Genomic DNA, 57,671 nt, shown 5'->3' with positions numbered 1-57,671 from the left:
CATGTGCCGAGAATACCGAGCGGACGCGCCGCCGCCCTAGACTCCCACCCATGACCAAGGCGAGCGTCATCTACCACGTGCCCTACGCGCTGCAGTTCAGCAACCCCACCGGGGGCGGCGTGCGTCCGGTGAAGATGTTGCGGGCGTTCGAAGAGCAGTACGACGTGGCGGTGGTCGCCGGTGACGCGGCCCAGCGCCGTGAGGCGATCGGGCAGGTAATGCACGACATCCGCGCGGGCAGGCGCTTCGAGTTCTGCTATTCGGAAAGTTCGACGATGCCGACCGCGCTCACCGAGTCGCACCACCTGCCCACCCACCCGCTGCTCGACTTCAGCTTCTTCCACCAGCTGCGGGGGCACCATGTGCCGGTGGGGCTGTTCTACCGCGACATCCACTGGCGGTTCCCGATGTACAAGGCCGGCACGACGCTGCCGAAACGCCTCGGGGCCAAGCTGTTCTACAACGTTGACCTGGCCGCCTATGGCCGCACGCTCGACCACCTGTTTCTGCCGAGCACCGAGATGGCGGCCTATGTGCCGCTGCCCCGCCAGGTGCCGGTCTCGGCGCTGCCGCCCGGCCACGAGGGCGGTGCCCCCGACCCCGAACCCACGCCCGCCCCGGTGCGGCTGTTCTATGTGGGCGGCACCAAGCAGAACTACCGCATGCATGAGTTCATGGCGGGGGTGCACGCCGTGCCGCCGGTGCAGTTCACCCTGTGCACCCGCCCGGACGAGTGGGCGAACTCGCGTGCTGACTACGCCGAATGGTTGGACGACAGCATCACCGTGGTGCACGAGAATGGCCCGGGCACGGCTAAGTACTTCGCGGCGGCCAACATCGGGGTGGTCGCGACCGAACCGCAGGAGTACTGGAACTTCGCCGCGCCGCTGAAGGTCTATGAATACCTGGGCCACGGGCTGCCGATGATCGCCAGCGAGGGGTCGCTCGCGGGCCGGTTCGTCGCCGAGAACGGCGTCGGCTGGACCGTGCCCTATCGCCGCGAGGCCTTCGCCGAACTGTTGCGCGAGCTCGTGGCGCACCCGCAGCTGGTCAGCCGGGCCCGCGACAAGGTGCTGGCGGTCAGGGACGACCACTCGTGGGCTGCGCGGGTGCGTGAGGTGGCGCGGGTGCTGGGTGAGGTCGACGTGCGGGCACGCCGCCACGACTGAGGCTGGGGTTGGGTGGTTCGCGACCCCACCACCCCCCTCGGTGCACGCCGACACCCTTGGGAACACCCCGACACCCGCACAACCGTGTCAACGCGCACACAAAGGTGTCAACGTGGACGAAACATGCCGCCGGTGGTGATGAAGCGGCTCGGCAAATGCCCTCGTCCAGCCCCCACGACTGAGGCTGGGGTTGGGTGGTTCGCGGCCACCCCCCTCGGTGCACGCCGACACCCTTGGGAACACCCCGACACCCGCACAACCGTGTCACGCGCACACCAAGGTGTCAACGTGGACGAAACATACCGCCGGTGGTGATGAAGGGCAACCGCGGGGGGTTAACGCTCGCTCGGGGATGGTGCCCGACTGAACACCGCCGCGAAGCACACCCACCACCAGAAGCTGACCGCGAAGTTCTTGAACAGGTAGAAGTCGAACGCGAACGCCACCAGTCCAGCCGCCAGGGCGAGGACGATGCCATCGCGCCAGCTGTCCCCCGGCAGCAACGAGGCGCTCGCCCCGTCAACGGGGCGGCGCCACACCTGCACCGCCCGCCACACCAGCACCGCCACCAGCACGCCGACCATCGCCAGCCCGACCATGCCAAGCTCAACCCCGACCCCCAGCAGCACCGAGTGCGGGTTGGTCAGCACCACCCCGGCCGATGAGCCGACCTCGCCGCGCCACGGCACCACATACCAGCGGGCGTCGAACGAGTACCACGGCCACAGCCGACCAGAACCCACCCCGACCAGCACATTCGTCGGCGATTCGGTGAACACCGACCATGCCGTCGCCAGGTTGCGCTGGCGCAGTTCATCGCCGAAGACCAGCACATGCCGGGCCGCCGGCACGAACGCCACCACCGCGGCCCCGACCAGCACCACCCCGGCGAGCACGAGCCCCGCCAGCCGGCGGTTGATGCGGCCACCGAGCCAGGCCAGCACCACCACGACGAACACCGCCAGCGTCAGCACCCCGGCCCGTGAACCGGTCAGCACCACGCACAGCACCGACGAGGTTGCCCCGACCAGCGACCAGCGCACCCGGTGCCCCGCCATCGCCGCGCCCATGAACACCCCGGCGCACAGCAGAAAGACCAGGTGGATCGTCGCCGACCCGCCCATGCCTGTGGCCAGCCGCGGCGAGTCGTGCACCAGCACCGCCCGCGGCCAGGCCACCAGCGACGTCAGCACCAGCGCCACCGCCGCCCACCACAGCCGCGCCAACCGCTGCCCGGCCGGCACCAGCAGCACAGCCACGACAGCGGCCGCCATCGTCAGCCAGGCCGTCGCCAGCGGCACCAACCGGTGCACCAGCAGCGGGCCCGTGAACGTGTCGGGTGGCACCACGGCGGGGCTCGTCCTCGAGGTCACCAACGACTGGCCGCTGACGACGGCAGAGACCGCCGCATACGCCAGCACCGCCGTGAATGCCCCGATGGCGACCCAACCCGGACGACCGACCTCGCGCAGGCGTGACCAGACCAGGGGCAACCCGGCCACGACGACCAGGGCATAGCCGACCAGGAAGGCGCTCCACGTCCAGTCCGGCCCCACGAGCCCGCGGCGCAGGTCGAAGAACTGCATCACCACCAGCGCTGGCAGCAGCGCCCAGCCGGCGAGGTTTCGTACTGCGGTCATGGCTCCCGTCCCGTCATGATGCCCACTGCCACGTGTACAGCAACCAGGCCCACCCGGCCGCGACCAGCGCAGAGATCGCCGCGAGCACCCCGATCAGCATCGCGACCGGCACCCGCCAGGGCCCCGTCCGGCGTTGGAACGGCTGGCCCAGCACCGCCCCGATGGCGAGGAACAGCGGGAACCACAGCAGCACCGCCCGGTTGATCGACATGTACCAGTAGCTGGTGCCCAGGGCGACCACCTGCAGACCCACCCACGTCGCCTCGGCCCAGCGGCGGCGCACCAGGCAGACGAGCGTGACCGACACGCCCACGGCCATCGAGATGACCTCGGCGGCGAAGATGAGCGCCACCCGTGGACGATCGGGCCATGCGGACGGTACGGCCGCGTCGAGGGTGCGTTGCAATGCCTCGAGCGGAGGGGTGAACTGGCGCGACCAGCCCACTTGTTGCGCCTCGAACCAGGTCAGCCACGACCCGGTCTGGGTGTACAGCCAGGCCGGGTAGGCGAGCAGCGCGGCGGCGGGGATGACCAGCCAGGCGGCGTTGCCGACCCGGGAGCGCCAGTCCGTCGCCCGCTTCGAGCGGTGCAACTGGTCGTCGCGGTCATTGCCCACAATGGCCAGCACGCACAGCGCGGCGATCAGGAACAGGCCCGAGACCCGCAGCGTGCACGCACACGCCGCGAGCACGGCGGCGGCAGGCCACTTGCCGGCGCGGGCGCGTTCCCAGGCCCAGAACGCGGCTGCACAGAAGGGTGCCTCGGTATAGGCGACGGTGGTGAACACCGTGGTCGGGGCGAGCAGCCAGGCGCTCGCAGCGATGGCCCCGGCCACCGGCTGGTGCTTCTTGCCCCAGCCCCAGCCCTGGCTGCCCAGCCGGTACAGCGCTGCTGCGGCGAACGCCGAGCTGACCAGCGACAGCAGCGCCCCGGCGACCGGGGGTGCGATGCCGATCGCGGACGCCCCGCGCAGCACCAATGGCAGCCCGGGGAAGAATGCCCAGTCGTTCAGGCCGGAATACCCGTGGTCGGCGAGCCGGATGTAGTGCTCGGCGTCCCACCCCGACAGGGCCTCGGTGAGCGTGAAGCTGCCGCGCAGCAGCGACCACAGCAACACGATGACCAGTCCGACCCGGGTCGCCGCCCAGACCAGCGCGACGACGAGTTTCGCCTCGGCCGACGTGCCCATGCGGCGGCCGCGGGCCGCCGTCGCTGCCCGCATACCCGCTGCCCGCACACTCATCGGCGGCTGGTCGACGGGCTCGGTGGTGCGACGGGCTGCGTGCCGGGCTCGGGCGTCTCGTCCCGGGCCACGACCGCCGGCGGCGGGTTCTTCATCCAGGACGCGTCGGGGGCGTAGTCGAGCGGGCCGCCCTGCGGGTCGTCCACCATGCCGACGCGCACCTCGTCGTCCCAGGGGTGCAGCATGTCGTCGGCGATCTTCCAGATCATCCAGCCTGCGCCCAGCAGCCGCACGATGATGGCCAGAGGGTAGGCGCCGTCGTCGTTGACGCCCAGGCGCAGGTTGCCCTGCAGGTGGCCCCAGACGGCGGCCCAGTACAGCGCTTCGGTCAGGCTCCACAGGGCCCAGTCGCGCAGTCTCGGACGGGCCAGCGCCACGAAGCCGACCGCCCACAGCACGTACTGGGGGCTGTAGGTGGGGGCCAGCACCAGCCCGACGAGCACCAGCAGCGCCGCGACCTGCGCCACCCGGGGACGGGCCGGTGCCTGGAAGGCCAGCAGCACCACCCCACCCATGGCGGCGGCGACCAGCAGCTTCGACAGCGCAGGTTCGGCGCCGAGCGTCCAACCCTGCTCCTGCAGGATCCACCAGAACGAGCCGTAGCCCACCTGGGGGTCGAGCAGCGCGAGGTACGACCGGCGCAGCGACTCGGGGTTCAGTGCCAGGGCGGCGACGGAAATGGCTGCCAGGGCCGCTCCGGTGGCGATGATGTAGCGGGCGAGCACGTCGAGCAGGCCGGCCCGCACGCAGAGCACCGTGATGGCGACCACCAGCACCGCCGGGGCAATGCCCGCGCCGAGCGCCAGTCCGGTGAGCACGCCCGCGAGCACAGGTCGTCCGGTCGACCAGGCCATCAGCGCGAGCGCGGTGAGCGCAGGGGCGACCAGGTCCCAGTTCAGCAGCGCGCAGGTGAAGATGCCGATCGAGGTGGCGATGTAGGCACCGTCCCAGCTGCGGCGGGGGGCGGCCGTGAGCCGACCGGTCGCGTCGCGGGCGATGCCGACGGTTGAACCGCGGCCCATCACCATGTGCGCGATGACCCAGGCCAGGAAGAAGCAGGACAGCACGACGGCGTTGACGACCATGAACACATTGCCCGAGTCGAGCACCTGCTGCGGTGAAGCCGTCGGGGTGACGGGGGTGAACAGCCCGGTGATGGCGCGGCCGATGTCGATGATGGCGGCCACGACCGGGGTCTGCGGGATCGTGCCGCCCGCGGCCGCGGCGCCCGTGCCGAGGCCGTTGGACTGCCACACGATGGGCACGTCCGAATAGCACATGCGCATCATGGTCTTGACGGGTGCGTCGACCTGGCTCTGCTGGCAGAACGACTGGTGGCCCATCTTGAGGGCCCAGACAAGGGTGGCGACCAGGATCAGCCACGGGGCAGGGTCGAAGAACATCCCCTGCCTGCGCGCATGACGACCGGTCGGGCCGCCGATGCGACCCGGATCCACCCGCAGGCTCATGTATTGGCCCCCGTGGGTATCTCGGAGGGCAACAGGTCGGTCGGTCGGCCCGGTGGTCCGGTGCGGGTGGTCTCGGACGCCGGCGGGGCTGAGGTTTCGGCTGCCGTGGTTTGTGCCTCAGACGTCTGGGTGGCGGTCATCGTCGGTGCCTGTGAGGTCGTCTGGGCGCTGGACGGGGCCTGACTGGTCGACGGTGCGGCGCTGGTCGAGGGCGCTGTGCTCGAGGGCTGCGCACTCGGCGTCGACTGGATCGCGGTGGGCGTCTGGGACGAGGTCTTGTTCGAGTTCACGAACACCGGCTCGGCGAACGGCTGGTTCTCGCGGCCCTCGAGCGCGACCTTCATGTAGGCCGCCCAGGTCTGCGCCGGGTAGGTGCCGCCATAGAACGTGCCGTCACCGGGCCGCTTGTACGGGTCGAGGTCACCAGTGCCCTGGTCGCCGGCGACGTACATCACCGACGTCGAGATCTGCCGGGTGGCGGCCACGAACCAGGCCGAGGTGATCGCATCGCCCACACCCGAGGTGCCGGTCTTGCCGGCGATGTCGTGGCCCAGGTTGCGCACGGCGCCGCCGGTGCCCTGGTCGACCACCGACTTCAGCGCGTGGGTGACGTCGGCAGCGATGTCGGGCTCGATGGCCTGGGTGGGGGTGGTGTTGGCGGTGTAGACGACGTTGCCCTGTGCGTCCTTGACCTGCTTGATCACGTGCGCGGTCGACCGCTTGCCCTCGTTGACGAAGGTGGCGAAACCGATGGCATTGTCGAGCGGGCTGACCTCGGCGGTGCCGAGCGAGATGCGGTTGTTGAGGTCCCAGCCGGCGCCGGTGGGCACACCGGCGTCGTTGGCGGCCTTGATGACCTGGGTCGGGCCGTCGTCCATCTGCTGGGTCATGTCGACGAACGCGGTGTTGATCGACTGTTCCGTGGCACGCAGCAGGCTCACGGCATCACCGTACTGGTGGCTGAACTCATTGCGCACTGTGGACGTGTCACCGTCGGGGGTGAACGTGTTGCCGTTGAACGTGCTGCGCAGGCTGAACCCGTCACGCAGTCCGGCGACAGCGGCATAGGCCTTGAACGTCGACGCCGCCGGGCGTGCCGTGGTGGCCCAGTTGCGACTGTTCTTCAGGTAGTCGGCCCCGCCATAGAGCGCCAGCACCTCACCGTTGGTGGCATCGACCGAGCTGATGGCGACGTGCAGCTTCGAGGCGTCCTGCTTGGGGCGGGCGCTGTCGGCGGCCGTCTTCGTGTACTGCTGGGCCGCGGTGACGGCGGCGTCCTGCAGCTTCTTGTCAAAGGTGGTGGTGACCTGCAGTCCCCCGCCGTTGATCTGTGCGTCGGTGAAGCCCCGGTTGAGCAGTTCGTCGCGCACCAACTTCATCAAGAAGCCCTGCGGACCGGCGTAGCGATTGTTCAGCGGGATGTCGGGGAACGTCGGCAGCGCCGCATAGGCCTTGGTGTGTTCGGCCTGGGTGATCGTGCCCATCTCGAGCATGCCGTCGAGCACGTAGCGGTAGCGGTCGAGCAGGCGTCCGGCGTTCTTCTCGCCCTCGGACGGGTCGAACAGGCTCGGGTTGTTCAGCACTGAGGCGAGCACGGCCGACTGCTCGACGGTCAGGTCTTTGGCGTCGACGAGGAAGTAGGCCCGGGCGGCGGCCTGGATGCCGTAGGCGCCGCGACCGAAATAGATGGTGTTGAGGTAGTCGCGCAGGATGTCCTCTTTGCCGACCTCGCGGTTCATCTTCACGGCCAGCGCCAGTTCACGCAGCTTGCGCGTCATGGTGCGGTCGCTGGTGAGGTAATAGATCTTGATGTACTGCTGGGTGATGGTCGACCCGCCGCCGGTGATCTCACCGCCGCGGATGATCGACAGCGCCGAGCGGGCGATGCCGCTGGGTGAAATGCCGCGGTCGGTCCAGAAGGATCGGTTCTCGGCCGCGATCACGGCGTCCTTGATGTTCTGGTTCATCTGGTCGTACGGCACCGTCTGGCGGTTCTGCACCGCGAAGTTGCCCATCTTGGTGGTGCCGTCGTTGTAATGGATGAACGTCGTGTTGGTCGAGAAGTCCTTGTTCGGGTCGGGCAGCGTGGTGCGCTGGTAGAACACGATGGCGGCGATGGTGGTGGCCAGTGCCATCACCAGCACGAGGATGCCGAGCACGGCGAAGCTGCGGCCGATGATCTTCCAGGCCTTCGACTGCTTGCGGGCCGGGCCCTTGGCGCCGCGCTTCCGGGTTGCATCCTTGGCGGTCATGCCGCGCTTCGGGTCAGCCATGCGCTTCGGGTCAGCCATACAGGTCCTCAACAGTTTGCTGGCGCCGCGGCGGGCGGCGCTTCTTGCCATCACCGAGCACGAAGGCGGTGATCATGTGGTTCCAGCGGCAGTCGGGGCACACCTCGACCACCCGCACGGTGAACTCGCCGAACTGGGTCTCCATCTCGTCGAGCTCTTCGCGGGACTTGATGCGCCCCGAGAACTGCCCCAGCTGGTCACCGAAGACGTAGTGCAGCACCATCATGGCGTCCGAGGCGCAGATGGGGCACTCGACGTCGCTGGGTTCACCGTGGTGCTTCGCAGAGCTGACGAGCAATGGCTCGGCATCACACGGGTCGTCGACATTCAGGGCACGCCCCGGACGCCGCAGCGCCTCGAGCGTGGCCCGGCGCTGCAGCGCGTAGCTCACCTCAAGTCTGCGCGTTTGCATGCCTTCCAGCGTACGGGCAAGTCCAAGGGTGGGCGAGTGGGATGGGGGTGGTTGGGTGGTGGAGGGTGTGGTGACGCCGACACCCTTCGGAACACGCCGCGGCCTCTTCAGCCGTCCCGACACCCACACGAACACGCCGACACCCGCAGGAAGGTGTCGACGTGCACCCAAAGGTGTCGACGCGCACCTCTGCTCAATGCCGGTAGCACACCGTCGACGCCGGGGCCGGGGTGCCGCTGAAGTGCTGGTAGGCCCGCTTGAAGGCGTCGCAGCGCAGCTGGTCCTGGTAACTCGAGGCGCCGTAACCGATGTATCGGCTGATCAGGCCCATGTCGAAGCCGTCCGCGGCCTGGTTCGAGTGCGGCCGGTGCACGGTCCAGTACCAGCGGGCGATGGGCGCGGACCACTCCAACGAGGCAGCCAGGTTCGGGTTGCCCGCCAGGTTCACCCCCAGGTGGTTGCCCGCCGCCGAATAGTTGTACGAACCCGTCAGCTGGATGTAGCCGCGTCCGCGGTAGTACGCACCGGACCCGGCCTCGTTCAAGGCGTAGTCAAACGTCGATTCATAGGCCAGGGTGGCCAGGAACGCCGCCTTGCGCTCCGGGGTCGTGATGCCCGCCAGCCGCATCTCGCGGTTGAGCGACGGCAACCCCTCGGCCACACGCGGCGATGTCGACACCTTCGCACCGAAGATGGCCGTGAGGTCGGCGAGCGTGACGTCCTGCCCCGGCGCATGGATAAGCCCGTGGCGAATCGGCGGCCGCTGCGTGTGCGTCGCCGCGCTGACCGGTGCCGGCACCGACTGTGCCTGCACAACGGGTTGGCCGGCAGGTTGGCTGGTGATCGCGCTGGACGACGCAGCCGTGGACGACTCCACGGTGATCGACGGCGCAGTCGACACAGGCGCAGTCGACACAGGCGCAGTCGACACCGGCGCACTCGACACCGGCGGCCGGGTCGGTCCCGCCGCCGGGCTGCTCGGCCACCCCAGGCCCACCACCCCCAGCAGCAGCAGCCCCAGCATCGCGGGCAGGGTCGTGAATAAGCCCGTCACCATCGCCACGCTCCCGTCCCATCGGTGCCATCAGTGCCACCATCGTCAGCGGGCCGGCCGACACCACCCGTCGGGCCACCGGGGTTCCACAGGCTTTTGTCAGCCTGCATTCAGGTTGTCTCATCATGCGACCGGCCCGACAGATCCGGCTTCATGCCTGCCGACTTGGGGTTTCACTGTGACGAAACAGCTTGTCACCCCAGATTCACCTTGTTCTCATCTGGGCTTGGCAGCATCCTTGCCTGTGATGCCCGACCCACGCAGCCTCTTCCAAGCCCCCCAGCTGACCCGTCGCACACTCCTCGGCGCGGCAGGTTTCGGCGCATCCGGCGCCGCAGGGCTGTCCGTGCTGGGCGTCTCGGCGTCCCCGGCGATGGCCGACGTGCCCGCCACCGACGGCGCCCCCGAGTTCGGCTTCACCTCGTCGCTGCTGCTGCCGTTCGGCCAGTACCGCCACTTCGCCCATCCCTGGCACACGCCGCTGATCCCGGGCGAGGACCACCTTCGCCTCGACCCCGGTACCCTCGGCGACGGTGCCCCACCACTGCTCGAGGACGAAGGCCGCTCGTCCGGCCAACCCTCGACGCAGACGTCCGGCAACAAGTCGGCACCACTCGGCGCGGCCGACACCCCGGACGTGCCCCGCGGGTTCAAGCCCGTCTCGCTGCGCTACGACCCCGCCCCAGACCAGGTGCTGCAGGCTGATGGCACGATCCTGCACCGGCGCACTGACGGCAAACTCATCGACCACCCGACGCAATCGGGCGGATGGTTCGCCAAACTCAAGCTGAGCTATGAGATCACCCGCGAGACCGGCTACCTGAACGCGGCCATCGCCCAGGCCACCCGCATGCGCCAGCTGCTCAAGCCGGCCAATGGGGCGCTTTGGGCCACCTATGACATGCCGACGAGTCACAAGGGCGTCGCCCTGCCTCGTCCATGGGTGTCGGCCTTCGGGCAGCAACAGGTCGTGCAGACGATGCTGGGCATGCACAAACTCACCGGCGACACGTCGTGGGTGCGGGTCGCCGAGCAGGCGTTCGCCGCGTTCACGGTGCCGCGCGACCCCGCCAACCCGGGCCTGTGGGTCACGGCCAAGGACGAGGCCGGCTACCTGTGGTTCGAAGGGTTCCCCACGACCCGGGGCACGCCGACGATGACCTACAACATCCACCTGACGGCGTTGTACGGACTGGCCGCGATGTATCCGGCGCCGTTCAGCGCGACCCACCATGAGCAGGTAAGGGCGCTGGTGCACGCGGGAATGGCTACTGCGGCTCATTACGCCTCGGCGATCCGCAACCCGCAGCAGGCCTCGTTCTATTACGCCAACCCCAAGGTCGACCCGCTGACGCACAAGTTCTACCACGCGGCCAATGCGGGGGCGATGTGGACGATCTATGACCGCACGGGTTATGCCCCCATGGCGTGGTGGGCGACCGCGCTGGCACGCGACTTCCCGGTGCACCGCGGCGGCGGACTGGTGTTCATCAAGGCCGGCACCTATACCTTGCGCAAGGTGTGGGACGACGACTCGGACGACGGCCGCACCTGGCAGGTGACCTTCAAGACCGACACGCGGTTGAAGGCTGATTCACGGCAGGGCGCCCGGGCCGGGGTGGCCGGGGCCAACAAGCACCAGCGGGCCTGGATCCGGCTCGCCGGCGGGCAGGCGCCGGGATGGTGGATCCACGAGACGCCGGGCAGGGCATTCCTGGAGGGGTTCAACGTCGACCGGATGGATTTTGCCCAGCCCGTCGAGGTGTTCTTCGAGCCCGGGGTGAGGATTCGCGGGGTGTCGAAGAATGCCCGGGGGTTCGATGTCGCCGGCAGCGAGGTCTACGGCCAGTGGAAGACCCAGTCGTCAGCGCTCGTCGACACCGTCTCGACGGTCGGCGGCCGCCAGTACGTGCGGGTGATCAACGGGCTGTTCAAGGGCAAGTGGCTGAACACGGGCTCGAGTGTGCACCTGGGGCCGACGTACCTGGGCTAGTGGGGACGCAGTCGGGCCTGGCCCTCCTCCAACTTGGGGCCCCAAAACATGCCCCGGTTGGCGACGAAGACTGGGCCCACATCGTCGCTCGTACTGAAAATGAGCCCCTGGTGGTCGACCACGCACCGGCGCTGCTAGGATCCTGTCGCAATTGGGATGCGATCAGGAGAATCATGGCATTCTGTACACAATGTGGCGGTTCCCTCACTGCCACGAGCAAGTTTTGCGGGCACTGCGGCACCCCAGTTTTTGAAACACCCGACTCCCCTGCGCTGCAGCACGTCGAGCCAATGCCTGTTGGTCTGGGGTCCGCACGTGCCAGCGCCGACTACCCGCCTCATGCGCCCACTTTTACCACGGCTGCTTTCGCGGCCCCGGCCCACGCCGTCCAATACCCCCCGACAAGTCAGCTGACGCCCAGCCCCCACCAGTTGCTGCAGCCGCCCAGGCCGAGCCACGCGGGTATTTGGGTGGCGGCCGTGCTCGCGGCTGTGCTGCTCATCTTCATTGGAGCCATCGCCTGGTCAAACAGGGCCCCCACCCTCAACACCGATGAAGTCGAAACGACCATCCAAAGAAAGATGTACCTCGAGCTCCAGACTCCGGTCACCATCAACTGCCCACGCTCACCCAGGATCGAGGCAGGGTCGAGCTTCCGATGCAACGGAGACATTCGCGACACAGGCCTCTCCTTCATCGTCCTCGTGAGAATGTTGGACGACGAAGGCGCCTACACGTGGGAAGTCCTGCGCTAACTCCGCCCATTTTTCATCACCAAGAAGGACCCATGTTGCTGCGCCCCCTCGTCGCGGCCCTGCTCGCGCTGACCATGCTCGCAGGCTGTACCGCCACCACTTCGCAGACCACCAGCCCCACCACGGCAGCGACCACCCCGTCGAACACTGCCGGTTCACCCGCACCAGTCACCTCGTCGAAACCCGCATGTGGCGTGCCCGTCAAGCGCGGCATCTGGGACTCCGTGCTGTGCGCCGACGGGTCACCGAACCCCGCTGTGAGGGCCGACCTGACCGCCCGGTTCCCCACGGTCATGGCCCTGCCGGCCAACGCCACCTGGACGATGGTGGTCGAAACCATGTGCACGGTGTGGACCGGCGGCGCGGATTCCTACCAGTTCGCGCAAGCCTATGAGTTCAAACGCGCGGAGCACGGCTGGACGACATTCCGACCCGCGGCAGAGATCCCGGAGATGCTGGACAGTGAGGAGGACCCGTGCAGAGTCGCCAAGAAGTCGCAGGGAAAGCTGCCCCGCCACGACTGCCCCATGCCGATGAGGATGCAGAACGGCACCCTTCGGCCAGTGCTGTGTGACGATGGCTCCCCCAACGCGAAGATCGAGGACGACCTGCGCGCCTCCAATCCCCGCACGATGGCGCTGGCCGCCGACGCCACCATCGATGAGGCAATTGCCGCTGTCTGCAGCGACCGGAGGCGAGGTTCCAACCAGATCGCCCTGAGCGCCTACGAGTGGAAGCTGGCAGAGCAGGGGTGGGCAACCCTGCCCTCAGTCGAAGAGATGAACCGCATGATCGTCGACGAGGATGCGTGTGCCAAGGTTGCCGGCTCAGGTCTGGGTCAGACCGCTGAGATGACGAAGGTCAGCATCACGGTGGACGACCTCGAATTGACCTACCCGAGTTCTGCGCCCGGCTATTACACCGCCAGCATCCGGGTCACGACGTGCTCCAAAGAGCCTGTGAACGTGGGCAGCATCCCGTGGACAATGATCACCGCTGAGGGCACCAGCTACCAGCCTGTCGTGCCGGTGGAGGGCAATCCCTTCTCCCCTCGTTACCCTTCCGGCAAGGACCTCAGCCCCGGCGACTGCGCCAGTGGCTGGTTGCATTTTGAGTTGCCCAACGACAGCACACCCCAGACGGCCAAGTACACGACCACCCACGGCGACAATGCCAGCTGGACCCTGGGCTGACGATGAGCACCATGGACGGACCCATGCGGTTCTGCAACCAATGCGGCGCGCCGCGTTCGGGCGACCAGCCCTTCTGCTGGCGCTGCGGGGCCAGATACGAGGCCCTGGGGGCACCGGTTGCACCGGTTGCCTCGCATGCGGTGGCACCGCACCGAGGTGATGCCACCGAAGCCGACTCGCGTCGCGAACGCTGGCCGATTGTGCTCGTCGTGGTCACCGCCGTGGCGGTTGTCGGCGCCATGCTCTGGTGGCAGGCGGGCTTCTTCCGCCCCGCCGCCACCCAGCCGTCCACGACGGCGGCCGCGTCCACGGGCACCGCGACGAGTGCACCCGGGTCAACTGCGCCCGAGTCGACATGGCAGCTCGGATTCGACGGCCTCGGCCCCATCAAGTGGGGCGCGCCGCGGCAAGAGTTGCTGCAGGCGGGGTGGGTCAACATGCCGACGACCGGCCCCTGCACAGCACCCGAGCCACCAGAACACCTGCGGCACGACATCGGCCTGTTCTTCCACCAGGACACGGATCGCCTCGAGCTCATCTCGGTCAAGTCATCCCGGTTCCCCACCGACAAGGGCGCACGCGTCGGCACTACCTGGGCCCAGCTCACCAACCTGTACAGCGGCACGCTCACCGTCGAGTACAAAACGGTTGGGCAGAGCTCGATGCCCTACGGGGTGGTTCGGCGAGGCGATCTGGAGATGATGTTCCTCTTCTCTGGTGACCCCGCAAGCGACGACCACCTGCAAGTGGAATCGATCATCCTGCGCAACTACTCCCCCGAATTCAGTCCCGGCGACGCCTGTTGAGAGCAACTCCTCGCTCGGCACGATGGCTGGCGATTCGGCAGGTCAACCCATTCGCACCACGCTCCCCCTCAGGTGCATGACGCTCCCTTTCCGTTCACCGCGCTCCCGTAAGGCCCGGCATTACCGGGAGCGGCGTGGCCATTGAGGGAGCGGCGTGCGATTTCAGGGGAGCGGCGTGCTCCCGGCTGCGCTCGTCCGGGACGACGGCCCACGTCGACACCCTTGCACGTCGACACCCTTGCACGTCGACACCCTTGCACGTCGACACCCTTGTGTGCACGCCGACACCTACCCACGGGTGTCGACGTGCTCACAAGGGTGTCAGGACGACTGAAGAGGGTGTCGGCGCGCTCACCACAGGCAGCTCGTCACCCCGCGAAATGCCACTCGATCCGGCTCGTCCACTCGTCCCCCGGGCGCAGCACCACATCACCGGCCCAGTCCTGGTTCGGCGAGTCCGGGTGCACATCGGGCTCAAGTGCCAGCGCATGCCCCTGCCCCAGCGCACCATTCCGCGATACCAGCGAACCATCCAGGAAGTTGCCGCAATACACCTGCAGCGCCGGCGCATCAGCCACCAACCTCAGCACCCGCCCGGTCACCGGCTCAGTCAGCACCGCCACCTCACGCAACCCGTCCCCGAGAATCTCGAACGAGTGGTCAATGCCGCGCACGGCCCTCACCTGCGGGTCATCAGAGCTCACGGCGTCCCCGATGCGCACCGGCTCACGCAGGTCGAACGGCGTGCCCTCGACCGACGCCAACCCCGACGCCTGCGGCAATGACTCGCCATCGATCGGCAGCCACTCATCGGCATGCACCTGCAATGTGTGGTCATATGCGCTGCCACCCGAGGCCAGGTTCACGTACAGGTGGCTGGTCAGGCACACCGGCGTCGCCTGGTCGGTCACTGCCGACAGCGCCAACGCGAATCCGTCAGCCAACAGCTCATACCGCGCCCGTGCCACCAGCTCACCGGGGAACCCCTGGTCACCATCGGGGCTGGTCAGCTCGAACGTCACCTGGTCCCGGGACGACGACACCACGGACCACGTGCGGTGTGAGAAGCCTTCGACGCCGCCGTGCAGCGTGTTGCCGCCCTCGTTCGTGCTGACCTGGTGTTCGACCCCGTCAATGGTGAACCGGCCACCGGCGATGCGGTTGGCATAACGCCCCACGACCGCGCCGAAATAGCCGCCACCAATGCCGTTCTCGAAGCCCTCGACCGTGTCGAACCCGACCAGCATTTCGGTCGCCGGGTCCTCACCGTCCAGCCGGTAGCTCATCGCCGAAGCACCCGCGTCGAGCACCTGCAGCCGCGCGCCGCTCGGGGCGGTCAGCGTGAACCTGCGCACCGGTCGTCCGTCACGGGTGGTGCCGATCACTTCTTCAGGGGCACCGGCTTGCGTAGCCTCAGTCATCCCTTGATCACCTCATTCATCGTCTCGATCGGAATCTGCGAGTCGCCGTGCCCCTTGATGAGTGCACGCAGGGTTTCGACCGGCAGCTTCGGCACCCGGAACTCGTCGCACAGGCCGTTCGCCTCTTGCAGGGTGTCGGTGAGTTGAGTCCAGCAGAAACCGGCCAGCACCGGCGAGCGACGCACCGGTTCGATGATCGCGCGCACCCGCGCCTCGTAGTCGGCCGCGTCCGACGCCGACGAATAGCCCCAGGTCTCGTCGGCGCTGCGGGCGGTGACGAACTCCACTCCCCCGAACTCGGTGAGCAGCACCGGCACGTCGCTGCGCTGCCGGTCGCCGACGACCAGCGGACGACCTGCCGGCCCACACACGCCGAGCAACGGCGGCAGCCCGTCGGCCGAATACCGCTCGGCCAGGACCTCACCGCGCCACTCGTAGTCATGAATGGTCATCAGGTCTGAATCGGTGTGCTCCCAGCCGTCGTTCGAGACCACCGGCCGGGTCGGGTCGAGCGCCCGGGTGAGCTCGGTCAGCCCGCGGGTGAACGCCGCCTGCGCCGGCACCCGCGAGATGTGCGTGACGCCCCACGACTCATTGAACGGCACCCACACCAGCACCGAGGGGTGCACCTCGTTGGCCCGCACGATGTCGACCCATTCGCTGGTCAGCCGGTCGACGGCCTGCGAATCGAACGTGTACGCCGCCGCGGTCTCGCCCCACAGCGTCAGCCCCATGGTGTCAGCGAAGAACAAGAACCTGGGGTCCTCGACCTTCTGGTGAATCCGCGCTGAGTTGAACCCCAGCTCGAGGATCAGCGCCACCTCGTCCTTCATCGCCTGCACCGACGGCGGGGTCAGGCACGACTGCGGCCAGTAGCCCTGTTCGAGCACCGAGCGCAGCGAGAACGGGATCGAGTTCAGGGTCAGCCCTGCACGGTTGACCCCGACTTCGCGGTAACCCAGGTATGAGCGCACCTCGTCGGACGTCTCGTCGCCGGTGTCGTCGACGCCGTGCACGACGACCGCGGCATCCATCAACGACGGGCGGTGCGGCCACCACAGGTAGGCCTCGAGGTCGACTCCCGAGGTGACCTTGGCCAGCGACAGCACCACCTCGGTCGACTGCTCGGCCACGGTGACGCTGGCCTCGGCCAGCAGGTCACCCGCGAACGCGATGGCCAGGTCGACCTGCACGGGCGTGCGGGGCCGGGCATCGAGCTCGACCACGGCCCTGACCTGCGCGTTCGAGATGTCGGGGCGCCACACCACACGCGCCAGGTGGGTCGGCGGCACCGACTCGAGCCAGACCGTGCGCCAGATGCCCGACGTGCGCCGGTACCAGATGGCGTGCGGCTGTTCGAGCCAGTCCTGCTTGCCGCGCGGTTGGCGCCCGTCGTGGGGGTCGTCGAAGGCGCGCACGGTGACCACATGCTGCTCGGACGAGGGGTCGAGCGCATCAGTGATGTCGATGCCGAACGGCGTCTGGCCGCCCCGATGGGTGGCCACCAGCTGCCCGTCGACCCACACGCTCGCGTCGTAGTCGACGGCCCCGAAATGCAGCAGCAGGCGTCGTCCAGCGGTGTGGCCGGCGGCAGCGAGGTCATCGGCGGACAACTCGATGCGGTACCACACACACGGGTGGAAGCCCGGCTCGTCGATGCCTGAGCGCGCCGACTCGGGCGGGAACGGCAGCTGGATCTGCCGGGTGAACGGCCCATCGGTGGCATACCAACGCTCACGCAGCCCGACGAGGTCGTCGTCGTGCGCGAACCCGACCAGGCGGTCGAGCAGCACGGCCGCACCCCGCACCAGCGTGGGCCGGGGATAGGAGCCGTCGCCCTGCGACGCAGGCTCGGTGCAGGCGAGTCGCGCCGCAGTGGTGCGGTGGGCGGTGGTGGTCATCGTGGTCTCCCGTTCACGGTTTCGTGGGCTGGTCAGTCGTGGGCGGTTGGACGGTCACGGCGCGGCCATTGAACTCGACTGTCGACAGCCACATCTTGCGGCCCTCGAGCGAGTCACCGACCGCGCCCGGTTTCCAGGCGTGGTAGACCATCCACCACTGGTCGCCGACCTTGATCAGCTGGTTGTGCCCGGGACCGGCAGCCACGTCGTTGGTGGCGAGCACCGGTTCGGGGTCCTTGGTGAAGGGCCCCAGCGGCGAGTCGGCCACCGCGTGCCCCACCGCATACCGGTCAGAGCCGTAGTTGTTGGCGGAGTAGAACATGTGCACGACCCCGTCGATCTCGACCAGCGCGGGACCCTCGACGAGCTCGCCCTCCCAGGGCAGGTCCTGCTTGAACAGGTTCTTCGGGGTGCCGGTCACCGTCATGCCGTCGGCGGCCAGCGGGGCGACCTTGATCCAGGTGTCGACGCCCTTGGCGTTGCCGTCGTTCTTCCAGTAGAGCCAGGCCTTGCCGGACGAATCGATGAACGGGCTGGCGTCGATGGACCCACCCTCGTCGATTTCACACATCAGCGGCTTGGTTGACTCGTCCACATAGGGACCGGCCACCGTCTTGCTGGTGGCCACCGAGAGGCACTGCCAGTTCGGGTCGGGTGCCTTGGTCGTGTAATAGAGCCGGTAGCTGCCGTCGGACCACCTGATGATCTCAGGCGCCCACACCTTGCCCGAACTCGACCAGGGCGCCACCGAGGGCAGGGCGTCGGTGCCCTGGGTCCAGGTGACCATGTCGGGGCTGGTCAGCACCTGCACGTTCATGGCATTGCCGTTGGTGGCGATGGCCAGGTAGCCGCCGTCGGGGTTGGCGATGATCTGCGGGTCGGGAAAGTCGAGCGGGTAGACGGGGTTGGTGAAACCGGTCATGGACGCTCCGGGGCTTGTCGGGCTGGTGGTCGCGGACGAGGACGCCCCGCCGGGCTGGCCGCTGCACGCCGCAACCCCGAGGGTTGCGACGAGCAGGGCCAGCACGCGCAGGGGTGCCGTGGATTTCTTGGTCACAGTGGTCAGAACACCTCAGTTGGGCCAGGTGCCGGGGGCAGAAACCGCCCGCGACAAGGTGAACTCGTGGAACGTGGCGACGGTGGCCGGGTTGGCGCCGCCGCCCGCATACAGGCCGATGCGCTGGGTCGTGCCCGGCTCAAAGGTCATGGTCGCGCCCCAGGTCCAGGTGACGCCGTCGTGGCTGAACCCGGCCCGGTAGAGGTGCTCGCCATTGGCACGCTGGTGGTGGGCGATGCGCATCCACATGGTGGGTGCGTTGGGCCCGATGATCGCCCCGCCATAGATCAGCCGCGGGTCGGTGGGGCTCATCGCCAGTTCACGGCCGTACTCGAGCGTGCGGGTGCCCCAGATCGAGACCGAGCCCAGCCGGGCGAAGTTGTTGTCGGTCTGGTGCACCAACAGGCCCGCCTGCTGGAAGTTGCGGTTGTTGGTTTCAGACCCCAGGTCGAGCGTGAACTTCACCGTGGCGATCCAGTCACCGGACGGGGCATCGCGCAACAGCAGTGCCCCGGTGTTGGCCCCGCCGACGATGTCGACCGACTTCAGCGGCCAGTTCAGGCCGTTGTTGACGCTGACATCGGCCTGCGGGCGCACCCATGACCAGCCGGCGCCGAGCTGGCTGGTGAAGGTGTCGCTGAACAGCACGTCACCGGCGGTCGGCTGCGGGCTCAACTGGGTAGCCTCGACCGCCGGGCGGGCCGCGGTCAGGTTGTCGACCAGCCCGGTGCCGATCAGCTGCACCGGCCCCTGACCCAGCGTGAATCCCGGCAGGTCGAGCCGGATGATCGCCGAGGGTTCGGCCAGGTCACTGGCCGAGACATAGGCCGTCAGGCGGCCGTTGTCGACCTCGGCGACCAGGGTGTTCCAGCCAACCAGGTCGGGCAGGGTCGCGGTGGCGGTCCGCCCGCCGGCCTCGACGGTGAGCAGGTGCTCTGCGGGGCTGACCTTGACCTTGACCTGGTTGCTCGTGCCCAGCCGCAGGTGGGTCGGGCCGCTCGCCTTGATGTCGAGCCGCACCCGCAGGTCACCCGCGGGCACGGTCGAGCTCGACGAGGTGCCGTTCAGCTTGGCCGAGTCGCCGCCCTGGGGGTCGGCGACGGTGGTGGTGCGGCTCAGCCCGTCGGCGGGGTTCCACGGGGTGGCGCTGAGCAGTGAGGTGGTGACCGGTGCCGGCATCGGGCCTTCCGAGGGTCCGGCGCCGGCGTTGACCACCGGCCAGCCGTCGACCCAGTCGATGGGGTCGATCAGCATGGGGCGGCGGTTCAGCCCGCCGGGCTGGTTCAGCCACGCATTGTGCTTGTCGAGGGCGTGGTAGACGAGGTAGTCACGCCCGGATGCGTCGGTCAGCATGGCATTGTGGCCGGCGCCGACCCAACGGTTGCCGTTCTGGGTGACCACCTGGGTGCCGCCGGTGACCGACGCGTTCATGTCGCGCCCGTCCTTGTCGAGGAAGGGGCCCATCGGTGATTTGGCTCGTCCAGAGAACACCGAATAGCCGGTCGCAGGGCCGGCGCAGCAGTTCGCGGACGACGCCATCATGTAGTACCAGCCGTCGTGTTCGACGACATAGCTGCCCTCATAGCGGTCCCAGTGCCCGACCTGGGTCGTACCGCCCACCGCGGTCAGGCCATCGGGGGTCAGCCGGGTGACGTGGGTGCCGCCGAAGTAGCCACCAAAATAGAGGTACTGGTTGCCCTCGGTGTCGGTGAACCCGCTCGGATCGATGGTGTTGTACCAGTTGAAGTCACCGCCGTGCCTGGGCCCGATGATCGGGGCGTCGGTGGGTGTCCACGGCCCGGCAGGATCGTCCGCGGTCGCCACACCGATGGCGTAGTCACCGCCCGCATTGAGGGTGGTGTCGGTGACGGTGAAGTACATCACATAGCGGCCCTGGATGTAGCGCACGTCGGGTGCCCACAGCCCGGCGCCCGGGGTGGCATAGACCGGACGATTGGCCGAGGTGAAGATCGGGCCCACATAGTCCCAGGTCACCCAGTCGCGGGTGCGGCTGATGTGCCCGACGACGCTGGGCCCCCCGCTGCGCAGCGGGTCGGCGGTCGCATAGGCATACCACCAGCCGTCCTTGCCCTGGATGACGGCGGGGTCGGCATAGGTGTCGGCAAATGAGGCCGACACGTCATTGGTATAGGTCGGCGCGGCCGCCTGGGCGGGACTCGCGGTGAGCACGAGCACGCCGGCCACGAGGGCGGCGAACAGGGCCCGGAATCGTCGGGTGTGGTGGCGGGATTGGGGTTGCTGGTGGGTTCGGTGGATGGTCTGGCGTACGGGGGACATCGATGTCTCCTTGCGCTGGGTGGGTTGCGCTGGGTGGTGAGGGCGGGTGGGTTGAAGGGGTGGGTGGACTGGGGAAGATCAGGGGGTGGGCTCAGCCCTTGATGCCGCTGGCGGCGACGCCCTGGATGACGTAGCGCTGCACGAAGATGAACAGGATCAGCACCGGGATGGCGGCCACGGATGCGCCGGCCATGATGACGGCGTAGTTGATGGTGTAGCTGCCCTGCAGGCGCGACAGGCCGACGGGCAGGGTGAGCCGGTTCTCGCTGAACAGCACGTACAGCGGCCACAGGAAGTCGTTCCAGTTGGCCAGGAAGTTCAGCACCAGCAGCGTCATCAGTGCCGGGCGGGCATTGGGCAGCACGATCGAGAAGAACGTCCGCAGCGGGCCCGCACCGTCGATGCGCGCCGATTCCTCGAGCTCGAAGGGTAGCGAGAGAAAGAACTGGCGCATGAAGAACAGGCCAAACGCGCTCGCGGCACCGGGCACGATCAGCGCCGGGTAGCTGTCGAGCCAGGCCAGCTTCGACATGAACTCGAAGTTCGGCATCAGGAACACGAAGCCGGGGATGAACATCATGCTGATCACGAAGGCGAACACGAAGTTGCGGCCGCGGAACTTCATGCGCGCCACGGCGTACCCGGCCAGCGAGCAGACCAGCACCGAGACGACGGCATAGATCGAGGCCACCACCAGCGAGTTCATCAACCAGGTCAGCACCGGTGCCCCCGGGTCGTTGAACAGGGTGCGGTAGGCCTCGAGCGTCCATTGTTTCGGCAGGAACGTGGGCGGCGCCGACTGGGCCTCGACGTCCGACTTGAAGGCGGTCAGCAGCATGTAGACGATCGGCAGCACGAACACCAGCGCGATCAGCACGAGTGCCGCATAGAACAGCACCTTCATGACGGGGTTGCGCATGGTCATGCCGCGCCTCCATTCTGCTTGAGTGCCCGGTTGGCGCGTCGCAGTGCCCGGCGTTCCTCGGCGGCGCCGCGGTCACGCATCAGCCAGAACTGCACGACCGAGACCACGGCCAGGGACAGTGCGAGGATGTAGGACTCGGCTGCTGCGGCACCGGCCCGGGACTGGCTGAAGCCCAGGTCGGTCATCACCATCAGCACGGTGCGGGTCGACTCCGTCGGGCCGCCATTGGTGATCAGCAGCGACTGGCCGAACATGTTGGCGCTGGCCAGCACGGTGGTGATGAAGATGAAGATCAGCACCGGGCGCAGGCCCGGCAGGGTGATGTTGACGAACTTCTGCCACGCATTGGCGCCGTCGAGTGAGGCAGCCTCGTAGTGCTCGGTGGGGATGTCGGCGAGACCGGCCATGTAAATGATGGCGTTGAAGCCGAGCGTCCACCAGACCGTCACGCCCACGAGTGAGATCCAGGCCCACGGCTGCTCGGTCGTCCACTGGATGTTCGTGCCGAACAGGAAGTTGATGAAGCCGAACTGGCCGTCGAGCAGGTAGCTCCACATCAGGCCGATGACCGAGACGCCCAGCACATAGGGGGCGAAGAACATGGCCCGGAAGAAGGTGCGGCCGGGGAACTGGCGGTTCAGCAGCAGCGCGAGCAGCAGCGGCAGGCTGACCAGGAACGGCACGCTCATCAGCACGAACAGGCCGGTGTTCTTCATGCCGTTCCAGAACGGCTGCGAGATCACCGATTCGGGGTCGAACAGGTCGCGGTAGTTCTGCAGCCCGATGAACGGGCGGTTCTCGAACGTGAAGTCCCAGTCGTGCAGCGAGATGAAGATGCCATAGACCGCCGGCGCGACGACGAAGCCTGCGAACAGGATGAGGAAGGGGGCGAGGAAGAGCCACGGCACCCATGGGCTGCCATGCACCCGGCTGCGCCGCTTGCCGGGCAACGCAGCGGACGGGTGCGCCGCCCGCCCGGGGCGGGACGAACCGGTCTGGTCCGCCCCGCCCTGGGCTCCGGATGCCGCGCTGGTGGCAGCACTCATGCGTACTTCTTGGCGTTCGCCTCGAGGATCTTCGTGGCGCGCCCGACGGCGGCATCAAGGGAGGCCTTGACGTCCTTCTGGCCCAGGATGATCTCGTTGACGGCTTTGTCGAACTCGCCACCGGCGTCACCGATGCCGGGGACGGCGGGCAGGAACTTCAGGTAGTCGATCTGCTGGGCGAGCTCGTTCTGCGCCGTGAGGGCCTTGAACTCGGCCGACTCGCGCACCGAGTTGCGGGCCGGCACCTGACCGCCCTTGGCCCACTCGAGCGACTGCTGCGAGATCCAGTTGACGAAGACGCGAGAGGCCTTCGCCTTGTTCTCGTCGGCGTTCTTCTGGGTGGGCAGCACGAACTGGTGCGAGCCGGCCCAGGCAGCGTTCTGGCCGCCGATGTTGGGCAGGCGCACGACGCCCCACTGCAGGTCCTTCTTCTCGGCCAGCGTGTTGATCGACCAGATGCCGTTCCAGTTGAACGCGGTCTGGCCGTTCTGCAGGGCGAGGAAGTCGGCGTCCTGCGCGACCGACTTGGGCGAGTGGCCGTTCTTGACCAGGTCCTGGAACCAGGTGAAGGCCTTGACCGAGCCTTCATCGTTGTAGGTCGCGGCGGTGGCGGCCTCGTTGAACATTGAACCGCCGAACTGGTAGATCAGCGACTGCATGGTCAGGCCGCCGGTGAACAGGTGCGGGCTGGCCCAGTGGCCCTGGATGCCCTTGGCCTTGCACTTGTCGAGGGCGTCCATGTAGGAGTCGTGGTCCATCGGCGGCTTCTCGGGGTCGAGGCCCGCCTTCTCCATCACCGTCTTGTTGTAGAAGAAGCCCAGCGGGTGCACGTCGAGCGGGATGGCGTAGCGGACATCCTTGTAGATGCCGGCGTTCCACGGCACCGGCGCGAAGTCGTTCTCGGACAGTTCGAGTGCCTTCGCGACGTCGTCCAATGGCTGGATGATCTTGCGGGCGGCGTTGGTGGCGACGGAGTCGACGTGCATGACGGCGATGTCGGGGCCGTTGCCCGAGGTCACGGCGGTGGGCAGCTTGGCGTAGTAGTCAGCCCACTGCATGACCTGCATGCTGACCTTGATGTTGGGGTTGGCGGTGTTGAACTGGTCGACGAGCTTCTTCATGAAGGCACCGTCACCGCCGGTGAAGCCGTTCCAGAAGGCGAGCGAGACGGCGGGGCCGTCGTAGCCGCCCTTGCCGCCATCGCCGGTGGCCGTCGTGGTAGGGGTGTCGGTCGCGGACGAACCACCGCAGGCGCTCAGCACGCCAACCGCGCCGGCCGCGACACCGGCCGTGAGCAGGCCACGCCTGCTGAAGCCGCCGGGAATGGAAATGGACATCATGATCCTTTCGGGGCGTGGGCCAGGGCTGGCACCACGGGGAGTCGTCGTCCCTCGTCATCGGGGGGCGACCGCGATGGAACTGTGTATGTACCGGGTGGAGTATGTACCGGGTGGACGGGGGCTGGGGGCGTCCCGACCATGGGGCTTCGGCGCCCCTCACGGTCGAATTTACAACGGAGGTAAAAGTTTTACAACGGTGGCAAACTGGTGTGATGGAACCGTGACCTTGGGGATACGCTGATCACATGGCTGCGACCCTGCGTGACGTCGCCCTGCTCGCCGGGGTGTCTGCGAAGACGGCCTCGAACGTGATCAACGACCGTCCGCATGTGAAGCCGTCGACCCGCGAGAAGGTCGAGGCGGCCATCGCTGCGCTCGCGTACCGGCCCAACCTGACGGCGCGGCAGCTGAAGTACGGGCGCTCGGGGTTCCTGACCCTGGCGATCCCCCAGATCGACTGGCCGTACTTCGCCGAGCTCGCGGCCCGGCTCACCGAGGCCGCCACCGAGGCCGGCTATGTGCTGCTGCTCGAGGTGACCCGGGCCGACCAGGTGGCCGAACGGGCGCTGATGAACGGGGTGCCCGGCAAACCCGATGGGCTGATCTTCTCGCCGTTGTCGTTGTCGGCCGCAGAGATCGCCGACCGGTCGGACGCGACGCCCATGGTGCTGCTGGGTGAACGCGCGGTGCCGACGATGCATGACCACGTCTCGGTCGACTCGGTGGCTGCGGGGCGGGCCATCACCGAGCACCTGATGGCGATCGGGCGCACCCGCATCGCCGCGATCGGCCGGTTGTCGACCAGCGGCACGGCCTCGGTGCGCATGGCGGGCTACCACGAGGCGCTGGATGCCGCCGGCCGGCCCCGGCGCCCGGAGTACGAGCAGGGAGTCGGTGACTACCTGCGCGAAGAGGGCAAGACGGCCATGCAGCGGCTGCTGGCGCTGCCGGAACCCCCCGATGCGGTGTTCGCGTTCAACGACCTGATGGCGATCGGGGCGCTGCAGGCCTGCCGCGAGGCCGGGGTGCGGGTGCCCGAAGATGTGGCCGTGGCCGGCTTCGACAACATCGCCGAGACCGCCTATACGGCGCCGACGCTCACCACGGTCGAGCCTGACCTGGGGGTGCTGACCCGCGAGGTGCTGCGGCTGATGCTGGGCCGCATCGAGGGCACCCGCACCGAAGCCGAAACAGTGCACGTGCCGTGGCGGATCGTGGTGCGCCAGAGCACGGGCGGGTGACGGTGAATCCTCAGAGCAGCCACGTGGCGTGGCCATCAGCCTGGTAGAGCGGTCGTCCGTCGAGTGAAACGATGAACGAGCCCTTGCGCAACCGGGAGCGGAAGTCGGGGTCGTCCTCAAGGTGGCGCCAGACGGTCGGGTTGACCTGCTGGCCCTCGTTGCTGAGCCAGTGCAAGTGCCCGGACGCGACGCGGGCCATCATGTCGGCGGCGAAGGCCTCGCGCGCGGGCTCGTCAAGGTAGGCGAGCACGGCGCCGTGCATGACCACGGGCAGGTAGTCGCGGGGAACGAGCCGCAGCACCTCGTCGATGGCCGTCGGGTCGGTCAGGTCGTGGCGCAGCACCAGCACCCGGTCGTCGCGGGCGGCGGCGATGGCGGCGTCAAGGCGGGCGAGGCGGGCTGACTGGCCGGGCCAGACGAGCGTGCGCAGCCAGGACGCGACGGCGTCGTTGGTGGGGTCGAGCGGGTTCAGGTCGAGGCCGAGGCGCCACATGATCGGCGGGACGGCTGTGGGCAGTTCGATGGGCGGGGCGTCGGGGTCGTCCTTGACTGTGACGTGGATGACGGGGGCGGGTTGGCTGGGGGCGGGGTCGCTTGGGGTGGGTTGGCTGGGGGTGGTGATGTTGGCGGCGCCGAACTCGCTCAGCACGGCACCGTCGCGGCTGGTGTAGCGGAAGGTCCAGGACGAGGGGTGCAGGGCCAGGCCCGCGGAAGCCCCGACCTCGATGAGCGCGAGCTCACGGCCGGTGCGGCGGGCCAGGGTGTGCAGGGCGGGCAGCACAGCGGCGAGGCGCGCGGGTTCGTTGGTCTGGGTGTGTCGGGTGGCGGTGATGGCAGCGACCTCGGGCCAGTGGTCGAGCAGCACGGTGCGCAGGCGCTCGTACTCGTCGGGGCGGGCGTCTGTCTGGTGCGGGTCGACCAGGTCGGGGGCGACGACACGGGCGGCGGCAAGCACCAGGTTGGGCTGGCGTTCGCGGGGTGGCAACGAGGCGATCAGCTCACACAGTTGCGGGTCGGCGGCCACTCCCTCGGCCCAGGCGACCATGACGGCCGAGTGGTGCTGGGCCTCATTGCGGGCGAACCGGGACCACCGGCCGGGGACGTCATCGGTGAGCGCGGGTTCCATGGGGCCAGTATGGCGGGGGGTGGCGAAGTGCTGTGCATCCAAACGGCTGTTCGCGGTGCTGGTGGTCAGGTTTCGGTGTGTGGCTGCACAACACTTCGGCGACCGAGTCAGCCGGCGGTGTGCCTGTCCCAGCAGTGTGCATCGACCGGGGCGAAATCGGCCTCTGTGGCCGATTCTGGCCCGGTCGATGCACGTTGCTGGGCCGGGTCAGAGGCGGGGGGCTGTCGCGCGTCGGGGACCAGTGAAGGGGCCTTCATTGAGGAAGCCAGGCCGACGGTAGGTTCATCACCGCGCGGCGCGCCCCGCGATCGCCCGCCGCCCCGCCTGTACTGGGCACGCCGACACCCACTTCCGCCCTCCCGACACCTTTGCGTGCACGTCGACACCGGCAGGTGGGTGTCAGGGCGCACCCAAGTGTGTCGGCGTGTAGTGAGCCCCGGGTCGCCCACGTTCGGATGCATGCCGCTCCCCCTCAGGCCATCGCCCAGCTCCCCCTCAGGCCATCGCCCAGCTCCCCCTCAGGCCATCGCCCAGCTCCCCCTCAGGCCATCGCCCAGCAACGTGCATCGACCGCGCCGAATTGGCTCATTCCGGCCGATTTCGGCCCGGTCGATGCACGTTGCTGGGTCAGGGTCACTGGCGGGGCTCAGTCGCGGGTCGGCTCCACCGGCTCGGCCGGGGTGTCGGCCATGGTCGCTGCCGTGCTCGCGGTGGTGTCCGCGCCCGGCGCAACCTTGGCCCGCTTCACATTGCGCATGATCCGGGCCGTCACCCACCACACCACCAGCGCGATGATGATGACGTAGACGACGTTCGAGATCACGTTGGTGTAGGGCTCGATGACATGCCAGTTCTCACCCAGGAAGTAGCCGAAGCTGACGAACAGCGTGTTCCAGATGGCCGAGCCGGCGGCCGTCAGCGCGGTGAACTGCAGCAGCGGCATCTTGTAGACGCCGGCGGGGATCGAAATCAGCGAGCGGATGCCGGGAACCATGCGTCCGAAGAAGATGCCCTGGCGACCGTGCTTGGCGAACCAGGCCACCGACTTGTCGAAGTCCTCGACCTCGAGCAGCGGCATCTTGTCGCAGATCCAGCGCACGCGGGCGGCCCCGAAGAAGTAGCCCAGCGCATAGAGCACGTAGGCGCCGACCAGCGAGCCGATGACGGTCCAGACCAGGATGACCCAGTAGCTGTTCACCCCTGTGCCCGCGGTCACGCCCGCCAGCGGCAGGATGATCTCGGACGGGATTGGCGGGAAGACGTTCTCGAGGAACAGCAGCAGGGCGACGCCGGGGCCACCCATGTCGCCGATGATCTTCACGGCCCAGTCAACGATGTTCAACGGTCAGTCCTCTCGATCCGGCAGAAGTCTACGTCGAGGGGCCCCGTTGGACGCAGTTCAGCTGGTGTCGGCCGGGGTTGTCAGGCGGGCCTCTGAGCGTGAACCTGCGACCGTGGTGGCACGCACACCGCGAAGATCACGACCGGCGACGGGGGTCGAGCAGCCCCGGGTCAGGTGATCAGGGCAGGCGATCAGGGCAGGCGATCCGGGGGGCAACCTCAGGGCAGGTGCAGCTGGCGCTGTGACGTGAACGTCCGGGGGACCCCGTCGACCGGGTCGATGAATTCCAGTCGCTCGGCGAGCAGCTGCAGCGGGTCAGTGAAATCGTCGATGTCGCGGTCGAGGTCGAGCGGGTAGAGCGGGTCATGCCGGATCGGGATGCCCAGCGAGTTCAAGTGCAGCCGCAGCTGGTGGGTGCGCCCGGTGTGGGGGTGCAGGCGGTAGCGGGCCCAGCGTTCTGCCCCGGCGTGCAGTTCTGCCCCGGCTTCAGTGGCCCCACCGGCGTCGGCTGCCCCGGCGACCTCGTCCAATGTCACGAGCGTGCGCGCATTCGGGGGCCGGTCGGGCAGCTCGAATGCCTGCATCACGCCGCGCGTCTTGTGGATGTGCGAGGCGACCTCACGCGGCAGTCCCAGGCCGGCGCGGTACGGGGCGATGGCCTGATAGGTCTTGCTGACAAGGCGTTTTGCAAACATGTCCTGGTAGGGCGCGCGCCAGCGCTGCTCGGTGGTGAGCACCAGCACGCCGGCCGTGAGCCGGTCGAGGCGATGCGCCGGCGACAGTTCTGGCAGCCCGAGTTCGTCGCGCATGCGCACCACCACCGACTGGCGGATGTGGCGTCCGCGCGGGATCGAGGCCAGGAAGTGGGGCTTGTCGACCACCACCAGCCGCTCGTCGCGGTGCAGCACCGTGATCTCGCCCGGTACCACGGGTTCGTCGCGCAGTTCGCGGTGGAACCACACGAACGTGTGCGGCGTGTACGGCTCGGCGCCGGTCAGGGCAACACCCTGATGGTCGACGAAATCGCCGCGACCCAGCATCCGTTCCACACCCTCGAGGCCTATCACCCGGAAGCGTTCGCGCAGGTAGTCGGCGATCGTGCGCCACGGCGGCGGGGTGTCGGGGTCGCGGTCGGGGGTGCGCATCCAGGCTGCCTGCAGCCCGAAGCGGGGTGGCAGCGGGGATCGGGGTGGCACCGCATCAGTCTAGGTGCCCGGCGTGGACGAGCACCGCGCCTGTGGACAACTCCTGTGGACAACCCCTCAGCTGTGGATATCCACCCCTGGCTGTGGATACCCGGACGAGTAGAAACCGCTGTCCCGCCGAGAAGGGGTTGCCCACACGCTGTGGACAACCCCCTGCTCAAGTCTGTTGACAACGCCCAGCATGTCAGGCCGGGAAGCCGTCCAGCACTGCCTTAGAGCTCGACAGGCCCAGTCGCGTCGCTCCGGCCTCGATCATCGCCCGCGCGGTCTCGGCATCGCGGATGCCACCAGAGGCCTTCACGCCCAGCCGCCCGCCGACGGTCTTCGCCATCAGCGCCACGGCCTCGACCGACGCCCCACCCGCAGCATGGAACCCCGTCGACGTCTTCACGAAGTCAGCCCCGGCCCGCTCGGACGCCTCGCAGGCCCCCACGATCTGCTCATCGGTCAGCGCCGCCGACTCGATGATGACCTTGAGCAGCACGTCAGGGGCCGCCTCGCGCACCGCCCGGATCTCTGCCTCGGTCTTGTCGAACTCGTTGGCCACGGCCCACGCCAGGTTGATCACCATGTCGATCTCGTCGACACCGTCGGCCTGGGCGGCGGCGGCCTCGGCGGCCTTGACCTCGGGCTTGTGCGCGCCCGACGGGAACCCGCAGACCACCGCCAGCTTCACCGAGTCAGGGGTCTCGACGGGCACCAGCGAGGGCGAGATGCACACCGAATAGGTGCCGAGTTCGGCAGCCTCGGCGATCAGCTCGGCCACCTGCTCGGGCGTGGCAGCCGGCTTCAGCAGGGTGTGGTCAATCATCTGGGCCACCTGGGCCCGAGTCAGTTCAGTCATCACTGTTCCTTTCAAGTTCTTGCACCTCATGTCTGTCAACATCACAAATTCTGCCCCGCAGATTGCCCTGCCAGGCGGTGCTTGAGCACCTGTGCCGTGCCGGCATCGGTGACGAGCACGTTGCACAACCCCGCACGCACGCAGGCCTCGGCGACCGCGTGCTTCTGCTCACCAGCGACCACCGCCACTGACAGCTTCGCAGCCCGGACGTCGTCGAGCGTCAACCCGATCGCTCGTGCTTCGAGTTCGGGGCTGACCAGGGCCCCGGACGCGTCCAGGAACCGGCCCACGATGTCGCCGACGGCGCCCCGCTCGGCCAGCAGCACCTCGTCGCGCGGCAGCACGCAGCCCGACTTCACCAGCACCGAGTCGTGGCTGACCGCGCCGAGTGGGAACACCAGCACATCGGCCGACCGGGCCACGCCCAACACCTCGGCGATCGACGGTTCCCGGCGCAGGGCGGCAGCCAGCGTGGGCGAGTCGACGATCGCCGGCGCCTGCAGGAACAGCGCCTGGCCCCTGCCCTGCCGGGCCACCGCCGTCAGGATGCTGCCGGGGTCGCCCGGACCGGGCCTGCTGAGTCCGCCGTTCGCCTGCACCACGGTCACCCCGTCTGCCCACGACGGTGGAATGGCGCTGGCCAGCGCGCTCATCATGCGCCCCCACGAGATCGCCAGGGTGCGGGGCGGCGTGGGCAGGTCGGCCAGGTATTCGGCCGCGGCCCTCGCCACGGCCAGCTGTGTCGCGGCGGGGTCGTCCTGCGTGGGCACCACGACCGCTTCGGTGAGCGTGCTCAGGGTGACCAGTTCGGTCTCGAGGTCATGCGAGCGTGCCTGCGGGTGCACGATCTCGATGCGGACGATGCCGGCGGCCAGGGCTTCTTTGAGCATGCGGCCGACCTGCCAGCGGGTCAGGTGCAGGCGTTCGCCCACCTCTTGCTGGGTCAGGTGCTGCTCGTAGTGCAGCTGGCAGACCCGCAGTAACAGGTGGTCACGGTCCCCCGCACCCGACTTCGCCGGCCCTGACCTCGGTGGCAATGCCTCAGACCCTTCCGTTCGGGGCGAACAACACCTTGGACGAGATCACCTCACGACGGGCCATCTGGCCGATCAGCTCGGGCACGCGTTCGACGGGCTCGGTGTGGGTGATCATGAACTCCCATTTCAGCTCACCCGAGGCGAGCTTGGCCACCACGGTGTCCCATTCCTTGCCCGGGAACGGCGCCGAGAACGAGTTCCACGAGCCCAGGATGTTGATCTCGAGTCGCATCAGTCGTGCCCACGTCTTCTCTTTGAGCACGACATCGGTGTGCGGGATGCCGATCAGCACCACCTCGCCGTGCCGCGCCGTCATCGCCACCGCCTGGTCGGCGACCGCAGCGACGCCCGTGGTCTCGATGACCAGGTCGAAGCCCTTGCCAATGAGCGGTTCGAGTTCTTCGGTGGACGACGTGGCGTGGGTGGCCCCGGCCTGCAGGGCGAGCGCGGCCTTTTCAGGGGCGACGTCGATGGCCACCACCTCACCAGCCCCGGCGAGCTTCGCCAGCTGCACCGAGAACAGCCCGATGGGGCCGCCACCGCCCAGCACGGCAACGCGGTCACCCAGGCCGAGCTTCGTCCGATAGATCGCGTGCAGCGCGATGGCGGCGGGGTCGACCATGGCGGCGGCGCGCGGGTCGAGGTCGGCGGGCACCTTGAGCAGCAGCTTCGCGGGGCCGACGACGTACTGGGCGTAGGCGCCGTGGCGGCGCGAGCCGTAGTAGTCGTAGTTCTCACACAGGCTGAAGTCGCCCTGCACACAGGGCGGGCATTCGAAGCACGGCAGCATCGGCGGCACGGTGACCAGGTCACCGACGGCGACCTCGGTGACGCCCTCGCCGAGCTCTTCGATGTGGGCCGAGAACTCATGGCCACAGATCAGCGGCAGCTTGTGCGGGCCAGACTCGAACATGCGGCTGAGGTCCGAACCGCAGACGCCGCAATAGGCGACCTTCATGAGCACTTCGCCAGGGCCGGGGGTGGGCTTGTCGACCTGCTCGATGCGGATGTCGCCGACGGCATGCATGACGGCGGCGGTCATTTTCTCTGTCATCTCTGGTGTCCTCCTGAGGTGTGGGGTGGCTGTGGGTGGTGGGCCAGGTCAGGGTGCGATGTGGCGCACCATGTCGTTCATGAGCTGCTTCATGGCCGGGTAGGTGTCGAGATAGGCCTGGTAGTAGTACTGGTACTCCTCGTGGGCCGCAGCGTTGGGCTCAATCGTCTTGACGGTGTGCACCATCGACCGTGCCGCCTCGGGCAGGTCTGCAAAGATGCCGGCCGCGATGCCGCCCATCATGGCCGAGCCCAGGATCGGGCCCTCGGCGTTGCGGGTGAACACCATCGGCACGTTCGAGACGTCGGCGTGCATCTGCATCCAGAAGTCCGACTTGGCGGGGCCGCCGCTGACGACGATCTGTTCCGGTGGGTAGCCGTTGTCACGCATGGTGGCGAAGATCGACTCGGTGCCGAAACAGATGCCCTCGATGATGGCGCGGTACATGTTGAACTCGGTGTGCCCCAGCGACAGGCCCCAGAAGACGCCACGAGAACGGGCATCGGAGTACGGGGCGCGGTTGCCCTGGAAGTGGTCGAGCAGGATGAGCCCGTCCGAGCCGATCGGCAGCTTGGCGGCCTCTTCGTTGAGCACGTCATAGGGGTCACGGCCCGTGGACTTGGCAATCTCCCAGGCCTTGGGGGCGAGTGTGTTCTTGAACCAGGCGACGACCGAGCCGGTCGACGACTGGCCGCCCTCGACGGTGTATTCACCGGGGATGATTGCGTCGGTGAACGAGCCCCACAGGCCCTTGGCGTGCAGCGGGGTGCGCGACTGGCCGATCATCACGTGGCTTGAGCCGGTGATCAGGGCCATCTTGCCGGGCTCGACCACGCCCAGGCCGATCGCGCCGGCATAGGCGTCGATGCAGCCCTCGGCGACGGGCGTCCCCCGCTTGAGCCCGAGCTCGTTCGCGGCGGCCAGTGACAGGCCCGCCACCTTGGCGCCCAGGGGCAGCAGGGTCTTGGGGAACTTGTCGAGCACCTCGGCGGCGCCGGCCTTCTCGTACAGGCTCGTCGGCCAACCGCCCGCGTCACCGTCGTAGAAGTACTTGCAGGCGGCGTGGTTGATCGACATCGTCCACTCACCGGTGAGCCGGTTCACGAGCCAGTCGGTGCAGTCGGCGATGACGGCCGCCTCTTCGAAGACCTCGTGGTCGTTGTTGCGCAGCCACATCGACTTCGGGGCGCCCCACTCGGCCGAGACGGGCCCGTAGCCCGAGTACTTCAGCGCGTCATCGCCCGTCGCAGCCAGTTCGTCGGCCTCACTGGCGGCGCGAACGTCCATCCACAGCAGGGCAGGACGCAGCACGTTGTTGTTCTTGTCAACAGCCACCACGGTCGCCGACGTCGAGTCGACGCCGATGCCGGCGATCGCGTCAGCCGCGACGCCGGCCTTGCTCACGGCCCCGCGGACGGAGGTGACGATGCACTCCCACCATTCCTTGGGGTTCTGCTCGGCCTGGCCCGAGCGGGGAAAGTTGGTGGACCACTCAGTGGCCACCGAGGCGAGTTCATTGCCCTCGCAGTCGAATACACCGGCGCGAGCACCGCCGGTGCCCATGTCGATGCCGAGCAGAAAAGGTCCTTCAGCCATGGCAAGTCTCCTTGGAGTCGGCCCCGCGTCGGGGCCCCGGGCCGCGTTGCCCGGTGGTCCCAGCCTTGTCCCGTGTGTCGCGGCCGGGCAATGGTTCGGGTCGACCGGGGCGGTGTTTGCTCATGTGAGCGAGTGCGGGGCGCCGTCGTCCGAGCACCTGGCCCAGCAGTGTGCATCGACCGAGGCCAAAACCCCGGAATCCGCGGATTTCCGTCCGGTCGATGCACACCGCTGGGTGCACCTGCGGCCCTGCTCCACTCTGCTGACACTGTGTCAGCAGAGTGGAGTTGGCCAGCAGCTGACGGTTTGCCATCGGATTCAACATTCGCCCCGGCGAGAGCTATGGTGGCTCTCATGCCCCTGCAGGTGACGAAGGAGGAGTTCGATCAGTGCGTCTCTGAAGCACTGGACTCCATCCCTGAGCAGCTGTTCAAGCTGGTTGACAATTGCGTGGTGCTCGTCGAGGACGAGCCACCCCACTGTGAGGACCTCTACGGTTACTACGACGGGGTGCCGCTGACCGAACGCGGCTCTGACTACTCCGGAGTGCTTCCCGACCGCATCGTCCTGTTCCGTCAGCCGCACCTGAACGAGTGCGACGACATGGACGAACTGGTCGACGAGATCCACACCACGGTCGTGCACGAGATCGCGCACCACTTCGGTATCGACGACGCCAGGTTGCACGAACTCGGGTACGACTGAAACCTCCCCGGGCTGAACCCAGCCGTTACAAGGTTTTCCTCAGCCCTCGTTCACCGGGATGTCACCGTGATGACCCGCGGATGTTGCACCCAGCCGATTGGATGACTCCAGTTCAGCGCCTTTTCGTGCGCCCAGAAGGAGACATCCATGCGAACCCGCCGTGAGCGCACCCCAGGTGCGCACCGCAGCGCCGCGACCCGCGTCACCGCCGCCCTGACCGGCGTCGCGATGCTAGCCGGCCTGGCCTGGCTGGCCACCCCGAACACGGCCCGTGCCGCCGTCACCGACATCCGCATCAACGAGATCGAGTCGTCGGTCACCGGCGGTCAGGACTTCATCGAGCTGACGAACAAGGGTGCGGTGCCCGTCGACATCAGCGGCCTGGTCATCAAGGACAACGACGACACCCACGCCTACACCATCCCGGACGGCACCACGATTGCCCCGGGGGGTTTCTGGGTCGTCGAGATCGACACCGTGCCTGGCGGCTTCGGCCTGGGCGGCGGCGACTCGGTGCGCCTGTTCAACGGCGCCGAACTGCTCGATTCGCACACCTGGACGGCGCATGCCGGGGTGACCTGGGGCCGCTGCCCCGACGGCAACGGCGAGTTCGTCAACACGCTCGAGTCGACCCCCGGCGCGGCCAACAAGTGCGCCACTCCCGAGGGTGTCGTGGTGATCAACGAGATCGAGTCGCAGGCCGGCAGCCCCGACGACTGGATCGAGCTGAAGAACATCGGCGATGCCCCCGTCGACGTCGCCGGCTATGTGCTGCGTGACAATTCCGACGACCACACCTACACGATCCCGGCCGGTACCGGCACCACGATCGCCCCCGGCGGCTACCTCGTGGTCGACATTGCGACCGCGGCAGGCGGGTTCGGCCTGGGCGGCGCGGACGCCGTCCGGTTCTACGAGCCCGGTGGGCTCGTGCTGATCGATTCCCATTCGTGGACGAGCCACTCGCCGACATCCATCGCCCGTTGTGGGGACGGGATCGGCGGCTTCACGAACAGCGCCGCACCGACCAAGGGCGCCGCCAACGACTGCCCGATCCCCAGCGTCGTGATCAACGAGATCGTCTCGAACTCGAGCACGCTGCCCGACTCGATCGAGCTGCACAACGCCGGCACCACCGACGTCGACCTGAGCGGCTACATCCTCAAGGACGACAATGACTCCCGCAACGTGCCGCTGCCGGCGGGCTCGGTGATCGCGGCCGGTGGCTACCTGGTGTTCAGCGAGGGCAGCGGGTTCACGTTCGGCCTGGGCAATGGGGACGCTGCGCGGCTGTTCCTGCCCGACGGCACCACGCTCGTCGACGGCCACACCTACCCCGCCCACGGCGTGCCCGGCTGGGCCCGCTGCGGTGACATGTGGGTGCAACCGGCGTCGCTGACCCTGGGCGCGGCCAATGACTGCGGCACGTCCCCGACCCCGACCACCCCGGCCCCCACCGGGCCGACCGCGCAGCCGTGGCCCGGTGGCGACGCCGCGACGCCGCTGAACCTGGCCTTCCTCGAGGACTCCTCGGGCCTGGACTTCCAGTGGGACGGCACCGCCGGTGTGCTGTGGGCCATTGACAACGGCACCGGCACGCTGTGGAAGCTGACCGTGAGCGCGTCGGGTGAGGTGGCCTTCGCCGACGGCTGGCAGAGCGGCAAGCGGGTGCGGTTCATCCGCGATGCAGCTGACCCGGCCAGCGCCGGGCCCGATGCCGAGGGCGTGACGTTCGCGAACGGCTTCGTCTATGTCGCCTCGGAGCGTGACAACAAGGACAAGGGCGTCAACCAGAACACCATCCTCAAGGTCGACCCGAACGAGCCCGGGCCCGACGTCGTCGCCGACCAGGAATGGGACATCACCGCTTCGCTGCCCGCCGTGAGCGCCAACACCGGCATCGAGGCGGTCGAGTTCATCCCCGACTCGGCGCTGGCGGGCAAGCTGTGGGACTCGGCCAAGGCCAAGCCCTACGATCCCGCCGACTACCCCGGTCACGGCGACGGCCTGTTCTTCGCCGCGGTTGAGGACAACGGCACCGTGTACGCCTTCGCGCTGAATGCGGACGGCACGCATGCGCTCGTCGGGTCGTTCACGCCCGGCCTCGGTGGTGTGATGGCGCTCGACTGGGACGCTGAACTGGGTGTGCTCTGGACGATGTGCGACGACGGCTGCCAGAACACCGGTGCGCAGGTGAGCTTCAACGGCACCGACAAGCCCGGCGTGGTGCTGCTGGCCAAGGCCGCCGGCCTGCCCGTGGCGAACTTCGAGGGCTTCGCCACCGCGTCGGGCGAGATGTGCGTCGACGGTGTGCGCCCGGTGTGGTGGTTCCAGGATGGCGTGACCTCGGGTGCGCTGCGCCAGGGGACGGTGCCGTGTGGTGCGGACGATCCCGGGACGCCGCCGGTGTCGACTCCCCCGGTCAGCACGCCGCCCGCGGGTACGCCCCCGGTCAGCACTCCCCCGGTTACGACGCCCCCGGCGGATCCGAACCAGCCGCGTCCGCTGCCGAACACCGGCGCGTGATGTAGCGCTGAACCCATGAGCAGGGCCCTCGTCCACGATCGTGGTGGACGAGGGCCTTGCTGCTCTTCGCCTGTGACGATCAGGCGGCTGCTCTTCGCCTGTGACGATCAGGCGGCCACGGTCACGGCGCGGGCGCGGTCGACGACGTCCTGGCGGGCCTTGGTGCGGTTGCCGGCGGCGAGCTCACGCAGGTGTGCCATCTGGGGAACGTAGTCGGCCAGCGTCAGCTCGGCCACGATGAACTCGGGCTCGATGCCGAACAGGTTGCGCAGCACCTTGTCGAGGTAGGTGGTGACGAACTCCTTGTCCTCGTTCGGGGTGCCCTCGCTGTAGCCGCCACCGCGGCTGTTGATGACCACGGTGGGAGTTCCCGCGGCAGTGCCGTCGGCGCCGCCGGTGCGGCCCATCACGCAGGCCTGGTCGATCCATGCCTTGAGCACCGAGGGAACGGTGAAGTTGTGCATGGGGGTGCCGATCAGGATCAGATCGGCCTGCTCGAGCTCGGCGGCCAGGGTGGCGCGCAGCGGGGCCTTGTCGCCGGCGGCATGGTCAGCGGCCTGCAGGTGCGGGATCGGGTCGGTGGCGAGGTCGCGATAGATCACGGTGCCATCGGGGTTCTGGTTCAGCCATTCCTCGCGGAAGGCCGCGGTCAGCTCACGGGAGACGGAGGGGCCGTCGGTGGACAGGGACGCGTCGACATGCAGCAGCGTGGGCATGGAGTTGTTGCCTTTCGGGATTGGACCAGCACCCCCGTGGACGAGCACTCGTCCACTAACTTGGGGGTACCATCAAGTTGTGACGGGAAGAGACTAGCACCGAACTTGAGGGTATAGTCAAGTTCGACGGGAGGGAGGTGTGACGATGACCGAACAGGCTCAACAGGTCGGCACGCGCACGCTGCGCGCCGATGCGCAGCGCAACATGGAAAAGATCCGGGTGGCCGCGCTCGAGGTGTTCCGCGAGCAGGGGCTGGCCGCCCCGCTGGAAGAGATCGCGCGACGGGCCGGCGTGCGTCCCGGCACCGTCTATCACCGGTTCGGCAGCCGCGAGGGGCTCATCGACGACGTCGTGCCGCAGCTGGCCGCCGAGAACCTGGGACGAGCCACCGACGATGCCCTGGCATGTGAGAACCCCTGGGACGGGTTCGTGCTGTACCTCACCCGGATTTGTGAGCTGCAGGCCGACAGCGGCGCCATGTGTGATGCGGTCACCCGCAGGTATGCCGACACCGAGCACCTGGCCACGGCGTGCGACGTCGCCCGCACCCGCGAACAGCAGGTCATTGACCGGGCGGTGCGTAGTGGCGACCTGCGGGCGGACTTCACGCTCGAGGACCTGCAGGGGGTGTTCTGGTCGACGGCGGCGATCGTGGCTGCGGCCGGCGAGGTGGCGCCGAACGCGTGGCGGCGGCACCTGGCGTTGATCGTGGACGGGCTTCGTTCGGGGGCGGCGCATCCGTTGCCAGTGGAGTCGTTGACACCGGACGAGGTGCTGCGGATCAAGCTGGACCTGGGCGCACGCGGGGCGTAGTGCGGGCGGCGGGGATCTGAGAACAGTGCAGCTGGGGGCCCGAAATCGGGGTTAATGCAGGTGGGGCGGCTGCTGGGAGCATGTTTGTCAGATCCAGCGGAGTCCGGCGTGTCCAAAACACCCCTCTGTCCAACTTTTCTGAACACAGCTGGTTTCTGAACACCCGTGAGACACCTTCACCCCGTGATCCCCACCCACAACCCATCCCTCGCCCTCGTCATCGCCACGTACAGCTCCCGGCGCTCCAGCTCCCAGCGCTCGTGGTCACCATCTGCCACCGGCAGGCTCATCGACGTCTGCCCGGGATGGATGTCGGGGATCAGCACCTGCTTGAACTCGAGCCCCTTGGCCCGCTTGATCGTGCCCACCTTCACCCGGTCGACGGTCTCGCCGCGGTACTTCTCGAGCTGGATCACCGGGATCCCCGCCCGCTCCAGCGCCCTGGTCACCCCGTCGACCGCCCGTTTCGTCTGGCACAGCACCGCCACATCACCGACCGACGTGCCCACCTCGCGGGTCACGCTGCCGATGCGTTCGACCAGGTGCCGCTCGAGCTCACTCGTGTCACGACAACGGCTGATGGCCGGCGGTGCCCCGTCGCGCAGCACGCTGGACGGCACATCACCGCGCGAGACCACACCCTCGATGTCGGTGTATTCATCGCCGTCGACCAGCCGCTGCGCGAACGACAGGATCTGCTTGGTGTTGCGGTAGTTGATGTCGAGCACCACCCCACGGCCGGCGACCGAGATGCCCGCCTCGCCCAGCGCGTAACCGCCCGGGTAGATCGACTGCTGCCCGTCGCCGATGAGCGTGAGCCCGTCGGGTTCGTCCCCGACGAGCTGGTGCAGCATCCGCACCATGGCGCACGACAGGTCCTGTGCCTCGTCCACGATCACGGACGAATACGCATCAGCCATCGGGTGGTCACGCAGGTGCTGCTCGGCCAACAGGATGATGTCGGCATAGTCATTGATCCGCCGCCGGTTCAGCTCTGCCTGGTAGGCCTCGAACAGCGCCCACACGCCGCGCCGGCTGCCCACCGGCAGGCGCAACCGTCGTCCCGTGCGGGCCAGGTCGGCATACTGCTCGAACCGGGTGATGCCGCGCCCCTTGAGCACGTGCTGGATCTCGTCGGACCAGTACCGCGGCGTCTGCCCCAGCTCGCCGAGCTGCGCACGCCCCACGGTCTGCCACGCCGTGTCGAACGCGGCGTCACTCGCCTTGGGGTCAAGCCTGAACTGCACCCCCTGGTCGCGCAGCAGTCGACTCGCAAACGCGTGGACGCCCACGAAGTCCACACGATCGACCACATCGGGTGCCAGTCGGCGCAACAGGTGACTCAGCACATCCGGCAGCGTCCGCACATAGGTGGTCACCAGCACCCGACCGGGACGAGTGCGGGCCAGGTGCGCGGCGCGGTGCAACCCGACGACGGTCTTGCCGCTGCCGGCCGGGCCACGCACCCGCGAGGGCCCCGCGAACGAGCGGCGCACGAGTTTGGCCTGGTCAGGATGCAGGAACGACATCCATTCCTCGACCGGCTGCGCCATCACCGCGGCCAGCAGCGCGGCGACGGTGGCGGGGTCGTCGGGTACGTCATTGACCAGAGCATCGTTGACCGGCGCATCGTTGACCGGCTGGACGGCATGGGCCGGTTCACCGTCAAGCTCCACCGTCGCCGGCGGCGCCGGCACCACGGGCTCGGGCACGGTGGCGACCACCGGCGCCGGCCCGCTCACCTGCGAGAACAACGACAGGCTGCGCGCCAGCACCGCATCAATCTGGGTCTGGGTCAGCCGATTTCCATAGCTGGTGATTGTGCGCAGGGCATCGCGTTCACCCACAATGCGCACCCCGTGCACGGTCGCATCAATGCCCGAGCGGCCCGCCAGCACGATCAGCGCATGCACCTCGCCGGGGGCCAGGCCGATGTTGACCAGGTCTGCCTGGGTGGTGTCGAGCAACGAGGCCAATGACAGCAGGTCATCGGTGACATCTGCCTCGCCCCGAAAAATGCGGCCCTGATTGATCGTGACCTCGGCCCAGGCTTTCGTGTCGACGATGAAGACCCCGCTCTGACCGATGACCACCAGGTCGACCTGGGCCCGCCGGGTGCCCGGCCAGGCCCGGTCGGCGAGCAGGTGGAACCCGATGCCTGCCAGCGGGGCGAGCGTGCGGGCCGTGCGCTTCTCGGTCTCTTCGGCGATGCCGTACCGCGCAGCGGTGGCCTTGGCCTCGACAGCGGCCTGTTCGTGGGCGCGGGCCAGCGCCAGTTGTCGCTGCGCCTCAGCCGCAGCCGAATCACCGGCGGCCATGGTGAATGGCACCTCGCTTCTCGTTCAGGTGGTCGCCTTTGACCAGTGGATGACGAACATGGTCACCCTGGTGCACAACCTACCGGTGGCGGCCTGAACAAATGGAGGGGCCCACCCCTCAATCACCTCGCGATGGAAATGGTGACCGGATTCGCCAAGGAATTGCCGAGGCCCACAAACCGTGCGGGCCTCGTCCGGTGGTGGCACCCACTCGAGGTGAGCGACCCGACGCCGACCGTTGACCCCCACCCCCACAAGTCATACAGTCGTGTACAGGAACGGCGGTGTGGCCGACCGGGTCGCGCACAGCCACTCCAGCCAAGGAGGCCACCATGCAACCCCTCATGATCGACTTCATCTGTTCGCTCGACGGCTACGGCGCTGCCGAAGGCTGGCCAGGCTGGTGGGGACTGGAGAGCCCCGAATACCTGCAGTGGCTGGCAGATTCCCCTGAGCAGGACCACCCCGTGCTGATGGGCGCCAATACCTACCGCCTCATGCACCAGTTCGTGCTGTCGGGTGAACCGGGCACAGAGGTGCTCAACGACCAGCAGAAGATCGTCTTCTCGTCCACGCTCACCGAGCCCCTCGACTGGGCCAACTCGACCCTGGTCACTGGCGATGCGGTCGAAGCAGTGCGGGATCTGAAACAAAGCTCTGACAAGCCACTTCGCACGCTCGGCAGCGTCTCGTTGTGCCGGTCGCTGCTGGCCGCGGGGCTCGTGGACACCTACCGCGTGGTGATCTTCCCGGTGATCACGGGCGCCACCGGCAGCGACCGCATCTTCGACGGCTACCCGGACGTGCGGCTCGAACTCACACAGAGCCGCACCTTCGAGGGCGGGCTGCAGCTGCTCGAATACACGCCGACGGTACTCGACAAGGCCCCACTGGCGCCGTAATTGTGGTCACAGCGGTGCCGAACCGTTGGTAGTCGAACGGTTCGGCACCGCTGGGGGTCACTTAGGCTGGCCGTCATGGCTGAACCGCTCGACGTCCTCGTCTTCTACGTGCCCGTGGACGACACCGAGCGCGTGTTGGCGGCGCTCTTCGAGGCCGGGGCCGGGAACATTGGCGACTACGACCGCTGCGCCTGGTACACCTCGGGCACGGGCCAGTTTCGTCCGCTCGCGGGGGCCAACCCCACGATCGGCGACATCGGCCAGGTCGAACAGGTGGTCGAGAACCGGGTTGAGCTCACGTTCCCACGACGGCTGCGAGACACGATCGTGGCGGCGTTGAAGCGGGCGCACCCGTATGAAGAGCCCGCGTTCCATGTGCTGGTGAATGTGGTGAGCTGATCGCCCCACCCGCAGCCCCCGTCAGTGCGTCTGCTGCACAGCCTCCGGTTCGTCCACGGCGACCTCGCCACCCTGCTTCGTGAACCAGCGGGCCACCAGCGTCACCAGTCCCAGCGCGATCAGCGCGGTGACGGCCTTGTCGATGAACTCCAGGCCGACGCGGGGCCAGAATGCCGCGCTGAACAGGCTCTGCCCGGCACGCTGCAGGCCGGCGACCATGCCGTCCATGACCCCGCCATGCGAGCCGCCGAACGCCATCACCGCGATGGCGGTCGAGAGCAGCGGCACCAGCACGGCGCACAGGGCGGCAGCGATCGGGGCCGTCTTCACGGTGTAGCCGTCGCGGCGCGATGACAGCCCGACGATCACCGCCACCAGCACCTGCACGGGGATGAACCAGAAGGCGGCCGGTTCGATCGTCCAACCGAGGACGAGGTTGGTGATGACGCCCACCGCGATGCCCCACCACGTGCCGAACAGGGCCGACGCGACGAAGGTGCCGATGGTGTCGAGGAACAGGAACGGCAGCGCCAGGTAACCGATACCGATGCCGAACACGAGGTTGAGCGCCACCGCCGCGAGGCAGGCGAGCAGCACCGTGCTCGTGCGGGCGGTGGTCAGGCGAGTGGGGGTCAGCCGGAAGGGGGTCTTGCTCGAAGTCATGCCATGACCATTTCATGGGACGACGGGCGCCGACAGCGGATGCCACCTGTTTCCACGTCTCGTGACACCTGTCCCCCTAGCCTTTTCTGCATGGCAACGATCGAAGACCTCGAGAACTGGTTCACCAACCGCGACCGCGACAGCTGGGACGCCTTCGCCCAGGGCAACGACCTGCCCACCGAAGAGGGTGTGGCTGCCCTCGAGTCCGAGATCGGGTTCCGCCTGCCCGATGAGGTGCGCCAGCTGGGGTTCCACCGGCTCGGCGGACTGCTGATCGAGGCCAAGGAACACCTGTGGCCCTACCCCCAGCCGTACGACGCGGGCCCGGCGTGGACGTTCCAGAACGGGGTGATGGTGTTCAGCCTCTCGGACGAGGCCCCCGAGTGGCTGCAGTTGGGGGTGGCACGGCAGCGTTTCGTGCAGGACTACCCTGACCAGGCCGGCTGGGTACCAGTGCTCAAGCGGAACAGCGACCCGCGGGTGTGGGCCGTGGACGCCAGGGGCAACCTCGCCGAGTTCCTGCCCGGCATGAACGAACCCTTTGAGGTCGACGGTGGGTTCTACGACCTCGTGCTCGACGAGATTGCCCAGCTCGAGCAGCGCCTTGCCGACAAGCTCGCCGGCAAGGACAGCCAGGCCTAGGGTGTAGGCGGGTCCGGCGGCCCTACCCCGCCGCCGGCCGGTCGGCCACCAGCTCTTCGGCCGCGGGCTCCGGCGTCTGCACCAGTGCACCGACGCCCTCACCCGGCGCGGTCTGGTCGACCACCAGGGCGAAATCGTCCCCGTGCTGGGTGACGCCCTCGACCACGGCCACCTCGACGGCCTTGCGCACGTACTTGCCGCGCACGATCATCGGGTCGGTGCTCAGGTCTTTGACAAGGGAGATCGCCATGCCGATCATCACGACCAGGAACGGCAGGCTGGCCATGATGATCACCGATTGCAGGCCGCTGAGGGCGTCGGCGCCGCCGATCACCAGCATGATCGCCGCGACGGCACCGGTGGCCGCACCCCAGAAGATGACCGTGCCCCGGCTGGGCTCGATCGTGCCGTTCTCGCTGATGGTGCCCATCACGATCGAGCCGGCATCGGCGCCCGAGACGAAGAAGATGCCGACCAGCACCATCACGATCACCGAGGTGACCGTCGCCAGGGGCATGGTGTCAAGCAGCGCGAACAGGGTGCCCTCGGCCGAGTCCACCTCGCTGAGCCCGGCCCCGGCCTGCTCGGCGTTGATGGCCGCCCCACCGAAGATCGCGAACCAGATCAGGCTGACCACGCTGGGAATGAGCAGCACGCCGGCGACGAACTCCCGGATGGTGCGGCCCCGCGAGATGCGGGCGATGAACATGCCGACGAAGGGCGTCCAGCTGATCCACCAGGCCCAGTAGAAGATCGTCCAACCACCCAGCCACTCGACGGCTTCGGGTCCGGAGGTGCCCGTGCGCGCCGACATCTGCATCAGTGTCTGCAGGTAGGTGCCGGCAGTCGTCGGGATGAGGTTGAGGATGAACACGGTCGGCCCCAGCACGAACACGAACAGGGCCAGCACCGTGGCCAGCACCATGTTGATGTTCGACAGGTACTGGATGCCCTTGCTGACCCCCGAGACCGCACTCAGCACGAAGGCGATGCACAGCCCCGTGATCAGCAGGATCAGGAACGTGTTGCCGACCTCGCCGATCCAGCCGACGATGCGGGCACCCTCGGCGATCTGCAACGCGCCGAGCCCGAGCGAGGTGGCCGACCCGAACAGCGTCGCGAAGATCGCGAACATGTCGATGACCTTGCCGAGCGGCCCGTACGCCTGCCGCTTGCCCAGCAGCGGTTCGAACACCGCACTGATCGTGAGCGGACGACCCTTGCGGAACACGCCGTAGGCAATGGCGACGCCGACGATCGCATAGATGGCCCAGGGGTGCAAGGCCCAGTGGAACATGGTGGTGGCCATGGCGGTACGGATGGCGTTCTCATTGCCCGCCTCGCCGGTGCCGGGTGGTGGGGTGATGAAGTGCGACAGGGGCTCAGAGGCGCCGTAGAACATCAGGCCGATGCCCATGCCCGCGCTGAACATCATCGCGATCCACGAGACGGTCGAGAACTCGGGGCCCTCGCCGTCACGCCCCAGCGGGATGCGCCCGTAGCGACTGAGCGCCAGCCACAGGACGAAGAACACGAACCCGGTCGAGGCCAGCGCGAACAGCCAGCCGGTGTTGGTGACCACCCAGTGCAGGCCGTTCCCGGCAAAGGTCGACAGGGACGAGGGGGCCAGGATCCCCCACAGGACAAAGGCGAGCGCCAGGGCGGCGGTCACGCCGAAGACGACCTTGTCGAGCGAGCCGGGACGCTCGCTCTTCAGGGCCTCGGGTGGCGGTTCGAGCGCCGGGTGCGAGGTGTCGAGCTTCTTGCCCTCGCCCATCCAGCGCGCGACGCCAGCGGTTGAATTGTGCTGCAGCAGGCCTCGTCCACGAACAGGGACGGGCGGCTTCTTGATGCGATTGTTGTGCGGTCGCTCTTGCTCGGCCATGGTGCCTCCTGGGATTGACAGACCTGTCGACCCTAGGTGAGGAACATGGCGCTCGTCAGCTTTGTGACGAGGTGGGGTGGGGTGTTACGCGCGCGGGGCAGCCGCGACGGGGTCGTGGACGAGCTGGCGCAGGTGACCGATCCCGACGGGTTCCTCGGCCTGCGTGGGCACCATGACCAACCGTGGCACCCCGGCCAGGGCCGCAATCGAGTCGCGTTCGAGACCCGCCCGCGCCACCAGCAGCGCACTGGTCGGCTGCGCGGCAGTCAAGGAGTTGTTGATCACCCACGCCCATGGTCGGATGTCGGCACGGTTCAGGTCCGCGGCGAGCCCCTGGGCCTCGAGCACGGGCGTGGTCTCGGGCAGGGTGACGACCACGATCCTGGTGTGCTGCGGGTCCTGCAACCGCATCAGCGGAGTGGTCACCCGGGAGCGCTGGTCGTCATCGAGGTGGCGGGTGACGTCCCGGTGGTAGGCGCCGGTGGCATCCATCAGCCGCAGCGTGTGGCCGGTGGGTGCCGTGTCAATGATGACGAACTGGTGCCGGGCCAGGTTGACGGCGCGGCTGAACTGCTGGAAGACCGCGATCTCTTCGGTGCACGGACTCAGCAGGTCTTCCGCGAGCGCTGCCCGGCCCGCCTCGTCGAGTGAGGCGCCCCGGGTCGCCATCACCCGCTCGCGGTAGGCCGCCGTGGCGGCTGCCGGGTCGATGGCGCTGACTTCGAGGCCGCCGGCGCCGCCCTGCAGCGTGGTGGACAGGTGGGCCGCCGGGTCGGTGGTCGTGAGCAGCACCTTCTTGCCCCTGGCCGCCAGCGCGACGGCGATCGCAGCGGCGATGGTCGTCTTGCCGACGCCTCCCTTGCCCATGGTCATCACCAGGCCGTGGTCGTCCTGCGCCAACTCGTCCACGAGCCTGGACAGTTGCGCTGCGTCGTCCTGGCCATCCAGGTGCTCAGCGGGATGCTCACCGGCCCCGGCCACCGCCGCGGCGTCCACCTGGTCGCCCCACAGGGCGGCCAGTGCCGGCAGCCCGACCATGTTGGTGGGCTTGAGCGCAATCTCGTCGCGCGCAAGCGCTGCCAGCGCCCCCGGCATGGCACGCAGGGCAGCCTGCTCACGGGCGTGAATCGCGGCGTGCAGGTCGTCGGGTTGCGGCGACGGGGGCAGCACGGCGTTCACCACGAGGTTCGAGGCATGGATGCCCAGTTCAGCCAGTTCGTCGAGTGTCCGGCCGACCTCCTGCAGGGTCGACTCCTGCGCCCGGGCAACGAGGACGAGCCGGGTCACGCCCTGGTCGGTGAGTGCGTGCACCGCGGCCCGGTACGTGGTCCGGTTCTTCTCCAGGCCCGACATGGGACCGAGGCACGAGGTGTCACCCAGGCCGTCGTCCAGATAGCTCGTCCAACTGCCCGGAAGCTGCAGCAACCGGATGGTGTGCCCCGTCGGGGCCGTGTCGAACACAATGTGGTGGTAGTCGGCAGTCTGGTCAGGATCGGCGAGCAGGCTGGTGAACTCGTTGAACGAGGCGACCTCGGTGGTGCACGATCCCGACAGTTGCTCGGTGATCGCCTCGATCTCTTTGCCGGGCAGGATGGCGCGGACGGGGTCAATGATCTTGCTGCGGTACGCCTCCGCAGCCTCATCCGGGTCAATCTCGAGCGCATCAAGCCCGGGCACCGTGGTGATCGGGGTGATGTGGTTGCCGATCCTCACCCCGAACACCTGCCCCACATTGCTCGCCGGGTCGGTGCTCACGAGCAGCACCCGCCGCCCCTGGGCAGCCAGGTGCACGGCCGTGGCGCACGCGACGCTGGTCTTGCCCACACCCCCCTTGCCGGTGAAGAAGAAGTGGCGCGGCGGGTTCTCGAGAAATGCGGGCATGGCGGTGGATCCTCCTGGGTGGACGCGTGGACGAAAGAGGCCGGTCAGCAGCAGCCGGTCGAGGCATCACCCGAGCAGCAGTCCGAGACCACCGGCAGCGAGGGGCGGGCGGCAACTCCGGCGAAACGGGCCAGTTCTTCGCGTCGGGGGTGACGGCCGGTCATCACCGTGACACCGTCCACCATGGTGAGCGGCAGGCCCTCAGATCCCGATACCTGCAAGAAGCTGACGACGGCAGGGTTGCCGGCGAACACCGCCGGGTCCGAGGCAAGGTTCGCACGCTCGATGTCGACGCCCTGCTGCTTCAAGGCGTTGACATCGGCGGTGAACTGCACGAGCTGCTGGTCGAGTTCGGGCCCACAGACCCCGGTGTTGCAGCACAGTGCTGGCTCGAAGACGCGGATGACGGGCACGGTGAACCTCCGGGTCGTATTGATCATCGTCGATATGTGCAGCCTGCCGCACATATCGACGACTGTCAATGTGATCGGCTAGGATCGCCCCATGACCCAGACTCTCCAGTTGCTGCCCGCGCAGGAGCTTGAAGAATGCGGCCAGCCATCGCCCACCATCCCCGTGCCGCAGGCCGAGCACCTGGCAGCCGTTGCCAAGGCCCTGTCCGACCCCGTGCGCCTGCGGATCTTCCATCACATCGCAGCGAACTGCTGCTCCAGCGTGTGCGCTTGCCACCTTCCCGAGGTGTTCGGCGTCAGCCAACCCACCCTGTCGCACCATCTCAAGAGGCTCGTCGACGCGGGTCTGGTCAATCGGCAGATGCGCGGCCGCTGGGCCCACTTCACCCCCCGCCCCGAGGGCCTGCAGGCCTTTCGCACGTTCCTAGGAGACCTTCCATGACCGACCAGACCCGGCCCAGCGTGCTGTTCGTGTGCGTCAAGAACGGCGGCAAGAGCCAGATGGCCGCCGCGCTCATGCGTCACGAGGCGGGTGACTCGATCGAGGTGCACTCGGCAGGCACGCACCCCGGCTCGAAGCTCAACGAGGCCTCCGCTGCCAGCGTGGCCCGCATCGGGGGGTCTTTCGAGGGCGAGAGCCCCAAGGCGATCGACCCTGCGCTGCTCGCCAGGGTCAACCGGGTGGTCGTGATCGGGGACGAGGCCCGGGTCGACCCCGTCGAGGGCATGAACGGCACCATCGAGACGTGGCAGACCGATGAGCCCTCGCTGCGCGGCATTGAGGGGGACGAGCGCATGGACCTCATCCGTGACGACCTCGTGCAGCGCGTCGGGGCGCTCAGGACTCAGCTGGTTGGCTGACCCGGCCCAGACCGTCTGGCCGGCTCAGCCCAGCATCTGTTCGAGCAGCACCGTGATGCGTCCCTTGATCTCGTCGCGGATCGGGCGCACCGCCTCGACGCCCTGGCCGGCGGGGTCCTCGAGCACCCAGTCCTCGTAGCGCTTGCCCGGAAAGATCGGGCAGGTGTCGCCGCAGCCCATCGTGATGACCACGTCGGAGGCCTGCACCGCCTCGCGGGTGAGGATCTTCGGCTTCTCGGCCGAGATGTCGATGCCCTCTTCGAGCATCGCCTCACGCACGGCGGGGTTGATCGACTCGGCGGGGGCCGACCCGGCCGAGCGCACCTCGACCGCACCGTTCGACAGGTGCTGGGCATAAGCCGCAGCCATCTGGGAACGACCAGCGTTGTGCACGCAGACGAACAGCACGGACGGGCGAACGTCGTTGTCGGGGGTGGAATTCATGCGGGGTTCCTTTCGGGGTGTGGATGACTTCGGGTGGGCGGTGGGGGTCAGTCGAGAACCTCACGCAGCAGCTTGGTGACCCGCGCCTGCAGGTCGTCGCGGATGCCGCGGACCACATCGAGCGGCTGCCCGGCGGGATCGGGCACCTCCCAGTCCTCGTAGCGCTTGCCCGGGAAGTACGGGCACGAGTCGCCGCAGCCCATGGTGATGATCACGTCGGCGGCCTTGAGCACGCTGTCGCTGAGCGGCTTGGGGTAGGCGACGCTCAGCGCGATGCCTCGCTCGCGCAGCGCCTCGACCACCACGGGGTTGATCTCGTCAGCCGGGGCAGACCCCGCCGAGCGCACGTGCACGCGCCGCGCCGAGAGGTGCTCCGCCAGGGCCGCGGCCATCTGGCTTCGTCCGGCATTGTGCACACACACGAACAGCAGTTCGGGCACCTTCTTGGCCACCAGCCCATCGGACTGGGCGCGGGCCATCAATTGCTCGCGCGCCTGCCGGGCGACGAGAACGGGCAGGAAGGTCTTGACCCGCGCCTGCGTTTCGAGCAGGGCGCGGGCCTCGTCGACGGCCTGCTGCACGTCGTCGCGGGTGAAGACGCCGTCATAGGCATAGGTCAGGTCATCGACAACGGCGGGGTACGGGTCGGTGGTCGGGATGGTCGTCATCATTGGCTCCCTTGGCTGGGCAGCAGCAGGTGCTGCAGGTGGTGGACGCGGGACTGCAGGTCGTCGCAGGCCCGCTCGAACGCGGCCGGGGTGTCGGCGGCAATGGGGTCGGGCACCGACCAGTGCAGGTGGTCGGTGGGCCCGGACGACGCGAGTCGCTCGTGGGCGTGGTCGCACACGGCGATGACCAGGTCGTCGTCGCGGACGGTGCTGCTGGCCTCGTGCATGTCGGGGTCGATGTGCAGCCCGCGGCTGGTGGCGGTCTGCTCGGCCAAGGGGTGCGGGCGCTCGGCTGGGTGGGTGCCGGCATCGATCACCGGCACGCTGCTGGTGCGTCGCCACCAGGCGGCGGCCATCTTCGAGCGGGCGGAGTTGCGGGTGCAGACGAACGCGACGCGCGCAGGCGTGAGGTGGGCGGGAGTGAGGCCGACGCCGACCATCGTCACGACGTCATGGTCGCTGCGGCGCAGGGTGAGGTAGCTCTTGCGGGCATCGTGCTCGCTGCGGATCTTGTCGGCAATTCCTGCCCTGACAAGGTCACCGATGTGGTGGGCGGTGAGGCTGGTCGACAGTCCCCAGCGATCGCCGATCTCGCCCGGGGACAGGTCGCGGCCCAGCAGTGCCTGCGCGATGGCCAGCCGGGTGGGGTCGGCGAGTGCGCGGTGGGCGGCGAGGATGTCCATGGGTGGCCACCATCCTTCCCAACTACCTCAATAGGTGTTGAGGTAATTGTGTCCCGATGGGCAGGCGGCGTCAACCAGCTGAGCGCAAGCGGGACGCCACCTCGCCCCAGCAACGTGCATCGACCGGGCGGAATCCGCCCGTTTCGGCCAGAACCGGCCCGGTCGATGCACACCGCTGGGTGATCGGACCGGCCAGCCGGGCCCACAGACCCCCATCACACCGGCAGCGCCGCCGCCACAAATCCGTCCGGCCGCACCAGGTACAACCGGGACGCCGCGAGCCGGTGGTGCGGGTCGGCCCTGAACACGTGGCCCTCGATGCCCAGCATCTCGGCCGCCTCGGCGACCTGGCCGGCCTCAACCCCGTAACCATGCAGCTGCCACGTGAACGCCCGCAACACGTCGTAATTGCCCCCGGTCCACGGCAACCGGCGTCCGACCACGGGGTGACGGTGCCCATGACGAGCGGCGCGGTCGTCGTCCGAGAGCCAATAGTGGACGCGCACCTGCGCCAGGTAGCCGAACGCGCGTTCGGTGCCGACCAGCCGGGGGACGACCCGCACCGCGACCGGCGCCACGCGCGGCACGACCCGGTCGCGGACGAAACGCGCGAATCGTCCACGCGAGGTGATGCGGGCGAACGCAGCATCGGTGGTGCTCACGAGCCGGTGGGCCACCGGGCGACGCTCGGCCTCGTACCGGTCGAGGAAGTCGGGTTCGATGCGTCCGTGGATGACGTCGGCGAGCTTGCAGGCGAGGTTGTGGGCATCCTGCAGGCCGGTGTTCATGCCCTGGGCACCGACCGGTGAGTGCACATGCGCGGCATCGCCGACCAGGAACACCGGACCGTCGCGGAACCGCGCCGCGAGCCTGTGGTGCACCCGGTAACTCGCGAACCACGAGGCCCGGGTGTAGCGGACTGCGAACTCGGCCGCCAGATGCACCTTCACCTGGGCCTCGAGGGCCTCATCGTCGTCCACATCGTCGGCGACACCCAGGATGCGGTGGTGCCCCGGGGCGCCCATTGGAAAGGTGAGCGCGAAGTCATCACGGCTGACGCGCATGTTGACGGCATGCTCGACGAGCCCGGTCGCGTCGAGGGCATCGGCGACGAAGAACCGCAGGGGGTTGGTGCTGCCCTCGAACGCGATGTCGCGCAGGCGGCGTACTTGGGACGTGGCCCCGTCGGCGCCGATGCACCACGTTGCGCGGATGGTGGTGGGGCCCGCGGGGGTGTCGATGAGGGCTTCGACGGGGTCATCGGCTGCTGGATCGATGCGCAGGTCGCGCAGCTGGTGGCGCCAGCGCAGGTCGCCGCCCAGGCGCAGGAATTCATCGCGCAGCAGGGTCTCATTCTTGCTTTGCTCGAGGATGTAGATGCCTGGGTAGGGCGTCAGCGTGCCACCGAAGCCGGTGAAGCTGATCGGGTCGAAGGTGCGGGTGCGGAAGCCGGGGACGACACGCGGGGCAGGGTCGCATTCGGCGAGCACGCGCTCGACCAGGCCGAGCTGGTCATAGATCTCCATGGAGCGGGCCTGCAATGCCAGCGCCCGGGACTCCTGGGTGGGACCGTCCTTGCCGTCGATGACGGTGACGGCGACGCCGAGGCGCGCGAGCACGACCCCGGCCATGAGTCCGCTGGGGCCGGCGCCGACGACGAGGACGTCGGTGCGGTGGAGGTGTGGGGTGTCCACGGTTCAATTGTGCTCGCTGCGAAGCTGCGTGCAGTCAAACGGCGATTCTGGGGGGTTCAGGGCATGAATCGGCGTTTGGATGCACGTTACTTCGCCAACATGGCGCGTCGGTGGGCCCGCTGCCCCAGCAACGTGCATCGACCGGGCCGAATCCACCCGTTTCGGCCGGATCCCTGCGGGTCGATGCACACCGCTGGGCCCAGAACCAACTCAGCGGGGAAAAGCCTCATGCAGCCGCCACTGGAGCTCGGCGATGTGGTCCGGCTGCAGCGGGCCGGGGTTGGTCACCCACTGGGCGAGGCGCTGGGGCCACAGCACGCTCACCCCGTCGACGCTGAAGTCGCCGCCCAGCAAGGGCCACTCCGCCTGCACGAAACACAGCACCCCGTGCACGGGAACCTGGGGCCGATCGGCCAGCGCCGCCCGCACCAGCCCCACCTGCTTGTGCATGCCCCCCACGAGTGAACTCCGGTCGCGACCGCCAACCAGCAGCTTCTCAACCCGGGGTCGCAGCACACCACCCTCGACCCGCAATTGCGGACGCTGCCCGGCATAGCGTTTCGCATCAACGACGAACACCCCGCTGCTGCCGATGACGAGGTGGTCAATGTTGGCCCTCGACCCGGGGATGCGACGGTCGTGCAATACGCGCAGGCCCGGGCCGGCGATGGGTTCGAGTACCTGGCCCAGTGCGTTCTCGCCGGCCGCGCCGCGTGACCATGCCTTCGTCGACGGCGGGTCGTCAAATACTGCCAGCAAGAACTTGCCGATGCGCGGGTGCTCGGTCTGCACCCGTTCGCGACGGGCATCGTGCCGTCGCCTGAACTCATCCGCAGCCGAACCCCCTGCCACGCCGTCAACCCAGCCGAGTTGCGTGGGTGCTGGGGGTCGGACGAAGTCATGGGCGCGGCTGGGTTGTTGTGCCTGACGGCGGTGGCCAGGGCCTGCTGGGAGCACCAATTCTGAACAGCTTCGACCAGCATCGGCAACCGTCCATCATTGGCTGGGTGGGGCTCGTCCGTGATCAGGTCCCACCAGCCGATGTCATTGCCCTGGGCATCACGCACGTACAGGCGGTCCTTGCCATACCTGCGCCATCGGATGCATTCCACCTTGAGCAGTGTATGCCGTGAATCATTGATCATTGGGTAATCCAGCACCGTCACACGTGCTGGATCGACCAACGCTCACCCCTCAGCGCTGGTCGAACTCGAACGTCAGCTGTGCCGCCGGGTCGACCGCATGAATGATGCCGGAATAGAAATTGCGCGCCTGGTCCTTCAACATCTCTGCGTTGTCGGCGATGTATCGCCCCTTCGCCTCTGAGCTCAGGATCTCGTTCACCATGCTCACCGGGTCGACCTCGGGGGTGACCCAGCTGAGCGCGCCATTGTCCTCAGTCGCCACCTTGAAGGTCGCCTGGTCATGCCCGATGAAGATGAACTCCGGGATCGAGATCGTGTACTGGCCCTCGGCAGTCTTCTTGATCGTGACGTCCTTGCCCTCGATACCCAGCTTCGCGTGGAAGTTGTACTGCAGGAACACCACCCGTCCGCTGCCCGGGATCTGCTTGCCGAAGATCGTGGTCGCCTTCGACTGCTCGGTGATGCCCTGGATGTCCAGGCCCAGCAGCACGACCTGTTCCTTGCGGGTGATCGCATTGATCACCTGGGTGTCCTTGGTCTCGGTGGTGGTGCCGACGGGGGCGGCGAACTGGCTCCTGACCCACGGCGCCGCGACGACCCCGGCCGCGAACATGATGCCAACGAGCACGATCGCCAACACCAGCCCCGCGATGATCTTCTTCATGCCACTCCCCCGGCGTTGTTCCTGAACGCTGTGATCCTAAGCGAGCTGCACCACCTTTTTTTGGACGATCACACTGGTGCCACAGCACAGAATCAGCATCCCCGCTGGTCGCGGCATGAAAACATCTCAGTCGTTCACCCACAGCAGAAGCGCCCCCCATCCGGGTTGGCAACAGACGGCAACCCATCGCCAGCCCCGAGCGCCCCTCACCATGCTTGCGGCCACTGTCCACTTGAGCTGCAAGGAAGCAAGCCCATGAAGAATCCAGTGACATCGAGAAGCCTGCTGAAGCGCGGGCTGGTGTCGGTCGGCGTCGCCGCACTGTTCGCGACGATGCTGCCCACGGCCGCGCTCGCCCAGACCGCGCCGGATGTGACCACCGATGAGATGTCGGCCGTGCCGAGCGTCCAGCTGGTGCCCCGCACCGCCGATTCCTACCCGTTCAACGCCGCCGACCATGCCCGCGTACCCGTCGACCTGGCGGCGTCCGGGTTCGTCGAACAAGAGTTCTTCCTGCGCGGCTACGCCAACGTCTACACCAAGGCCGACGGTTCGCTGGGCATCCACCGCAGCGAGGTCCCCTACACCAACCGCATCCTCGTGCGTCGTCCCGCTGCCCCGAACAAGGCATCGGGCACCGTGTTCGTCGACATCTACAACGCCTCGAACGGCTACGACATCGAGGACATGTGGCGTCGCCTCGCGACCAACATCCTCGCGAACGGCCACACCTACATCGGCGTGACCAGCAAGCCCGTCAACGTGGACGCCCTGCACCAGTTCGACCCGGAGCGCTACGGGGCCCTCAGCTGGTACGACCAGCCGCTGACCGATGCGTGCGACTACGACTTCGCCACCTCGGGCGCCTGGGGCGAGGTGCCCTGCACTGAGACCGGACTGGCCTGGGACATCCTGACGCAGGTCGGCAATGCCGTCCGCGACCCGCAGGCCGGCCGGCAGATCCTGGGCGGCATCGACGTGAAGAGCATGTTCCTGATCGGCCAGTCGCAGTCGAGCATGTACCTCAACACCTACGTCAACAACTTCCACAACCCCGTCACCGAGGCCAACGGTGGCCAGCACGTCTATGACGGCTACCTGAGTGCTGCCGGCAACTGGGTCGAGCGCTCGATCCGCGACGGTGAGTTCCAGCGCGAGACCGTGAGCTCGACCGGTGCCGTCGCCGGCCCGGCCACGCCTGTGGACATCGACGTGCCGTGGGTGGTCGTCGACTCCGAGGCCGACCGCCACGTCTTCACGAAGCAGGCGCTGCTGCCCCGCGAGCTGGACGACCAGACCCGCGTCTGGCAGGTGCCCGGCACCGGTCACACGTTCTCGTGGTCGTCGGTCGTGCCGCACAACAACGAGCTGGTCAAGGCTGGGCGCCCGCCGCGCGTGTTCCCGACCCAATTCACCCCCTACCCGATGGAACCCGCGATGATCGCCGCCGGCCAGGCGCTCATCGACAACCACCAAAAGGGCAAGGCGCTGCCGGCGTCGAAGTGGTTTGACCGGGATGCCGCGGGTGAACTCGTCCGCGACGTCAACGGCAACGTGACCGGTGGCCTGCGCTACGGCCTCATGGACCTGACCCTCGCCGAGTTCAAGGGCTTCGCGACGCCGGGCGACATGAATGGTGTGGCCAACCCGATCTCTGCCGAGCAGTTCCGGGCGACCTGGAACAACCGCAGCCAGTACCTCGCCCAGCAGCGGGCCTACGACAACAAGCTGCGCCAGGCGGGCTACCTGACCGCCGACGGCCAGGCGCTGTTCGCCGAGCGGGCCAACGTGGTGCTCGACCGGATCGGCATCGCGCCGTTGTCGAAGGTCGTGTTCCCTGAGCCGACGGTCGACCCGGTCGTGTGAGCTGATCGGTCACCATCCCGTCAGGATTGGGGCCCGCCGGATTCGTCCGGTGGGCCCCATTCGCGTGGCGCGCCCGGCACAGTTGGGCTTGTGAACATCTCACTGGCCACCGTCGGCACCAGCAGCATCGTCCACAGGTTCGCGGCAGCGGCCGCCCCGGTAGAAGGCCTCACGCTGGTTGGTGCCTATTCGCGCGACCCCGGACGAGCCGCCGCCACCGCGGACGAACTCGGCATGGCCTGGTCGACCTCGAATTGGGACCAACTGCTCGCCGATGACCGCTGCGACGCGCTCTACATCGCGACGCCCAACCTGATCCATGCCGAGCAGACCGCCGCCGCCCTGCGCGCCGGCAAGCATGTGCTGCTCGAAAAGCCCGCCACGCCGACGGCACCCGAGTGGCAATCGCTGATCGACCTGGCCCATGACCACGGCGTGGTGCTGCTCGAAGAGATGCGCCCGGCCCATGACCCCGGCACCGCCGAGATCGCCCGGTTGTTGCCGAGCCTGGGCGCGATCCGCCGGGTCAGCCTCGACTACACCCAGCGCTCGGCGCGGTATGACAAGGTGCTGGCCGGGGAGTACACCGCGATCTTCGACCCGGGCATGGCCGCCGGATCGCTGCGGGACCTGGGGGTGTACGCGGTCTCGCAGCTGGTGCAATTGTTCGGCGAACCACATGACGTCATGGCCGCCGAGGTCGAGCTGACCACCGGCGCCGACGGCCTGGGCGTGGTGCTCGCGACCTATGCCGACGGGTTCGTCGCCGACGTCAGCCATTCCAAGATCACGCGGACGGCCAGGGGCAGTGAAATCCAGGGCGAACGGGGCAGCCTGCTGGTTGACCACATCGCCGACCCGCAGCTGCTCAAGCTCACCCGACTCGACGGTTCGGTCGAGCGCATCGAGGTGGTGAAGGCAGACGACAACCTCACCCACATGGTCGAGTTCTTCGTCGCCTGTGTGAATGGCACCGCGAGCCCGGAAGCCGACCAGGAGCGCACGGCGGCGACGCTGCGGGTGATCGACCGGATCAGCGAGGTGCGGCGACGGGTGTGAACAGCCGGGCAGCTGAGGTGGCTGTCGCCGCGGTGAGGCGTTGCCACCCAGCAGTGTGCATCGACCGGGCCGCATCCGCCCGTTTCGACCAGATTCGGCCCGGTCGATGCACATTGCTGGGGCAACCGGACACAAAAGAACCCCTTGTCGCCAAGGGGTTCCATCACTGTGGGCCTAACTGGACTTGAACCAGTGACCTCTGCCTTATCAGGGCAGCGCTCTAACCGACTGAGCTATAGGCCCGCTCGGAGCTCTCACTCCGACCGCGAGAAATGACTCTAGCGGAACCGGCGGCGAACCCCCAAATCGGGGCCGCCGCCCGCACCGCTCAGTCCTCGGCGAGGGTGACCTCGAGGCCACCGAGCACGGTCGCCGAGAGGTTGTACAAGAAGCTGAACAGCGTTGCCAGCGCCGTGAAGATCACCACATCGGCCGCCATGATCACCGCCGTCAGGCCGACCACGCGGCTGCCCGTCAGGTAGCGGCCCAGGTCGAACGAGTTGGCCGAATTCGGCGTCGACAGCAGGTCGTTGACCGCCCGGTTGATCGACTCGAAGGTGCCCGAGCTGTCGATGACACCCCAGATGACCCACATCGCCACGGTGCCCAGGATGCCGAACGCGATCGAGAACAGCAGCGCGGTCTTCATCACCGACCAGGGGTCGATGCGCGCGAGCCGCAGCCGTGCCTTGCGGGTGCGCCGCGACGCCGCCGGGGCGGCCGCCGTCTTGCTCACCGAAGGCTTCGTGGACGACGCCGAGTCGGCGCTGCGCCGGGCCGGTGCCGCCCCAGCCGCCGAGGCCGCAGCCCCGTACCCCGACGGTGACGCCGCCTGGGAACCAGCAGAACTCTGCGACGACGACGCTGCCGATGACTGCGGTGCACTGAACCGGCCACCGGCCGCGCGCTCTGCAGCGCCCGCCGAGCCGGACGTCGCTCCCGACGCCAACCCGAAGGGCCACTGCCCGCCGGACGACTGGTTCGCCTGTGCCGAGCTCTGCCCCGAGCTGCGGTACAGCGAGTTCTCTTCCGAGGCTGGACGGCTGAAGGGTGAACCGGGAGACGTCCCAGCCCCCCGCGTGCTGTCACTCACCATCGGTCTCCTCATCGTCGTCGGTCACGGCCTGGTCGCCCGCGTCCTCATCAGTGGTGCCGGATTCATCAGCACTCGGGTCAACGGTACCTTCCGCATCACCGTTGTCCACGTCAACCGCCTCGGACTCGCCCTCAACCTCGACCACCTGGGCCTCGTCCGCCACGTCCGG

51 protein-coding genes and 1 tRNA gene (2 of these 52 running past the window's edge) are annotated in these 57,671 nt (G+C 68.0%); 16 read left to right on the top strand and 36 right to left on the bottom strand.

All coding sequences use genetic code 11. From position 1 onward, the window contains the following. Positions 1-3, bottom strand: partial view of a glycosyltransferase gene (locus tag ACQCX5_RS05910; protein WP_434541084.1) — the 5' portion only. The gene continues 1,338 nt to the left of window position 1, outside the view; the window shows 3 of its 1,341 coding nt (coding positions 1-3); its start codon is at positions 1-3; the stop codon falls past the left edge of the window. A 47-nt stretch (positions 4-50) separates the two neighbouring features. Between ACQCX5_RS05910 and ACQCX5_RS05905 the strand changes: the two genes are divergently transcribed. Then, positions 51-1,169, top strand: a complete 1,119-nt coding sequence (locus ACQCX5_RS05905) for a glycosyltransferase (protein ID WP_434541083.1) — start codon at positions 51-53, stop codon at positions 1,167-1,169. Between the two features lie 335 nt (positions 1,170-1,504). Here the strand turns inward: ACQCX5_RS05905 and ACQCX5_RS05900 are convergent, their stop codons facing one another. From ACQCX5_RS05900 to ACQCX5_RS05875, 6 genes are all read right to left on the bottom strand, one after another. Next, entirely contained in the window at positions 1,505-2,809 is a 1,305-nt protein-coding gene (locus tag ACQCX5_RS05900; protein ID WP_434541082.1) for a hypothetical protein, read from the bottom strand. A gap of 13 nt (positions 2,810-2,822) precedes the next feature. Next, on the bottom strand, positions 2,823-4,052 hold the full coding sequence (locus ACQCX5_RS05895) for a mannosyltransferase family protein (RefSeq protein WP_434541081.1): 1,230 nt from the start codon (positions 4,050-4,052) through the stop codon (positions 2,823-2,825). Beyond that, positions 4,049-5,521, bottom strand: a complete 1,473-nt coding sequence (locus tag ACQCX5_RS05890; protein WP_434541080.1) for a hypothetical protein — start codon at positions 5,519-5,521, stop codon at positions 4,049-4,051. Before ACQCX5_RS05890 ends, ACQCX5_RS05895 begins: the two co-directional genes overlap by 4 nt. Beyond that, the gene (locus ACQCX5_RS05885; RefSeq protein WP_434541301.1) at positions 5,518-7,794 is read right to left on the bottom strand and encodes a transglycosylase domain-containing protein; all 2,277 of its coding nucleotides are present in this window, start codon (positions 7,792-7,794) and stop codon (positions 5,518-5,520) included. The genes ACQCX5_RS05890 and ACQCX5_RS05885 overlap by 4 nt, the downstream gene beginning before the upstream one ends. A gap of 10 nt (positions 7,795-7,804) precedes the next feature. Next, entirely contained in the window at positions 7,805-8,224 is a 420-nt protein-coding gene (locus tag ACQCX5_RS05880) for a DUF5318 family protein (protein ID WP_434541079.1), read from the bottom strand. Between the two features lie 193 nt (positions 8,225-8,417). Further along, on the bottom strand, positions 8,418-9,125 hold the full coding sequence (locus ACQCX5_RS05875) for a glycoside hydrolase family 19 protein (protein WP_434541078.1): 708 nt from the start codon (positions 9,123-9,125) through the stop codon (positions 8,418-8,420). 400 nt (positions 9,126-9,525) lie between these two features. Between ACQCX5_RS05875 and ACQCX5_RS05870 the strand changes: the two genes are divergently transcribed. From ACQCX5_RS05870 to ACQCX5_RS05855, 4 genes are all read left to right on the top strand, one after another. Then, positions 9,526-11,271 carry a D-glucuronyl C5-epimerase family protein gene (locus ACQCX5_RS05870; RefSeq protein WP_434541077.1) on the top strand — a complete coding sequence of 582 codons (1,746 nt, stop codon included), beginning with the start codon at positions 9,526-9,528 and terminating at the stop codon, positions 11,269-11,271. Positions 11,272-11,444: 173 nt separating this feature from the next. Beyond that, complete coding sequence (locus tag ACQCX5_RS05865; protein WP_434541076.1) at positions 11,445-12,026, top strand: DUF4333 domain-containing protein; 582 nt, start codon at positions 11,445-11,447, stop codon at positions 12,024-12,026. A 32-nt stretch (positions 12,027-12,058) separates the two neighbouring features. Then, a complete protein-coding gene (locus ACQCX5_RS05860) occupies positions 12,059-13,219 on the top strand; it encodes a DUF4352 domain-containing protein (protein WP_434541075.1) in 1,161 nt (386 codons plus the stop codon). Between the two features lie 140 nt (positions 13,220-13,359). Then, entirely contained in the window at positions 13,360-14,025 is a 666-nt protein-coding gene (locus ACQCX5_RS05855) for a hypothetical protein (protein WP_434541074.1), read from the top strand. 368 nt (positions 14,026-14,393) lie between these two features. On the opposite strand, the gene ACQCX5_RS05850 is transcribed toward ACQCX5_RS05855, so the two are convergent. The 7 genes from ACQCX5_RS05850 to ACQCX5_RS05820 form a co-directional block, all read right to left on the bottom strand. Further along, a complete protein-coding gene (locus tag ACQCX5_RS05850) occupies positions 14,394-15,446 on the bottom strand; it encodes an aldose epimerase family protein (protein WP_434541073.1) in 1,053 nt (350 codons plus the stop codon). After that, positions 15,443-17,347, bottom strand: coding sequence for a glycoside hydrolase family 2 protein (locus ACQCX5_RS05845; protein WP_434541072.1), 1,905 nt, complete (start codon positions 17,345-17,347; stop codon positions 15,443-15,445). Before ACQCX5_RS05845 ends, ACQCX5_RS05850 begins: the two co-directional genes overlap by 4 nt. A 13-nt stretch (positions 17,348-17,360) precedes the next feature. Further along, positions 17,361-18,404, bottom strand: coding sequence for a glycoside hydrolase family 43 protein (locus tag ACQCX5_RS05840; RefSeq protein ID WP_434541071.1), 1,044 nt, complete (start codon positions 18,402-18,404; stop codon positions 17,361-17,363). A gap of 15 nt (positions 18,405-18,419) precedes the next feature. After that, positions 18,420-20,702, bottom strand: a complete 2,283-nt coding sequence (locus tag ACQCX5_RS05835) for a family 43 glycosylhydrolase (protein WP_434541070.1) — start codon at positions 20,700-20,702, stop codon at positions 18,420-18,422. Between the two features lie 91 nt (positions 20,703-20,793). Beyond that, a complete protein-coding gene (locus tag ACQCX5_RS05830; protein ID WP_434541069.1) occupies positions 20,794-21,627 on the bottom strand; it encodes a carbohydrate ABC transporter permease in 834 nt (277 codons plus the stop codon). After that, positions 21,624-22,673: a carbohydrate ABC transporter permease gene (locus ACQCX5_RS05825; protein ID WP_434541068.1), complete on the bottom strand. Its 1,050-nt coding sequence runs from the start codon at positions 22,671-22,673 to the stop codon at positions 21,624-21,626. Before ACQCX5_RS05825 ends, ACQCX5_RS05830 begins: the two co-directional genes overlap by 4 nt. Then, positions 22,670-24,010 carry an ABC transporter substrate-binding protein gene (locus ACQCX5_RS05820; protein WP_434541067.1) on the bottom strand — a complete coding sequence of 447 codons (1,341 nt, stop codon included), beginning with the start codon at positions 24,008-24,010 and terminating at the stop codon, positions 22,670-22,672. Before ACQCX5_RS05820 ends, ACQCX5_RS05825 begins: the two co-directional genes overlap by 4 nt. Positions 24,011-24,258: 248 nt before the next feature. Here ACQCX5_RS05820 and ACQCX5_RS05815 point away from each other — a divergent pair, with 248 nt between their 5' ends. Continuing rightward, positions 24,259-25,254 (top strand): LacI family DNA-binding transcriptional regulator, encoded by a 996-nt coding sequence (locus ACQCX5_RS05815; protein ID WP_434541066.1) that lies wholly within the window; start codon positions 24,259-24,261, stop codon positions 25,252-25,254. A gap of 10 nt (positions 25,255-25,264) precedes the next feature. On the opposite strand, the gene ACQCX5_RS05810 is transcribed toward ACQCX5_RS05815, so the two are convergent. The 7 genes from ACQCX5_RS05810 to ACQCX5_RS05780 all read right to left on the bottom strand — a co-directional run bounded on the left by ACQCX5_RS05810 (position 25,265) and on the right by ACQCX5_RS05780 (position 33,458). Further along, entirely contained in the window at positions 25,265-26,380 is a 1,116-nt protein-coding gene (locus ACQCX5_RS05810) for a DUF2332 family protein (RefSeq protein ID WP_434541065.1), read from the bottom strand. 646 nt (positions 26,381-27,026) lie between these two features. Further along, positions 27,027-27,722, bottom strand: coding sequence for a DedA family protein (locus ACQCX5_RS05805; RefSeq protein WP_434541064.1), 696 nt, complete (start codon positions 27,720-27,722; stop codon positions 27,027-27,029). 218 nt (positions 27,723-27,940) lie between these two features. Further along, a complete protein-coding gene (locus ACQCX5_RS05800) occupies positions 27,941-28,819 on the bottom strand; it encodes a pseudouridine synthase (RefSeq protein ID WP_434541300.1) in 879 nt (292 codons plus the stop codon). A gap of 292 nt (positions 28,820-29,111) precedes the next feature. Beyond that, on the bottom strand, positions 29,112-29,771 hold the full coding sequence (gene deoC, locus ACQCX5_RS05795) for a deoxyribose-phosphate aldolase (protein WP_434541063.1): 660 nt from the start codon (positions 29,769-29,771) through the stop codon (positions 29,112-29,114). Between the two features lie 41 nt (positions 29,772-29,812). Then, positions 29,813-30,808, bottom strand: coding sequence for a sugar-binding transcriptional regulator (locus tag ACQCX5_RS05790; RefSeq protein WP_434541062.1), 996 nt, complete (start codon positions 30,806-30,808; stop codon positions 29,813-29,815). A gap of 4 nt (positions 30,809-30,812) precedes the next feature. Continuing rightward, a complete protein-coding gene (locus tag ACQCX5_RS05785) occupies positions 30,813-31,862 on the bottom strand; it encodes a galactitol-1-phosphate 5-dehydrogenase (RefSeq protein WP_434541061.1) in 1,050 nt (349 codons plus the stop codon). Positions 31,863-31,910: 48 nt separating this feature from the next. After that, the gene (locus ACQCX5_RS05780; RefSeq protein ID WP_434541060.1) at positions 31,911-33,458 is read right to left on the bottom strand and encodes an FGGY-family carbohydrate kinase; all 1,548 of its coding nucleotides are present in this window, start codon (positions 33,456-33,458) and stop codon (positions 31,911-31,913) included. A gap of 354 nt (positions 33,459-33,812) precedes the next feature. On the opposite strand from ACQCX5_RS05780, the gene ACQCX5_RS05775 reads away from it, so the two are divergent. Together ACQCX5_RS05775 and ACQCX5_RS05770 are read left to right on the top strand one after the other, a co-directional pair. Further along, the gene (locus tag ACQCX5_RS05775; protein ID WP_434541059.1) at positions 33,813-34,163 is read left to right on the top strand and encodes a metallopeptidase family protein; all 351 of its coding nucleotides are present in this window, start codon (positions 33,813-33,815) and stop codon (positions 34,161-34,163) included. 147 nt (positions 34,164-34,310) lie between these two features. Beyond that, on the top strand, positions 34,311-36,689 hold the full coding sequence (locus ACQCX5_RS05770; RefSeq protein ID WP_434541058.1) for a lamin tail domain-containing protein: 2,379 nt from the start codon (positions 34,311-34,313) through the stop codon (positions 36,687-36,689). 107 nt (positions 36,690-36,796) lie between these two features. Here ACQCX5_RS05770 and ACQCX5_RS05765 read toward each other — a convergent pair whose 3' ends face one another. After that, a complete protein-coding gene (locus ACQCX5_RS05765; RefSeq protein WP_434541057.1) occupies positions 36,797-37,405 on the bottom strand; it encodes an FMN-dependent NADH-azoreductase in 609 nt (202 codons plus the stop codon). 145 nt (positions 37,406-37,550) lie between these two features. On the opposite strand from ACQCX5_RS05765, the gene ACQCX5_RS05760 reads away from it, so the two are divergent. Next, a complete protein-coding gene (locus ACQCX5_RS05760) occupies positions 37,551-38,219 on the top strand; it encodes a TetR/AcrR family transcriptional regulator (protein WP_434541056.1) in 669 nt (222 codons plus the stop codon). Positions 38,220-38,395: 176 nt separating this feature from the next. Here ACQCX5_RS05760 and ACQCX5_RS05755 read toward each other — a convergent pair whose 3' ends face one another. Next, entirely contained in the window at positions 38,396-40,549 is a 2,154-nt protein-coding gene (locus tag ACQCX5_RS05755) for a UvrD-helicase domain-containing protein (RefSeq protein ID WP_434541055.1), read from the bottom strand. A 320-nt stretch (positions 40,550-40,869) separates the two neighbouring features. Between ACQCX5_RS05755 and ACQCX5_RS05750 the strand changes: the two genes are divergently transcribed. Both ACQCX5_RS05750 and ACQCX5_RS05745 read left to right on the top strand, forming a co-directional pair. Then, entirely contained in the window at positions 40,870-41,439 is a 570-nt protein-coding gene (locus tag ACQCX5_RS05750) for a dihydrofolate reductase family protein (RefSeq protein ID WP_434541054.1), read from the top strand. Between the two features lie 75 nt (positions 41,440-41,514). After that, positions 41,515-41,838 (top strand): hypothetical protein, encoded by a 324-nt coding sequence (locus ACQCX5_RS05745; RefSeq protein WP_434541053.1) that lies wholly within the window; start codon positions 41,515-41,517, stop codon positions 41,836-41,838. A gap of 21 nt (positions 41,839-41,859) precedes the next feature. On the opposite strand, the gene ACQCX5_RS05740 is transcribed toward ACQCX5_RS05745, so the two are convergent. Continuing rightward, entirely contained in the window at positions 41,860-42,501 is a 642-nt protein-coding gene (locus ACQCX5_RS05740) for a hypothetical protein (RefSeq protein WP_434541052.1), read from the bottom strand. A gap of 90 nt (positions 42,502-42,591) precedes the next feature. Between ACQCX5_RS05740 and ACQCX5_RS05735 the strand changes: the two genes are divergently transcribed. After that, positions 42,592-43,143, top strand: coding sequence for a hypothetical protein (locus ACQCX5_RS05735; protein ID WP_434541051.1), 552 nt, complete (start codon positions 42,592-42,594; stop codon positions 43,141-43,143). Between the two features lie 22 nt (positions 43,144-43,165). On the opposite strand, the gene ACQCX5_RS05730 is transcribed toward ACQCX5_RS05735, so the two are convergent. From ACQCX5_RS05730 to arsD, 3 genes are all read right to left on the bottom strand, one after another. Beyond that, complete coding sequence (locus ACQCX5_RS05730; protein ID WP_434541050.1) at positions 43,166-45,028, bottom strand: BCCT family transporter; 1,863 nt, start codon at positions 45,026-45,028, stop codon at positions 43,166-43,168. 84 nt (positions 45,029-45,112) lie between these two features. Further along, the gene (gene arsA, locus ACQCX5_RS05725) at positions 45,113-46,909 is read right to left on the bottom strand and encodes an arsenical pump-driving ATPase (protein ID WP_434541049.1); all 1,797 of its coding nucleotides are present in this window, start codon (positions 46,907-46,909) and stop codon (positions 45,113-45,115) included. Positions 46,910-46,953: 44 nt separating this feature from the next. After that, positions 46,954-47,349 carry an arsenite efflux transporter metallochaperone ArsD gene (gene arsD, locus ACQCX5_RS05720; RefSeq protein WP_434541048.1) on the bottom strand — a complete coding sequence of 132 codons (396 nt, stop codon included), beginning with the start codon at positions 47,347-47,349 and terminating at the stop codon, positions 46,954-46,956. Positions 47,350-47,413: 64 nt separating this feature from the next. Between arsD and ACQCX5_RS05715 the strand changes: the two genes are divergently transcribed. Next, complete coding sequence (locus ACQCX5_RS05715) at positions 47,414-47,764, top strand: ArsR/SmtB family transcription factor (protein ID WP_434541046.1); 351 nt, start codon at positions 47,414-47,416, stop codon at positions 47,762-47,764. After that, positions 47,761-48,183, top strand: coding sequence for a low molecular weight phosphatase family protein (locus tag ACQCX5_RS05710; protein ID WP_434541045.1), 423 nt, complete (start codon positions 47,761-47,763; stop codon positions 48,181-48,183). The genes ACQCX5_RS05715 and ACQCX5_RS05710 overlap by 4 nt, the downstream gene beginning before the upstream one ends. Before the next feature lie 24 nt (positions 48,184-48,207). Here the strand turns inward: ACQCX5_RS05710 and ACQCX5_RS05705 are convergent, their stop codons facing one another. The 6 genes from ACQCX5_RS05705 to ACQCX5_RS05680 form a co-directional block, all read right to left on the bottom strand. After that, a complete protein-coding gene (locus ACQCX5_RS05705; RefSeq protein WP_434541044.1) occupies positions 48,208-48,627 on the bottom strand; it encodes an arsenate reductase ArsC in 420 nt (139 codons plus the stop codon). 47 nt (positions 48,628-48,674) lie between these two features. Further along, positions 48,675-49,295 carry a three-helix bundle dimerization domain-containing protein gene (locus tag ACQCX5_RS05700; RefSeq protein WP_434541043.1) on the bottom strand — a complete coding sequence of 207 codons (621 nt, stop codon included), beginning with the start codon at positions 49,293-49,295 and terminating at the stop codon, positions 48,675-48,677. Next, a complete protein-coding gene (locus tag ACQCX5_RS05695) occupies positions 49,295-49,978 on the bottom strand; it encodes a MarR family transcriptional regulator (RefSeq protein ID WP_434541042.1) in 684 nt (227 codons plus the stop codon). The genes ACQCX5_RS05700 and ACQCX5_RS05695 overlap by 1 nt, the downstream gene beginning before the upstream one ends. A 215-nt stretch (positions 49,979-50,193) precedes the next feature. Continuing rightward, entirely contained in the window at positions 50,194-51,672 is a 1,479-nt protein-coding gene (locus ACQCX5_RS05690) for an FAD-dependent monooxygenase (RefSeq protein ID WP_434541041.1), read from the bottom strand. A 210-nt stretch (positions 51,673-51,882) separates the two neighbouring features. Further along, on the bottom strand, positions 51,883-52,524 hold the full coding sequence (locus ACQCX5_RS05685) for a nuclease-related domain-containing protein (RefSeq protein WP_434541040.1): 642 nt from the start codon (positions 52,522-52,524) through the stop codon (positions 51,883-51,885). 342 nt (positions 52,525-52,866) lie between these two features. Continuing rightward, positions 52,867-53,481, bottom strand: a complete 615-nt coding sequence (locus tag ACQCX5_RS05680) for a hypothetical protein (protein WP_434541039.1) — start codon at positions 53,479-53,481, stop codon at positions 52,867-52,869. Between the two features lie 255 nt (positions 53,482-53,736). On the opposite strand from ACQCX5_RS05680, the gene ACQCX5_RS05675 reads away from it, so the two are divergent. Then, positions 53,737-55,347, top strand: a complete 1,611-nt coding sequence (locus tag ACQCX5_RS05675) for an alpha/beta hydrolase domain-containing protein (protein WP_434541038.1) — start codon at positions 53,737-53,739, stop codon at positions 55,345-55,347. 90 nt (positions 55,348-55,437) lie between these two features. Further along, positions 55,438-56,406 (top strand): Gfo/Idh/MocA family protein, encoded by a 969-nt coding sequence (locus ACQCX5_RS05670; RefSeq protein ID WP_434541037.1) that lies wholly within the window; start codon positions 55,438-55,440, stop codon positions 56,404-56,406. A gap of 169 nt (positions 56,407-56,575) precedes the next feature. Here ACQCX5_RS05670 and ACQCX5_RS05665 read toward each other — a convergent pair. From ACQCX5_RS05665 to gyrA, 3 genes are all read right to left on the bottom strand, one after another. Continuing rightward, positions 56,576-56,649 (bottom strand) — tRNA-Ile (locus tag ACQCX5_RS05665). An 85-nt stretch (positions 56,650-56,734) separates the two neighbouring features. Beyond that, positions 56,735-57,499 (bottom strand): DUF3566 domain-containing protein, encoded by a 765-nt coding sequence (locus ACQCX5_RS05660; protein ID WP_434541036.1) that lies wholly within the window; start codon positions 57,497-57,499, stop codon positions 56,735-56,737. Further along, a protein-coding gene (gene gyrA / locus ACQCX5_RS05655) for a DNA gyrase subunit A (protein WP_434541299.1) crosses the window boundary here: on the bottom strand, positions 57,492-57,671 show its 3' end. Its footprint extends 2,481 nt past the window's final position; only the last 180 of its 2,661 coding nucleotides appear in the window; its start codon lies off the right edge, out of view; it ends in the stop codon at positions 57,492-57,494. The genes ACQCX5_RS05660 and gyrA overlap by 8 nt, the downstream gene beginning before the upstream one ends.

Origin of the sequence: Aestuariimicrobium sp. G57 (assembly GCF_050110855.1) — a bacterium.
Classification (GTDB): Bacteria; Actinomycetota; Actinomycetes; order Propionibacteriales; family Propionibacteriaceae; genus Aestuariimicrobium.
The sequence above is the reverse complement of the archived record's forward strand: the minus strand, read 5'-3'. Positions and strand labels throughout refer to the sequence as shown.

Coding starts and splice junctions, on each gene's coding strand:
- ACQCX5_RS05905 (WP_434541083.1), top strand. CDS start 51: ATGACCAAGGCGAGCGTCATCTACCACGTGCCCTACGCGCTGCAGTTC.
- ACQCX5_RS05900 (WP_434541082.1), bottom strand. CDS start 2,809: ATGACCGCAGTACGAAACCTCGCCGGCTGGGCGCTGCTGCCAGCGCTG.
- ACQCX5_RS05895 (WP_434541081.1), bottom strand. CDS start 4,052: ATGAGTGTGCGGGCAGCGGGTATGCGGGCAGCGACGGCGGCCCGCGGC.
- ACQCX5_RS05890 (WP_434541080.1), bottom strand. CDS start 5,521: ATGAGCCTGCGGGTGGATCCGGGTCGCATCGGCGGCCCGACCGGTCGT.
- ACQCX5_RS05885 (WP_434541301.1), bottom strand. CDS start 7,794: ATGGCTGACCCGAAGCGCGGCATGACCGCCAAGGATGCAACCCGGAAG.
- ACQCX5_RS05880 (WP_434541079.1), bottom strand. CDS start 8,224: ATGCAAACGCGCAGACTTGAGGTGAGCTACGCGCTGCAGCGCCGGGCC.
- ACQCX5_RS05870 (WP_434541077.1), top strand. CDS start 9,526: ATGCCCGACCCACGCAGCCTCTTCCAAGCCCCCCAGCTGACCCGTCGC.
- ACQCX5_RS05865 (WP_434541076.1), top strand. CDS start 11,445: ATGGCATTCTGTACACAATGTGGCGGTTCCCTCACTGCCACGAGCAAG.
- ACQCX5_RS05860 (WP_434541075.1), top strand. CDS start 12,059: ATGTTGCTGCGCCCCCTCGTCGCGGCCCTGCTCGCGCTGACCATGCTC.
- ACQCX5_RS05850 (WP_434541073.1), bottom strand. CDS start 15,446: ATGACTGAGGCTACGCAAGCCGGTGCCCCTGAAGAAGTGATCGGCACC.
- ACQCX5_RS05845 (WP_434541072.1), bottom strand. CDS start 17,347: ATGACCACCACCGCCCACCGCACCACTGCGGCGCGACTCGCCTGCACC.
- ACQCX5_RS05835 (WP_434541070.1), bottom strand. CDS start 20,702: ATGTCCCCCGTACGCCAGACCATCCACCGAACCCACCAGCAACCCCAA.
- ACQCX5_RS05830 (WP_434541069.1), bottom strand. CDS start 21,627: ATGACCATGCGCAACCCCGTCATGAAGGTGCTGTTCTATGCGGCACTC.
- ACQCX5_RS05825 (WP_434541068.1), bottom strand. CDS start 22,673: ATGAGTGCTGCCACCAGCGCGGCATCCGGAGCCCAGGGCGGGGCGGAC.
- ACQCX5_RS05820 (WP_434541067.1), bottom strand. CDS start 24,010: ATGTCCATTTCCATTCCCGGCGGCTTCAGCAGGCGTGGCCTGCTCACG.
- ACQCX5_RS05815 (WP_434541066.1), top strand. CDS start 24,259: ATGGCTGCGACCCTGCGTGACGTCGCCCTGCTCGCCGGGGTGTCTGCG.
- ACQCX5_RS05810 (WP_434541065.1), bottom strand. CDS start 26,380: ATGGAACCCGCGCTCACCGATGACGTCCCCGGCCGGTGGTCCCGGTTC.
- deoC (WP_434541063.1), bottom strand. CDS start 29,771: ATGACTGAACTGACTCGGGCCCAGGTGGCCCAGATGATTGACCACACC.
- ACQCX5_RS05785 (WP_434541061.1), bottom strand. CDS start 31,862: ATGACAGAGAAAATGACCGCCGCCGTCATGCATGCCGTCGGCGACATC.
- ACQCX5_RS05780 (WP_434541060.1), bottom strand. CDS start 33,458: ATGGCTGAAGGACCTTTTCTGCTCGGCATCGACATGGGCACCGGCGGT.
- ACQCX5_RS05775 (WP_434541059.1), top strand. CDS start 33,813: ATGCCCCTGCAGGTGACGAAGGAGGAGTTCGATCAGTGCGTCTCTGAA.
- ACQCX5_RS05770 (WP_434541058.1), top strand. CDS start 34,311: ATGCGAACCCGCCGTGAGCGCACCCCAGGTGCGCACCGCAGCGCCGCG.
- ACQCX5_RS05765 (WP_434541057.1), bottom strand. CDS start 37,405: ATGCCCACGCTGCTGCATGTCGACGCGTCCCTGTCCACCGACGGCCCC.
- ACQCX5_RS05760 (WP_434541056.1), top strand. CDS start 37,551: ATGACCGAACAGGCTCAACAGGTCGGCACGCGCACGCTGCGCGCCGAT.
- ACQCX5_RS05750 (WP_434541054.1), top strand. CDS start 40,870: ATGCAACCCCTCATGATCGACTTCATCTGTTCGCTCGACGGCTACGGC.
- ACQCX5_RS05745 (WP_434541053.1), top strand. CDS start 41,515: ATGGCTGAACCGCTCGACGTCCTCGTCTTCTACGTGCCCGTGGACGAC.
- ACQCX5_RS05740 (WP_434541052.1), bottom strand. CDS start 42,501: ATGACTTCGAGCAAGACCCCCTTCCGGCTGACCCCCACTCGCCTGACC.
- ACQCX5_RS05735 (WP_434541051.1), top strand. CDS start 42,592: ATGGCAACGATCGAAGACCTCGAGAACTGGTTCACCAACCGCGACCGC.
- ACQCX5_RS05730 (WP_434541050.1), bottom strand. CDS start 45,028: ATGGCCGAGCAAGAGCGACCGCACAACAATCGCATCAAGAAGCCGCCC.
- arsA (WP_434541049.1), bottom strand. CDS start 46,909: ATGCCCGCATTTCTCGAGAACCCGCCGCGCCACTTCTTCTTCACCGGC.
- arsD (WP_434541048.1), bottom strand. CDS start 47,349: ATGATCAATACGACCCGGAGGTTCACCGTGCCCGTCATCCGCGTCTTC.
- ACQCX5_RS05715 (WP_434541046.1), top strand. CDS start 47,414: ATGACCCAGACTCTCCAGTTGCTGCCCGCGCAGGAGCTTGAAGAATGC.
- ACQCX5_RS05710 (WP_434541045.1), top strand. CDS start 47,761: ATGACCGACCAGACCCGGCCCAGCGTGCTGTTCGTGTGCGTCAAGAAC.
- ACQCX5_RS05705 (WP_434541044.1), bottom strand. CDS start 48,627: ATGAATTCCACCCCCGACAACGACGTTCGCCCGTCCGTGCTGTTCGTC.
- ACQCX5_RS05700 (WP_434541043.1), bottom strand. CDS start 49,295: ATGACGACCATCCCGACCACCGACCCGTACCCCGCCGTTGTCGATGAC.
- ACQCX5_RS05695 (WP_434541042.1), bottom strand. CDS start 49,978: ATGGACATCCTCGCCGCCCACCGCGCACTCGCCGACCCCACCCGGCTG.
- ACQCX5_RS05680 (WP_434541039.1), bottom strand. CDS start 53,481: ATGAAGAAGATCATCGCGGGGCTGGTGTTGGCGATCGTGCTCGTTGGC.
- ACQCX5_RS05675 (WP_434541038.1), top strand. CDS start 53,737: ATGAAGAATCCAGTGACATCGAGAAGCCTGCTGAAGCGCGGGCTGGTG.